At 66.4% G+C, this 57,243-nt stretch carries 49 protein-coding genes, 2 tRNA genes and 1 riboswitch (2 of these 52 running past the window's edge); of the genes, 33 read left to right on the top strand and 18 right to left on the bottom strand.

All coding sequences use genetic code 11. The annotated features are described in order from the left end of the window. From trbE to P4826_RS06625, 10 genes are all read left to right on the top strand, one after another. Window positions 1–697, top strand: partial view of a conjugal transfer protein TrbE gene (trbE, locus tag P4826_RS06670; RefSeq protein WP_013517135.1) — the final stretch only. It extends 1,739 nt beyond the left edge of the window; only the last 697 of its 2,436 coding nucleotides appear in the window; the start codon falls outside the window, past its left edge; the stop codon is at window positions 695–697. Further along, window positions 694–1,419 (top strand): P-type conjugative transfer protein TrbJ, encoded by a 726-nt coding sequence (gene trbJ / locus P4826_RS06665; protein WP_013517134.1) that lies wholly within the window; start codon window positions 694–696, stop codon window positions 1,417–1,419. Before trbE ends, trbJ begins: the two co-directional genes overlap by 4 nt. 12 nt (window positions 1,420–1,431) lie before the next feature. Next, window positions 1,432–2,766, top strand: a complete 1,335-nt coding sequence (gene trbL / locus P4826_RS06660) for a P-type conjugative transfer protein TrbL (protein ID WP_317703108.1) — start codon at window positions 1,432–1,434, stop codon at window positions 2,764–2,766. A gap of 11 nt (window positions 2,767–2,777) precedes the next feature. Next, window positions 2,778–3,482 carry a conjugal transfer protein TrbF gene (trbF, locus tag P4826_RS06655; protein WP_317703107.1) on the top strand — a complete coding sequence of 235 codons (705 nt, stop codon included), beginning with the start codon at window positions 2,778–2,780 and terminating at the stop codon, window positions 3,480–3,482. Continuing rightward, window positions 3,479–4,483: a P-type conjugative transfer protein TrbG gene (gene trbG, locus P4826_RS06650; protein ID WP_317703106.1), complete on the top strand. Its 1,005-nt coding sequence runs from the start codon at window positions 3,479–3,481 to the stop codon at window positions 4,481–4,483. The genes trbF and trbG overlap by 4 nt, the downstream gene beginning before the upstream one ends. A 2-nt stretch (window positions 4,484–4,485) precedes the next feature. Further along, on the top strand, window positions 4,486–5,751 hold the full coding sequence (locus tag P4826_RS06645; RefSeq protein WP_317703105.1) for a TraB/TrbI/VirB10 family type IV secretion system protein: 1,266 nt from the start codon (window positions 4,486–4,488) through the stop codon (window positions 5,749–5,751). Next, entirely contained in the window at window positions 5,748–5,990 is a 243-nt protein-coding gene (locus P4826_RS06640) for a DUF2274 domain-containing protein (protein ID WP_317703104.1), read from the top strand. Before P4826_RS06645 ends, P4826_RS06640 begins: the two co-directional genes overlap by 4 nt. Before the next feature lie 611 nt (window positions 5,991–6,601). Then, complete coding sequence (gene cysM, locus P4826_RS06635) at window positions 6,602–7,507, top strand: cysteine synthase CysM (RefSeq protein WP_317703103.1); 906 nt, start codon at window positions 6,602–6,604, stop codon at window positions 7,505–7,507. 14 nt (window positions 7,508–7,521) lie between these two features. After that, complete coding sequence (locus P4826_RS06630) at window positions 7,522–8,088, top strand: NUDIX domain-containing protein (protein ID WP_317703102.1); 567 nt, start codon at window positions 7,522–7,524, stop codon at window positions 8,086–8,088. Window positions 8,089–8,093: 5 nt separating this feature from the next. Beyond that, a complete protein-coding gene (locus P4826_RS06625) occupies window positions 8,094–8,321 on the top strand; it encodes a sulfurtransferase TusA family protein (protein WP_317703101.1) in 228 nt (75 codons plus the stop codon). Between the two features lie 100 nt (window positions 8,322–8,421). Here P4826_RS06625 and P4826_RS06620 read toward each other — a convergent pair whose 3' ends face one another. The 4 genes from P4826_RS06620 to P4826_RS06605 form a co-directional block, all read right to left on the bottom strand. Continuing rightward, the gene (locus P4826_RS06620) at window positions 8,422–8,880 is read right to left on the bottom strand and encodes a CopD family protein (protein WP_317703100.1); all 459 of its coding nucleotides are present in this window, start codon (window positions 8,878–8,880) and stop codon (window positions 8,422–8,424) included. Window positions 8,881–8,960: 80 nt separating this feature from the next. Continuing rightward, a complete protein-coding gene (locus P4826_RS06615; protein ID WP_317703099.1) occupies window positions 8,961–9,386 on the bottom strand; it encodes an RNA-binding S4 domain-containing protein in 426 nt (141 codons plus the stop codon). Continuing rightward, window positions 9,383–10,819 (bottom strand): sensor histidine kinase, encoded by a 1,437-nt coding sequence (locus tag P4826_RS06610; protein WP_317703098.1) that lies wholly within the window; start codon window positions 10,817–10,819, stop codon window positions 9,383–9,385. Before P4826_RS06610 ends, P4826_RS06615 begins: the two co-directional genes overlap by 4 nt. Next, the gene (locus P4826_RS06605; RefSeq protein WP_317703097.1) at window positions 10,816–11,499 is read right to left on the bottom strand and encodes a response regulator; all 684 of its coding nucleotides are present in this window, start codon (window positions 11,497–11,499) and stop codon (window positions 10,816–10,818) included. Before P4826_RS06605 ends, P4826_RS06610 begins: the two co-directional genes overlap by 4 nt. A gap of 141 nt (window positions 11,500–11,640) precedes the next feature. Here P4826_RS06605 and P4826_RS06600 point away from each other — a divergent pair, with 141 nt between their 5' ends. The 4 genes from P4826_RS06600 to P4826_RS06585 all read left to right on the top strand — a co-directional run bounded on the left by P4826_RS06600 (window position 11,641) and on the right by P4826_RS06585 (window position 17,135). After that, a complete protein-coding gene (locus P4826_RS06600) occupies window positions 11,641–12,603 on the top strand; it encodes a Bug family tripartite tricarboxylate transporter substrate binding protein (RefSeq protein ID WP_317703096.1) in 963 nt (320 codons plus the stop codon). A 139-nt stretch (window positions 12,604–12,742) separates the two neighbouring features. After that, on the top strand, window positions 12,743–13,300 hold the full coding sequence (locus P4826_RS06595; RefSeq protein ID WP_317703095.1) for a tripartite tricarboxylate transporter TctB family protein: 558 nt from the start codon (window positions 12,743–12,745) through the stop codon (window positions 13,298–13,300). Next, window positions 13,300–14,829 (top strand): tripartite tricarboxylate transporter permease, encoded by a 1,530-nt coding sequence (locus P4826_RS06590; RefSeq protein WP_317703094.1) that lies wholly within the window; start codon window positions 13,300–13,302, stop codon window positions 14,827–14,829. Before P4826_RS06595 ends, P4826_RS06590 begins: the two co-directional genes overlap by 1 nt. Window positions 14,830–14,975: 146 nt before the next feature. Beyond that, a complete protein-coding gene (locus P4826_RS06585) occupies window positions 14,976–17,135 on the top strand; it encodes a 3-hydroxybutyrate oligomer hydrolase family protein (protein WP_317703093.1) in 2,160 nt (719 codons plus the stop codon). 90 nt (window positions 17,136–17,225) lie between these two features. Here P4826_RS06585 and P4826_RS06580 read toward each other — a convergent pair whose 3' ends face one another. The 3 genes from P4826_RS06580 to P4826_RS06570 form a co-directional block, all read right to left on the bottom strand. Further along, window positions 17,226–17,393 (bottom strand): hypothetical protein, encoded by a 168-nt coding sequence (locus tag P4826_RS06580; protein ID WP_317703092.1) that lies wholly within the window; start codon window positions 17,391–17,393, stop codon window positions 17,226–17,228. Between the two features lie 17 nt (window positions 17,394–17,410). After that, window positions 17,411–18,508 carry a YeeE/YedE thiosulfate transporter family protein gene (locus P4826_RS06575; RefSeq protein ID WP_317703091.1) on the bottom strand — a complete coding sequence of 366 codons (1,098 nt, stop codon included), beginning with the start codon at window positions 18,506–18,508 and terminating at the stop codon, window positions 17,411–17,413. A gap of 198 nt (window positions 18,509–18,706) precedes the next feature. Beyond that, window positions 18,707–19,651, bottom strand: a complete 945-nt coding sequence (locus tag P4826_RS06570; RefSeq protein WP_317703090.1) for a sulfurtransferase — start codon at window positions 19,649–19,651, stop codon at window positions 18,707–18,709. 180 nt (window positions 19,652–19,831) lie between these two features. Between P4826_RS06570 and P4826_RS06565 the strand changes: the two genes are divergently transcribed. Next, complete coding sequence (locus P4826_RS06565) at window positions 19,832–20,677, top strand: DUF2189 domain-containing protein (protein ID WP_317703089.1); 846 nt, start codon at window positions 19,832–19,834, stop codon at window positions 20,675–20,677. Between the two features lie 30 nt (window positions 20,678–20,707). Next, window positions 20,708–20,920, top strand: coding sequence for a DUF2788 domain-containing protein (locus P4826_RS06560; RefSeq protein ID WP_317703088.1), 213 nt, complete (start codon window positions 20,708–20,710; stop codon window positions 20,918–20,920). Window positions 20,921–20,934: 14 nt separating this feature from the next. Here the strand turns inward: P4826_RS06560 and P4826_RS06555 are convergent, their stop codons facing one another. The 4 genes from P4826_RS06555 to P4826_RS06540 all read right to left on the bottom strand — a co-directional run bounded on the left by P4826_RS06555 (window position 20,935) and on the right by P4826_RS06540 (window position 27,250). Beyond that, window positions 20,935–23,376, bottom strand: coding sequence for a Lon protease family protein (locus P4826_RS06555; RefSeq protein WP_317703087.1), 2,442 nt, complete (start codon window positions 23,374–23,376; stop codon window positions 20,935–20,937). Beyond that, on the bottom strand, window positions 23,373–24,413 hold the full coding sequence (gene hemH, locus P4826_RS06550; protein WP_317703086.1) for a ferrochelatase: 1,041 nt from the start codon (window positions 24,411–24,413) through the stop codon (window positions 23,373–23,375). Before hemH ends, P4826_RS06555 begins: the two co-directional genes overlap by 4 nt. A gap of 87 nt (window positions 24,414–24,500) precedes the next feature. Further along, entirely contained in the window at window positions 24,501–26,765 is a 2,265-nt protein-coding gene (locus tag P4826_RS06545; RefSeq protein ID WP_317703085.1) for a TonB-dependent receptor, read from the bottom strand. 95 nt (window positions 26,766–26,860) lie between these two features. After that, window positions 26,861–27,250 carry a DUF2946 family protein gene (locus P4826_RS06540; protein ID WP_317703084.1) on the bottom strand — a complete coding sequence of 130 codons (390 nt, stop codon included), beginning with the start codon at window positions 27,248–27,250 and terminating at the stop codon, window positions 26,861–26,863. 51 nt (window positions 27,251–27,301) lie between these two features. Here P4826_RS06540 and P4826_RS06535 point away from each other — a divergent pair, with 51 nt between their 5' ends. Then, window positions 27,302–28,003 carry an HAD family hydrolase gene (locus tag P4826_RS06535; RefSeq protein WP_425605240.1) on the top strand — a complete coding sequence of 234 codons (702 nt, stop codon included), beginning with the start codon at window positions 27,302–27,304 and terminating at the stop codon, window positions 28,001–28,003. A 4-nt stretch (window positions 28,004–28,007) separates the two neighbouring features. Here the strand turns inward: P4826_RS06535 and P4826_RS06530 are convergent, their stop codons facing one another. After that, window positions 28,008–28,823: an alpha/beta fold hydrolase gene (locus P4826_RS06530; RefSeq protein ID WP_317703083.1), complete on the bottom strand. Its 816-nt coding sequence runs from the start codon at window positions 28,821–28,823 to the stop codon at window positions 28,008–28,010. Next, window positions 28,823–30,124 (bottom strand): O-acetylhomoserine aminocarboxypropyltransferase, encoded by a 1,302-nt coding sequence (locus P4826_RS06525; protein WP_317703082.1) that lies wholly within the window; start codon window positions 30,122–30,124, stop codon window positions 28,823–28,825. Before P4826_RS06525 ends, P4826_RS06530 begins: the two co-directional genes overlap by 1 nt. A 108-nt stretch (window positions 30,125–30,232) precedes the next feature. Between P4826_RS06525 and P4826_RS06520 the strand changes: the two genes are divergently transcribed. Both P4826_RS06520 and aroC read left to right on the top strand, forming a co-directional pair. Beyond that, on the top strand, window positions 30,233–30,688 hold the full coding sequence (locus P4826_RS06520; protein WP_317703081.1) for a CBS domain-containing protein: 456 nt from the start codon (window positions 30,233–30,235) through the stop codon (window positions 30,686–30,688). Between the two features lie 93 nt (window positions 30,689–30,781). Further along, the gene (gene aroC / locus P4826_RS06515; protein ID WP_317703080.1) at window positions 30,782–31,882 is read left to right on the top strand and encodes a chorismate synthase; all 1,101 of its coding nucleotides are present in this window, start codon (window positions 30,782–30,784) and stop codon (window positions 31,880–31,882) included. Window positions 31,883–31,945: 63 nt separating this feature from the next. Here aroC and nrdR read toward each other — a convergent pair whose 3' ends face one another. The 3 genes from nrdR to P4826_RS06500 all read right to left on the bottom strand — a co-directional run bounded on the left by nrdR (window position 31,946) and on the right by P4826_RS06500 (window position 34,707). Continuing rightward, a complete protein-coding gene (nrdR, locus tag P4826_RS06510) occupies window positions 31,946–32,395 on the bottom strand; it encodes a transcriptional regulator NrdR (protein WP_317703079.1) in 450 nt (149 codons plus the stop codon). Window positions 32,396–32,403: 8 nt separating this feature from the next. Then, window positions 32,404–33,648, bottom strand: a complete 1,245-nt coding sequence (gene glyA / locus P4826_RS06505; protein WP_317703078.1) for a serine hydroxymethyltransferase — start codon at window positions 33,646–33,648, stop codon at window positions 32,404–32,406. Between the two features lie 34 nt (window positions 33,649–33,682). Beyond that, a riboswitch (ZMP/ZTP riboswitch) is annotated at window positions 33,683–33,848 on the bottom strand. A gap of 37 nt (window positions 33,849–33,885) precedes the next feature. Then, a complete protein-coding gene (locus P4826_RS06500) occupies window positions 33,886–34,707 on the bottom strand; it encodes a lytic transglycosylase domain-containing protein (protein WP_317703077.1) in 822 nt (273 codons plus the stop codon). Window positions 34,708–35,497: 790 nt separating this feature from the next. Here P4826_RS06500 and P4826_RS06495 point away from each other — a divergent pair. Together P4826_RS06495 and P4826_RS06490 are read left to right on the top strand one after the other, a co-directional pair. Next, window positions 35,498–39,196: a DUF748 domain-containing protein gene (locus P4826_RS06495; RefSeq protein WP_425605239.1), complete on the top strand. Its 3,699-nt coding sequence runs from the start codon at window positions 35,498–35,500 to the stop codon at window positions 39,194–39,196. Window positions 39,197–39,426: 230 nt separating this feature from the next. Then, complete coding sequence (locus P4826_RS06490; protein ID WP_317703076.1) at window positions 39,427–42,054, top strand: DUF349 domain-containing protein; 2,628 nt, start codon at window positions 39,427–39,429, stop codon at window positions 42,052–42,054. Window positions 42,055–42,159: 105 nt separating this feature from the next. On the opposite strand, the gene P4826_RS06485 is transcribed toward P4826_RS06490, so the two are convergent. Then, window positions 42,160–42,244, bottom strand: a tRNA-Leu gene (locus P4826_RS06485). A 187-nt stretch (window positions 42,245–42,431) separates the two neighbouring features. Then, window positions 42,432–42,516, bottom strand: a tRNA-Leu gene (locus P4826_RS06480). A gap of 19 nt (window positions 42,517–42,535) precedes the next feature. On the opposite strand from P4826_RS06480, the gene rnr reads away from it, so the two are divergent. From rnr to P4826_RS06420, 12 genes are all read left to right on the top strand, one after another. Continuing rightward, window positions 42,536–44,863, top strand: a complete 2,328-nt coding sequence (rnr, locus tag P4826_RS06475) for a ribonuclease R (RefSeq protein ID WP_317703075.1) — start codon at window positions 42,536–42,538, stop codon at window positions 44,861–44,863. Between the two features lie 23 nt (window positions 44,864–44,886). Then, a complete protein-coding gene (locus P4826_RS06470; protein WP_317703074.1) occupies window positions 44,887–45,642 on the top strand; it encodes an SDR family oxidoreductase in 756 nt (251 codons plus the stop codon). A gap of 6 nt (window positions 45,643–45,648) precedes the next feature. Next, window positions 45,649–46,368 carry a c-type cytochrome gene (locus tag P4826_RS06465; RefSeq protein ID WP_425605238.1) on the top strand — a complete coding sequence of 240 codons (720 nt, stop codon included), beginning with the start codon at window positions 45,649–45,651 and terminating at the stop codon, window positions 46,366–46,368. A 2-nt stretch (window positions 46,369–46,370) separates the two neighbouring features. Then, complete coding sequence (locus tag P4826_RS06460) at window positions 46,371–47,657, top strand: c-type cytochrome (protein WP_317703726.1); 1,287 nt, start codon at window positions 46,371–46,373, stop codon at window positions 47,655–47,657. Between the two features lie 23 nt (window positions 47,658–47,680). Beyond that, window positions 47,681–48,064 (top strand): thioredoxin family protein, encoded by a 384-nt coding sequence (locus P4826_RS06455; RefSeq protein WP_425605236.1) that lies wholly within the window; start codon window positions 47,681–47,683, stop codon window positions 48,062–48,064. A gap of 193 nt (window positions 48,065–48,257) precedes the next feature. Further along, window positions 48,258–48,848, top strand: coding sequence for a ribosome maturation factor RimP (rimP, locus tag P4826_RS06450; protein ID WP_317703071.1), 591 nt, complete (start codon window positions 48,258–48,260; stop codon window positions 48,846–48,848). Between the two features lie 69 nt (window positions 48,849–48,917). Beyond that, window positions 48,918–50,402: a transcription termination factor NusA gene (gene nusA / locus P4826_RS06445; RefSeq protein ID WP_317703070.1), complete on the top strand. Its 1,485-nt coding sequence runs from the start codon at window positions 48,918–48,920 to the stop codon at window positions 50,400–50,402. Window positions 50,403–50,426: 24 nt separating this feature from the next. Then, window positions 50,427–53,246 (top strand): translation initiation factor IF-2, encoded by a 2,820-nt coding sequence (infB, locus tag P4826_RS06440; protein ID WP_317703069.1) that lies wholly within the window; start codon window positions 50,427–50,429, stop codon window positions 53,244–53,246. A gap of 71 nt (window positions 53,247–53,317) precedes the next feature. Beyond that, the gene (gene rbfA / locus P4826_RS06435) at window positions 53,318–53,695 is read left to right on the top strand and encodes a 30S ribosome-binding factor RbfA (RefSeq protein WP_317703068.1); all 378 of its coding nucleotides are present in this window, start codon (window positions 53,318–53,320) and stop codon (window positions 53,693–53,695) included. Next, a complete protein-coding gene (gene truB / locus P4826_RS06430; RefSeq protein WP_317703067.1) occupies window positions 53,688–54,659 on the top strand; it encodes a tRNA pseudouridine(55) synthase TruB in 972 nt (323 codons plus the stop codon). Before rbfA ends, truB begins: the two co-directional genes overlap by 8 nt. A 26-nt stretch (window positions 54,660–54,685) precedes the next feature. Further along, window positions 54,686–56,515, top strand: coding sequence for a translational GTPase TypA (typA, locus tag P4826_RS06425; RefSeq protein WP_317703066.1), 1,830 nt, complete (start codon window positions 54,686–54,688; stop codon window positions 56,513–56,515). Window positions 56,516–56,570: 55 nt separating this feature from the next. Further along, window positions 56,571–57,243, top strand: the 5' portion of a protein-coding gene (locus tag P4826_RS06420) for a DMT family transporter (protein WP_317703725.1). 167 nt of this gene lie beyond the right edge of the window; 673 of the gene's 840 nt are visible here — the first part of the coding sequence; it begins with the start codon at window positions 56,571–56,573; its stop codon lies beyond the right edge, outside the window.

Raw genomic sequence — 57,243 nt, 5'->3', positions numbered from 1 at the left:
GGGTGGCGCGCACGGCAAGCTGCTGGACGCCGACCATGATCGGCTGGGCATGGCCGACGTGCAGTGCTTCGAGATGGAGGAGCTGATGCACAGCAAGGCCGCCGTCATGGCCGTGCTGCATTACCTCTTTGCGCGCTTCGATGAACGCTTTGACGGTGCGCCCACGCTGCTGATCCTCGATGAAGCGTGGCTGTTCCTCGATGACCCGGTGTTTGCGGCGCGCATTCGCCAGTGGCTCAAGACGCTGCGCAAGAAGAACGTCAGCGTCATCTTCGCCACGCAGAGCCTGGCCGACATCAAGGATTCGAGCATCGCGCCCGCGATCATCGAAAGCTGCGCGAGCCGCATCTTTCTGCCGAACCCGCAGGCGACCGAGCCGCAAATCCGAGCTATCTACGAAGGCTTCGGCCTCAACAGCCGCCAGATCGAGATCGTCGCTACCGGGCAGCCCAAGCGCGACTACTACTACCAATCCCGCCTCGGAAACCGCCTGTTCGACCTCGACTTGGGGCCGGCGGCGCTCGCCTTCGCGGGTGCGTCCACACCGCAAGACCAGCGCGACATCGACGCGGTGCTCGCCGCTTCATCCGCTGTCACCCCGTTTGCAGCCGCGTGGCTGCGCCATCGCGGCCTGCATTGGGCCGCCGACCTGCTTTCCACGTTCCCGTCCACCCACCTCCAGGAGAACCCATCATGAAAAGGCGTCTACTCGCCGCCGCCGTCGCGGCCATGCTTTGCACCGCCACTGCCCATGCGCAATGGGTCGTGATCGACCCTACGAACCTGATCCAGAACACGCTGACGGCCATCCAGACGCTGGAGCAGATCTACAACCAGATCAAGCAGCTTGAGAACGAGGCGCAGATGCTGCGTAACCAGGCGCGCAACCTGGCCAGCCTGCCGTCCAGCGTGGTCGGCCAGTTACGCGCCAACCTGGCGACCACCCAGCGGCTGATCGCCCAGGCCCGAGGCCTGGCTTATGACGTGACGAATCTGGATCGGGAGTTCCAGCGCCTGTATCCAGAGCAATACGCCGCCACGGTGAGCGGCAACCAGATGTACCGCGACGCGCAGGAACGCTGGAAGAACACGCTCAATGGCTTGCAGACCACCATGCAGATGCAGGCCCAGGCATCGCAGAACCTGAGCGATGACGAAAGCGTGCTGGCCGACCTCGTGGGCAAGAGCCAATCGGCCGTGGGTGCTTTGCAGGCCATGCAAGCCACCAACCAGCTTCTGGCCTTGCAGGCCAAGCAGTCCATCCAGACACAGCGCCTGAACATCACTCAGGATCGTGCCGCTTCGCTAGAGCTGGCGCGGCAGGCCGCCGCTGTGGAGCGGGGCCGCGAGGTGAACCGGCGCTTCTTGGGTGGAGGCACGCCGTACACGCCTCAGACCGTCGATTTTTATAGCCGCTGACGGGGTCGGGCCATGAACGACGTTTCGGTCATCGACCGTTTCCTCGATGTTTTCTCGCGCTACATCGACTCGGGGTTTGGGCTGTTGCACGGCGAGGTGGCGTTCCTCACGGCCACGCTGATCGTCATCGACATGACGCTCGCCGGGCTGTTCTGGGCAATGGGCCATGCCTCCGGCCAGGGCGAGGACGTGATCTCCAAATTGCTCCGCAAGGTGCTTTATGTCGGTGCCTTCGCCTACATCATCGGCAACTTCAACATGCTCGCCAGCGCGGTGTTCCGCTCGTTCGCGGGCCTGGGCCTGACGGCCAGCGGCTCGACCCTGAGCATGGGCAACTTCTTGCAGCCGGGACGGCTCGCCAAAGTGGGCATCGACGCCGGGGCGCCCATTCTTGAGCAGATCAAGGAGATGGCGGGCTTCCCCGAGGTGTTCATCCACATCATGCCCATCGTCGTGCTGTTCTTCGCATGGATAGTGGTCATCGTCAGCTTCTTCGTGCTGGCGGTGCAGCTTTTCGTCACGCTGATCGAGTTCAAGCTGACCACGCTCGCGGGCTTCGTGCTGGTGCCGTTCGCTCTCTGGAACAAGACGGCGTTCCTCGCCGAGAAGGTCTTGGGCAACGTGGTGTCTTCGGGCATCAAGGTGCTGGTGCTGGCCGTGATCGTGGGCATCGGCTCGGGGTTGTTCTCCGAGTTCAACATTCCGGCTGGCTCGGAGCCGTCTATCGACCGGGCGCTGGTCATCATGCTGGCCTCGCTGTCCATGCTCGCCCTGGGCATCTTCGGGCCGGGCATTGCAACTGGCTTGGTGTCTGGCGGGCCGCAGCTCGGTGCGGGCGCAATGGCTGGTGCCGCCATCGGCGCAGCCGGAACCGCTGTGGCGGTCGGTGCCGCGGCTACGGGCGTCGGAAGTGCCGTGGCGGCCGGGGCGCGCATGGCACCCGCCGCCGCTCGCTCGATGGCATCGACCGCCAGCAGCGCCAGGTCGGCGTACCAGGCGGGCTCCGCTTCGGCCGGTGGCGGCCTGAAGGGTGCCGCTGCTGGCGTGGGCAATGTCGCCAAGACTGGCGCGCAGGCGGCCGGGCAGAAGGTGGCCGATGGGGCGCGCTCGATGAAGGAGCGCATGGCGGCGGCCTTTCGGCCCGATGACGCGCCAGCCTCCGGCGCCGCACCCGCCGGCCCTGACGCTGCCGGATCGGCTCCGTCTGCCGAACAACCCGCCTGGGCCAAGCGCCTGCATCGAAGGCAACAGCTCACCCATGCCGCTACGACCGCCGCCCACACGCTGCGCGGCGGCGACGGTGGCAGCTCCAGCCAGGGGCCAAGCCTGCGTGATTCCGATTCATGAGGAGAACTTCCATGCGATTCAAACGACCGCAGGTGCGCTACGCCGACACGCCGCAGCCTGCCACTCCGTACCAATCCGCAGCTCAGGTCTGGGACGAGCGCATCGGCTCGGCCCGCGTGCAGGCCAGGAATTGGCGCTTCATGGCCTTTGGCTGCCTAACCTTGGCCGTGCTGATGGCCGGCGGCCTGGTCTGGCGTTCCGCGCAGTCCATCGTGACGCCCTACGTCATCGAGGTAGACAACGCGGGCCAGGTGCGTGCCGTCGGCGAAGCCGCCACGCCGTACCGGCCCAGCGATGCGCAGATTGCCTACCACCTGGGCCGCTTCATCGGCCTGGTGCGCTCGCTGTCCATCGATCCCATCGTGGTACGGCAGAACTGGCTGGATGCCTACGACTACACGACCGACAAGGGGGCGGTCGTGCTCAACGAGTACGCGCGGGTGGCCGATCCGTTCACGCGCATCGGCAAGGAGTCGGTGACGGTGCAGATCAGCAGCGTGACGCGCGCCAGCGACACGTCTTTCAACGTGCGCTGGACGGAGACGCGCTTTGTCAACGGTGCGCTGGATCGCACCGAGCGCTGGAACGCGGTGGTTTCCATCGTGCAGCAGACGCCGCGCACCGAGCAGCGGGTGCGCAAGAACCCCTTGGGCATCTACGTCAACGGGCTGTCGTGGAGCCGCGAACTGGAAGGAAACGAAGGAGCAAAACCATGAATGATTTTTTCCGTAAGTCCGCCTTGCCGGCGATGCTGCTGGCATTCACTGTCCTGTTTGCAGGCTGCGCTTCGCAGGGCAAGCCGCCGCCGCGCATCTCGCTCGATGAGCCGGTGCAAGCCCAGCCGCTGCCCGAGGCGCCGAAGCCGGTGGAAGTGGTGGCCGTGCCGCAGGTACTGCCGATGCCGGCGCAGATGAAGCCTGTGCCGGATGCCAAGCCCGTCGCAGAACCCGCCGATGAAACCGTGCGCGTGTCCCGCGCCAATGCCGAAGCGCGCATTGCGCCGACGCGCGAGGGCTACGTCAACGCGATCCAGGTGTGGCCCTTCACGGATGGCGCGCTGTACCAAGTCTATGCGGCCATGGGCCGCGTGACCGTGATCGCGCTCCAGCCGGGCGAGGAACTGGTGACGGTGGCGGCAGGTGATACCGTGCGCTGGATCGTCGGCGATACATCGAGCGGCGGCGGCGATGCGCTGCGCGTCAACGTGATGGTCAAACCGATCCGCTCGGGCTTGAAGACCAATCTCGTCATCACCACCAGCCGGCGCACCTACCTGCTGGAGCTGACTTCGACCGAAAAGACGTGGATGGCATCGGTGTCCTGGGAATATCCGAAGGACAAGATGCTGGCCCTGCAGCGCCAGGCGCAGGCTGCGAGCGCCGCCGCGCTGATCGACAGCGGCCTGTCGCTGGAGAAGATCCGTTTCCGCTACGCGGTCAGCGGCAGCAATCCGCCGTGGAAGCCGCTGCGCGCCTTCGACGACGGCGAGAAGGTCTACATCCAGTTCCCGCCCGGCATCGCGCAAGGCGAGCTGCCGCCGCTGTTCGTGATCGGCGCGCAGGGCGATGGGCAATTGGTGAACTACCGTTTCCGCTCGCCGTACTACATCGTGGATCGCTTGTTCGGCGCGGCCGAGCTGCGCCTGGGCGGTGACAAGGGCGACGTGGTGCGGATCGAGCGCACGGATGGTGTCTCGGGTGGCACGCGGAGGAACTGACCATGAGCCAGGATGATTCCCCTGACCTTGCACCGCAGGCGGGCAAGGTCGCGCCCGAGGCGGTGGCGCTGCGCGCCCAGCCGCGTCCGGTCACGCGCCTGAACCGACGCACGCTGGCCATGCTCGCCGGCGGCCTGTCGATCGCCGTGCTGGGCGCGACTATCTGGTCGCTTCAGCCGCACAGGCGCGGCGCCAATGAGCAGACCGAGTTGTACAACGTCGATCGCGTGTCGAAGTCCGAAGGGCTGGACGGCCTGCCTTCGGACTACTCCAAGCTGCCGAAGGTGCCGGAGCTGGGGCCGCCGCTGCCGGGCGACCTTGGCCCGGCCATCGTGAAGTCGCAGCAGCCCGTGACGCCCGCCTATGCGCCGCCGGGCCACGACCCGGAGGATGCACGTCGCAAGGAGGCCGATGCGGCGGCGGCTTCGTCGGTGTTCTTCCGTTCCGGCAATCAAGGCAAAGCCGCTGCGTCAGCCACGGCGCAAGTCGCTGCGGCAGGCCCGACATCGGGCTTGGCGGGATTCGATCCGCTGGCGGCTGGCCCGGCCTCGACAGCGGCCCAGCCTTCCGATCCGACCGTTGTGCAGAACCGGCAAGACCAGAAAGAGGCTTTCCTGAAGGGCGGTTCTACGGAAACCCGCAACTCCGGCGATCTGCAGATGCCGTCCTCGCCGTATCAGGTCATGGCAGGCACCGTGGTTTCTGGCGCGCTGGTCACGGGTATCAAGTCCAATCTGCCGGGCGATGTGATCGCCACGGTAACGGAGCCGGTTTACGACACGGCCACGGGCAAGTTCCTGCTGATTCCGCAGGGCTCGCGCATCCTGGGAAAATACAACAGCCAGGTGAGCTACGGGCAAAGCCGCGTGCAGGTGGTGTGGAACCGCGTCATCCTGCCGGACACGTCCTCGCTAAAGCTCGACAACCTCGCGGGCACCGACTCAGCCGGTTATTCTGGCCTGGAGGATGGCGTCGATTGGCATTGGGGACGCATCTTCGCGGGTGCGGCGCTGACCACGCTGCTGGGCGTGGGCGCCGAGCTGGCCGCGCCGGAGAACCGCCAGGACGGCAACCGCATCGTCATCGCCGGGCGCGACAGCGCACAGGACAGCATCAATCAGGTCGGCCAGGAGATCACCCGGCGCAACATGAACATCCAGCCGACGTTGACTGAGCGGCCGGGCCTGCCGGTGCGCATCATCGTCAACCGGGATCTGGTGCTGCGGCCGTATCAGCCCCTGTTCTTCAACCGGGGAGCTTCGCAATGAGCACGATCAAGAAGCTGCGGCTCGGGCCGCTGTCCAAGACCGAGAGCGTCAAGTTGACCTTCGCGTGCCCGGCGAGCCTGAAAGCCGACCTCGACCGCTACGCCGCGCTGCACGCGCAGGCGTATGGGGAGGCGGTCGATGCCATGACGCTGATCCCGCACATGCTGGAAGCGTTTATGGCGGGGGATAGGGGGTTCAGGCGTAGGCAGGCCAAGAGCGAAAAAGCCGCCCCCGTGTGAACAGGGGCGGCTTCCGAATTGGTGCCCGAGGCCGGAATCGAACCGGCACGCCTTGCGGCGGGGGATTTTCTTCCCACTTCGGCTTTCGCCGCCGCCGTCTCCGAAGAAACGGCGTTCGTGGGCTGGAGCACGCCTTCACCGTAGCCTTTCGGCCTTAGGTGCCCGCCGTCTGCTCTCTACACCTTCCGAGGAGCCTTTCGGCTCCAGGGCTTGGCTCGGTATTAGCTCGGACTTGCGTCCAGGGCCTTCGCCGAGTTTGACGGGCTTCACCTCGGGGGTTTCCCCCTGAGGGCTCAAATTTGGTCTGAGTCCCCTGCGTCTACCAATTTCACCACTCGGGCATGACGCACGATGCTACTTCAACTACCTACTCCTCACTGGGAGCCAGCTTGCATCGTCCTGGCTCCTAGCTGACTCCTGGCTCGAAATGCTGGCATCTCGATCAAGAGGCGATTCATCACTCAATCCCTTGTCCCATGTGGCTTGGCAGACGGCGGACTCAAGCAAGACCTACGTAGAAGTCCCTATTTTTGAGTCCCCTGCGTCTACCAATTTCACCACCCGGGCAGGCGCTAAAAGCGAAGTCGTAAATTATGGCACAGTAAGGGCGTATGAAGACCTATCCCACCATTGAAGACGCCATCGGGCGCACACCGCTGGTCGCCTTGCAGCGCATAGCGGCACAGGACAATGCGGCGCGCGGCAATGTCATTCTGGGCAAGCTGGAGGGCAACAATCCCGCGGGCTCGGTCAAGGACAGGCCGGCCCTGGCCATGATCCGGCGCGCCGAGGAGCGCGGTGAGATCAAGCCCGGCGATACGCTGATCGAGGCCACGTCGGGAAACACCGGCATTGCGCTGGCCATGGCCGCTGCCATCCGGGGCTACCGCATGGTGCTGATCATGCCCGAGGATCTGTCGGTGGAGCGGGCGCAGACCATGAAGGCCTTTGGCGCCGAGCTCATCCTCACGCCCAAGAGCGGCGGCATGGAATACGCACGCGACCTGGCCGACCAGATGGTGGTGCAGGGCAAGGGGGTGGTGCTGGATCAGTTTGCCAACGCCGACAACCCACGCATCCACTACGAAACCACCGGCCCCGAGCTGTGGGAGCAGACCGAGGGGCGCATCACGCATTTCGTGAGCGCCATGGGCACCACCGGCACCATCACCGGCGTGGCGCGCTTCCTGCGCGAGAAGAATCCCGGCGTGCGCATCATTGGTGCCCAGCCGCAGGAGGGCTCGCGCATTCCCGGCATACGCAAGTGGCCGGAGGAATACCTGCCCAAGATCTACCAGCCCAACCTGGTGGATGAACTGGTGCTGGTGAGCCAGGACGATGCCGAGGACATGGCGCGGCGCCTGGCGCGCGAGGAGGGCATCTTTGGCGGTATCTCCGCCGCCGGCGCCTGCTGGGTGGCGCAGCAGATCGCGGCGCAGGAGCAGAACGCCACCATTGTCTTCGTGGTTTGCGACCGGGGCGATCGTTACCTGTCCACCGGCGTCTTTCCCGCCTGAGCGAGCGCCGCACCATGCAATACCAGACCCGCTTTTGCAGCCATTGCGCGACCGCGCTGGCGCCCATTGTCACCATGGAGGACAGCGGCGAGAAGGAGCGCCTGCGCTGCCCGGCCTGTGGCTGGACGCACTGGAACAATCCCACGCCCGTGCTGGCGGCCATCGTCGAAGTGGATGGCAGGATATTGCTGGCGCGCAATGCGCTGTGGCCGGCCAAGATGTTTGCCTTGATCACCGGCTTCATGGAGGCCGGTGAGTCGCCCGAGGAAGGCATTGCGCGCGAGGTGAAGGAGGAAACCAACCTGGACACGCGCGCTGTGCGCCTGGTGGGCGCATACGAGTTTCTGCGCATGAACCAGGTCATCATCGCCTACCATGTGCAGGCCCAGGGGCAGGTGCGGCTGTCGCCGGAGCTGGTGGACTACCGCTTCTACGAGCTGGACGAACTCAAGTGCTGGCCCGCCGGCACCGGCTACGCGCTGGCCGACTGGCTGCGCTCACGCGGGCATGAGCCGGTGTTCTTCACGGCCGAGGAAAATGCAGAGCGCCGCCGCGGACTGGACGAGGCGCCAAAGGACTGACAGGAATGGACATCCACAAAGAAATCGACACCCGGGGCCTGAATTGCCCCCTGCCCATACTCAAGGCCAAGAAGGCCCTGGCCGACATGGAGAGCGGCCAGCTGCTGCGCGTGGTGGCCACCGACAGCGGTTCGGTGCGCGACTTTCAGGCCTTTGCCCGGCAGACGGGCAACGAGCTGGTGGAGCAGCAGACCGTGGGCACAGAGTTCATCCACGTGCTGCGCCGGCGCTGAGGGCAGAAGTCGGGGCTGCTTCGGCTCACGACATCGTGGGCGCGATTGCAGCCACTTTCACGCACAGGTGGAGCCGGCGGTCAGTTGGGCGGCCTCGGCCCTACATCAGCAGCGTCTGCACCACGATCACCACGCCGATCACCAGGTTCACGCCGACCCAGCTGCGTATGCGGGCCAGGGCCAGGCCGCCGGCGCTCCAGTCGGACGCGGTGACGGCCTGCTCCAGCCTATCGAGCAGGGCGAAGTAGATATAGGCGAAGATGGCCATCATCACCAGGCCCAGCGTGGCCATGATGGTCCACTTGAGGGGCATGGAGAATGCACCGCCCGAACCCATGCTCACGGCCCCAATCATGCCCAGGCCACTGGTCAGCACCACGACGATGGCGATGGCCACGGCGCCCAGGAAGCGTTGCAGCACGCCGTGCATCAGTGTTACGCGCTGGGCCGGCTCCAGCGCCTGCGCGGCGGGGCGCAGGAAAAAATGGGCGAAGACCATGCCGCCTATCCAGACGATGATGGACAGCACATGGGCGAGCTTGAGGGCGTTGTAGATCATGGGTGAGGCCGGGCGGGAAAGCCGCCCATTGTGCAGCGCCGTGGGGGTGGGCCGCGCCATGCTCTGCGCACGGCACCGCATCAATCGTCGAGCGACGCGCTCCAGCGTTCGCCCCAGCCGTGGCGCAGATCGTCCATGTCGCGCCGATCGCGTTTGGTCGGGCGGCCTTCGCGCAGGGCGGTGGCGGGTTCGGGCGCCAGGCGCCGGGCCTCGGCGGCCTGGGCGCGCGCGGCGATGCTCTCGGGTGTTTCTTCGTACAGCTGCTGGGCTACGGGTGCGGGGCCGCGGAAGCTGCTCAGGGCGCGCACGATCACGGTGCGTGCCACGGGGCCCTGGCGCAGGGCCACGTTGTCGCCCACGCGCAGCTCGCGCGCTGCCTTGGCCGCCTGGCCGTTGACGGTGACGCGGCCCTTGCCTATCTCTTCGACGGCCAGGCTGCGGGTCTTGTAGAAGCGCGCGCACCACAGCCATTTGTCCAGGCGCATGGAATCGGGTGGAGTCGTCATGGCCGTGATTTTTTCACAGGCGCGGCCTCTCGGGGCTGGGCCAGCGGCAGGCGCACCACCGCATCCAGCCCCAGGATGGCGCCGCCCTGGCGGCGGTTGCCCAGGGCGATGTTGCCGCCCAGGGCCTGCACGATCTCCTGGCAGATGGCCAGGCCCAGGCCCGAGCTATGGCGCATGTCGCCGGCCGAAAAGGGCTCGAACAGGCGCGCGGCCAGTTCATCGTCTACGCCGGGGCCCGCGTCGGCAATGGTCAGCAGCGCCTGGGCGCCCTGCGTGTGCAGCGCGACTGTCAGCTCGGTCGTGGGCGGCGCATGGCGGATGGCGTTGTGCAGCAGGTTGCGGCACAGCTCGCGCAGCATCCAGGCGTGGGCCTGGATGGGTGCGGTGTCGGTGCTGATACCGAAGTCCAGGTTGGCCTGCGCGATCAGCGGCGACAGATCCAGAGCCACCTCGCGCAGCACCTCGTCCAGGCGCGTCACGGGCGGCTCTCCCTGCTGGCGCAGCTGCTCCACCTTGGCCAGGGCCAGCATCTGGTTGGCCAGCTGCGTGGCGCGCTCCACGGTGTCGCCGATTTCCTGCAGCGCCTGTGTCGGCGGCAGGTCGCCGCGCAGGGCCGACTGCACCTGGGTCTTGAGCACCGCCAGCGGCGTGCGCAGCTGGTGCGAGGCGTCACGCACAAAGCGCTTCTGATGCGCCAGCAGGCGCGACAGGCGCTGCATCACCGCGTTCGTGGCGTCTATCAGCGGCTGCAGCTCGCGTGGGGCCGCGGGGGCGGCAATGGGCGACAGGTCGTCCGCGCCGCGGCCCTGCAGTTCGCTGCTCAGGCGGCGCACCGGCAGCGTGGCGCGCTGCACCACCAGCACCACGATGGCAGCGATCATGGCCAGCAGCAGGGCCTGGCGCACCAGCGTGTTCCACAGGATTTGCAGCGCCGCGGCATGGCGCAGCTCCAGCGTCTCGGCCACCTGGATCACGGCCATGGTGCGCCCCTGGGGGCCGGCCACGGGCTGCAAGAGCGCCGCCACGCGCACCGGTCGGTCGCGGAAGCGGGCGTTGTAGAAGTCCACCAGCGCCGCGTAGGGAGGGCGCTGGGCAATGCTGCCCTGCCAGAAGGGCAGCTCGGCGAAGCCCGAGACCAGCCCGCCCTGCAAGGTGGACACGCGGTAGAACATGCGGCTTTGGTTGTCGGCCTCGAAGGCCTCCAGGGCCGAGTAGGGCACGGTGGCGCGCAGCTCGGCCGCGTCGTCGTAGCCGCGCACGTCCAGCTGCTCGCTGATGCTCTTGGCCGAGGCCAGCAGCGTGCGGTCGTAGGCCGTGTTCAGCGCCGCCAGCGCCTGGTGATAAAGGCTGTGGGTGTTCACGCCGATAAGCAGCAGCGTGGGCAGCAGGATGCCCAGCAGCAGCTGGCGGCGCAGCGATCTTTGCCGGGTCACGTTTCGGTTTTCAGCAGATAGCCCAGGCCGCGCAGCGTCATCAGCGTGGCCCCGGTGCCGGTGAGCTTCTTGCGCAGGCGATAGACCACGACCTCGATGGCCTCGTACTGCACCTCGCTCTGGCCGGGAAAGACCAGCTCGTACAGCCGTTCCTTCGGCAAGGCCCGCCCCGGTTGGGCCAGCAGGGCACGCAGCAGTGCCTGCTCGCGCGGCGTGAGGTCCATGGGCGCATCCTGCAGGTAAATCACGCCACTATCCTTGTCATAGCGCAGCGCGCCCACCACCGGGCCTTCGGCGGGCGTTGGGGTCTGGGAGCCGTCGGCGCTGCGGCGCAGCAGGGCGCGCAGGCGCGCCTCCAGCTCGTCCAGGTCGAAGGGCTTGGGCAGGTAGTCGTCAGCGCCGGCGTTCAGGCCCAGCACGCGGTCGCCCACGGTGCCGCGCGCGGTCAGCAGCAGCACCGGCGTGCGCAGGCCGGCGGCGCGGGCCTGGGCAAGCACCTGCAGGCCATCCAGGCCGGGCAGGGTCAAGTCCAGCACCACGGCGTCGGGCGGGTGGGCGCGCCATTCGGCCAGCGCCGCGCGGCCGTCGGCGAGGGCGGTCACGGCCATGCCACGGCGCGACAGCGAGCGCTGCAGCGTGGCTTGCATGGTGGCGTCGTCTTCGACCAAAAGCAGTTGCATGGCCCGATTAGAACCGTTTGGCGTGGCCTGCAGGGCAGCGGGTGTACGCGTAATCCCTAGTGCCGAGGACAGCCGTTTGACAGCTTGCCCACGCATCATCGGCTGCGTTCATTGTTGCAACCGATAAACAAGGAGACAGGCATGCGTCGTGACACCTTTCTGAAATCCCTCGCGGCGCTGGCGGCGGTGGGCAGCCTGCCGCTGCCCGCGCGCGCGGCCGTGGCCATGAAGATGATGTTGCCGGCCAATCCCGGCGGCGGCTGGGACACCACCGGCCGCGCCCTGGGCAAGGCGCTGCAGGACGCGGGCGTGGCCTCCAGCGTCACCTATGAGAACAAGGGCGGGGCGGCCGGCGCCATCGGCCTGGCGCAGTTCATCAACGGCAGCAAGGGCGATCCGCATGCCTTGATGGTCATGGGCGCGGTGATGGTCGGCGGCATCATCACCGGCAAGCCGCCGGTGAACCTGGGTCAGGCCACGCCGATCGCGCGCCTGACGAGCGAATACAACGTCTTCGTGCTGCCCGCCAACTCGCCGTTCAAGACCATGGCCGAGGTGGTGGCCCAGCTCAAGAAGGACCCGGGCAGCGTGAAATGGGGTGGCGGATCGCGCGGCGCCACCGAGCATATTGCCGCGGCCATGATCGCGCGCGAGGTGGGCGTGGACCCGGCCAAGATCAACTACGTGGCTTTTCGCGGGGGTGGCGAGGCCACGGCCGCCATCCTGGGCGGCAACGTCACCATAGGCGGCAGCGGCTACAGCGAGTTTGCTGAGTACATCAACGCAGGCAAGATGCGCGCCATTGGCGTCACATCCCCGAAGCGCCTGAAGGATCTGCCCAATGTTCCCACGCTGAAAGAGCAGGGCATCAACGTGGAAATTGGCAACTGGCGCGGCGTGTATGGCGCGCCGGGCATCAACGCCGAGCAGCGCAAGGCCCTGATTGCCATGGTGGACAAGGCCGTCAAGTCCAAGGCCTGGGCCGAGGCGCTGGAGAAGAACGGCTGGACGCCCGCTTGGCTGGCCGGCGAAGAATTCGGCAACTTTGTCGACAGCGAGTTCGCCAGCCTGCGCGCCACCATGGTCAAGTCCGGCATGGTTTGAGCATGGCCTGAACCTGGGTGCGCAACGCCGGCCGGCAGAACCTTGTCGTCCGGTTGTTACTATCTTATTGATAGCTCTTGGCGCCCTGCGGGAGGGCGCTAGAGGCTGTTTTTTCATTATTTTTGCGGAGGCCGCCGCCATGGTTGAGCCAGTTTCTTCTGACCTTCTCGCCCCGCCCACCGAGGCGGGCAGCATCCCGTCCCCGCGCTGGCAGGCCGCCGTCGGCGCGGCCGTGGTGCTGGTGGCCGCGGGCATGGCCCTGGGCGCGTTGCAGATCCCGGGCGATGCCGGCTATGGCGGCGTGGGGCCCAACTTTCTTCCCTGGCTGTGCGCCGCGGTGCTGGCCCTGTGCGGCGTGCTGCTGGTGCGCGAGGCGCTCACCGGCGGCTACCGCCAGGCCGCCGATGGGGGTGGCGAGCCGCGCGCGGCGCTGGCGCCCTTTGCCTGGGTTACCGCCGGGCTGCTCTTGAATGCCGCGCTCATCGAAACCCTGGGGTTCATCCTGGGCTGCACGCTGTGCTATGCGCTGGCCGTGCAGGGCCTGCGCCGCGCCAATGGGCAGCAGGGCCTGCTTGCGCCACGCGCGCTGGCGGTAGATGTGTTCACCGGCCTGGCGATCGCCGCGCCGGTGTTCTGGCTGTTCACGCAATTCCTGGCCATCAACCTGCCGGGGCTTACCAATACAGGGTGGCTGTAATGGAGATTTTTGACGCATTGATGGCGGGCTTCGCCACGGCGATCACGCCGGCCAACCTGCTGTGGGCCCTGGTGGGCTGCGCCCTGGGTACGGCCGTGGGCGTGCTGCCGGGCATAGGCCCGGCTGTGGCCGTGGCCATGCTGCTGCCCATCACCGCCAAGGTGGAGATGACGGCATCGATGATTTTCTTCGCCGGCATCTACTACGGCGCGATGTATGGCGGCTCCACCACCTCCATATTGCTGAACACTCCGGGCGAGACGGCCAGCATGGTCACGGCCATGGAGGGCAACAAGATGGCCAAGAGCGGCCGCGCCGGCGCGGCGCTGGCGACGGCGGCCATAGGCTCGTTTTTTGCCGGCACCGTGGCCACGGTGGTGGTGACGCTGTTCGCGCCCTCGGTGGCGGAATTCGCCGTCAAACTCGGCCCGCCGGAATACTTCATGCTGATGGTGCTGGCCTTCACCACGGTCAGCGCCGTGCTCGGCCAGAGCAGCCTGCGCGGCATGACGGCGCTGTTCATCGGCCTGGCGCTGGGCTGCGTGGGCATGGACCAGATCTCGGGCGCGGCGCGCTACACCGGCGGCAAGATGGAGCTGCTCGACGGCATCGACATCGTGCTCGTCGCAGTGGGCCTGTTTGCCGTGGCCGAGGTGCTGTACGCCGCGCTCTTCGAGGGCAAGGTGGAGGAGTCGCAGAACAAGCTGACGCGCGTGCACATGACCGCGCGCGACTGGAAGCGTTCCTGGCCCGCCTGGCTGCGCGGCACCGTGATTGGCACACCGTTTGGCTGCATACCGGCTGGCGGCACCGAGATCCCGACCTTTCTGAGCTACGCCACCGAGAAGAAGCTCGCCAGGGGTGCTGACAAGGCGGAGTTCGGCACCCAGGGCGCCATCGAGGGCGTGGCCGGCCCCGAGGCGGCGAACAACGCCACGGTCACGGCGGCGCTGATCCCGCTCCTGACGCTGGGCATACCGACGAGCAACACCACGGCCGTGCTGCTGGGTGCCTTCCAGAACTACGGGCTGAACCCGGGGCCGCAGCTGTTTTCCTCGTCGGCGGCGCTGGTGTGGGCGCTGATTGCGTCGCTGTACATCGGCAACCTCATGCTGCTGGTGCTGAACCTGCCCATGGTGGGCCTGTGGGTGAAGCTCTTGAAGATCCCGCGCCCGCAGCTGTATGCCGGCATCCTGATCTTCGCCACCGTGGGCGCCTACGGCATGCGCCAGAGCACCTTCGACCTGTTTCTGCTCTACGCCATCGGCCTGCTGGGCGTGCTCATGCGGCGCTTTGACTTCCCTACCGCGCCGGTGGTGGTGGGCATGATCCTGGGGCCGCTGGCCGAGGCGCAGATGCGCAACGCCGTCTCCATCGGCGAGGGCAGCTGGTGGATCTTCCTGCAGCGCCCCATGTCGCTGACCCTGGTCATCATCGTGCTGGCCGTGCTCATCCTGCCGCGCCTGCTGCGCCGCTGGGCCGAGCGCAACCTGGCGCGTGCGCGCCAAAACGTGGACGATGTGAGCTGAGCGCGCGCATCGGGCCGTGGCCCGACGGCCCGCTCCTCGGGTTTTCTCGCGCCGGATGGCTGGTTGTTTCCCGGTATCGTGCGTTTTCTCGTGCATGCATCACCACAACCACAGGAGACAACATGTGAGGAAATGAGGGAACGACGATGCGCTGGGTCATGACGGCCCTGTCCGCCGCCACGCTGGCGGCCTGCGGTGGCTCGGGGCCATCCAATGAGCTGCCCAAGGGCATCAAGGAGATCAGCGCCACGGCCTACCCGGCCACCACGGTGGGCAAGGGCGACACGGCGGCCACGCAGGATCTGCTCACGGGCGGCATGGGCAGGACGGGCCTGGGCGCCGCCGCCGCGCCGGCCTATGCCGACCCGGCGAATCCCACGGCGGCCGAGCTGCGGCGCAATGCTCTGTATTCCAACTACCGCGGCATTCTCGACCCGTCGGCCGGGGGCGGTTATGGCCTGCTGTACGGCCCCAATGTCACGGTCGACGGCCAGGTGACCAGCAATGAGGGCCTGATCCCCGGCCGCGAATATGTCGCCGTGCTCGACGATGGCACGGGGCGCAAGCAGACCGTGATCGCGGTGCAGGTGCCCGACAGCTTCAGCGCCAGCAACCCCTGCATCGTGCTGGGCGCCTCGTCGGGCTCGCGAGGGGTGTATGGCGCCATTGGCACGGCGGGCGAATGGGGCCTGAAGAAAGGCTGTGCCGTGGCGCTGACCGACGCCGGCAAGGGAGTGGGCCTGCACAACCTGAGTGACGACACCGTCAACAGGATCGACGGCACGCGCGCCACGCGCACCGTGGCCGGGGCGCTGAGCTTCTTTGCCGCGAACCTGAGCGACGCCGCGCGCGCTGCCTACAACGCCGTTCTGCCCAATCGCATTGCCATCAAGCACGCGCATTCACAGCAGAACCCTGAGAAGGACTGGGGCCTGGACACGCTGGCCGCGGGCCGCTATGCGCTGTACGTGTTGAACGCGCGCTACGGCACGCCCGACAACCGCGTGCCGTTCACTGCGGGCAACACGCTGGTGATAGCAGGCTCGGCCTCCAATGGTGGCGCGGCCTCGCTGCGCGCGGCCGAGCAGGACGGCGATGGCCTGATCGACGGCGTGGTGGCCTCCGAGCCGGTGACCGAGATGCCCACCACGGCGGGCTACGGCATCCAGTTCGGCGGCGCGGCCGTGGCGGGCTACGGCAAGACCCTGGCCGACTACACCACCTACGGCAACATCTACCAGCCCTGCGCGGCGCTGGCGGCCGATGCGGCGATGGCCGAGACCTCGATCTACAACTACATCGCCCTGACCGCCATGACGGCCCGCGCCACGGCGCGCTGCGATGGCCTGGCGGCCAAGGGCCTGGTGACTGGCGCGACGACGGCCGAGCGTGCCGCCGACGCCCTGGCCAGGCTGCGCGCCTACGGCTGGAGCAGCGACAACGACAGCATGCACAACGCCCATTACGCGTTGGGCAACGGCCCCATCCTCTCGGCCATGTACACCATGGCCTATGGCCGCTTTGGTGTCGATGCCAATCTGTGCGGCGCCAGCTTCGCCGCGGCCAATGCCACGGGCGACGTGGTGGCGGCCGCCCCCGCGGCGCTGGCCAGCAGCTTTGCCACGGCCAACGGCACGGCCAATGGCACGCCGGCCACGGTGATCTACAACGACTCCAAGGGCGGGGCCAAGTCCTGGCCCTGGGCGGTGTCACCCTCCACGGGTGTGGCCGACTTTGGCCTGGACAACGCCCTGTGCCAGCACGCGCTGGTCAGTGGCAAGGACCTGGCCACGGGCGCCGCGCTCACGGCGAGCAGCCAGCCAAGCAAGGCGCAAAGCGACGCCGTGCGTGCCGGCATTGCCGAGGTGCTGCACAGCGCCAACCTGCGCGGCAAGCCGACCATCATCGTTGCCGGCCGCAGCGATGCGCTGGTGCCGGTGAACCACAACGCGCGCGCCTACACGGCGCTGAACCGCACGATCGAAGGCGCGGCCAGCAAGCTGCGCTACATCGAGGTCGTCAATGGCCAGCATTTCGATGCCTTCCTGCCCTTTAGCGGCTTTGACACGCGCTTCGTGCCGCTGCACCCTTACTTCAACCAGGCCATGGATGTGATGTGGGCGCATCTGAAGAGCGGTAGTGCGCTGCCCGCCAGCCAGGTGGTGCGCACCACGCCACGCGGTGGTACGGCGGGGGCGGCGGCGGCGCCGGCCATCACCGCAGCCAACGTACCGCCATTTGCCATGGCGCCGGGTGCGGCGGATCAGATAGGCTTCAGCGGCATGTCCATCACCGTGCCGCGCTGATCGGGAGTCAGGGCGGGCGTCACTGAACGCCCGCCGGCAACGCAGAAGGCCTCCGTACGGAGGCCTTCGTGCTGGCGCGGCAGGGGCGCGTCAATCCGGCATGGAGCAATGCCCGCCGCTGGCAGCCTGGCCCGAGCCGGCGGCGATCAGCGGTGGCTCCAGGCGCAGATCCACGGGCTTGGAGCCGGCCCAGTCCCAGGCCAGGAAGGCGACAAGAATGGCCCAGAAGACCAGGCGCAAGGTGGTGTGCTGTGTCATGGCGTGATGCGGGTACTTCAAAAGCCGAAATGGCGGCGGATGCGCAGGCCGAAGATGGTGCCGGCAAAGGCCAGCGGCACCCAGATCCAGCCGTGGATGCTGCCCGTGGAGATGCCCGAGAGCATGGCGCCCACGTTGCAGCCAAAGGCCAGGCGCGAGCTGTAGCCCAGCGCCAGGCCGGCCACCAGAGCCACGGCCCATTGCGTGCCGTTCAAGGGCTTGGCCGTGGTGGCCTTGCCCGCCGACACCCACAGCGCGCCGCCCAGGATGCCGATGTTGGTGATGCTGGTCACGTCCATCAGCACTGTCTCCTGCAGGCGTGCGGCGTTGCCGCCCTGGCTCCAGAACCAGTTGCCCGCCAGATCCGCCGCATCCGTGGCCTGGGCCAGTTTTGCCGCCCACAGGCCAAAGCCGTAGACCACGCCCCAGGGCTGGCCGGCAATCAGCAGGTTTGCCGTGGCCAGCAGCGCCAGCAGCACCGCGCCCAGCATCCACTTGCGCACCAGCAGCGGCTTGGGCGCCTGGCCCGCGGCCTGGCTGGCGCGGCCCACGTACCAGCGCACGGCCACGGCCGCCAGGGCCAGAGCGGCCAGGGTGATGAGCAGCGCCTGCACCCAGCCGAACTGGTTGACCAGGCCCACGGGCTGCACGCGCCCCAGATCCAGCCAGAAACCCAGGTGCAGCGAGCCCAGAAAGCTGCCCAGCGCAAACAGCGGCAGGATGGCAGCGTTCATGGGAATGCCCAACCCGGCCTTGTACAGCGTGCCGCTGCCGCAGCCGTCGGCAATCTGCATGCACAGGCCGAAGACAAACGCGCCCACCAGCAGGCTGACGCTGGGCGGGCCGAGTGCGGCCGTGAGCTCGGGGTAATGGCCCAGCAGCGGCATGGCCAGGGCCGCGGCCAGCGCCAACAGCAGCAGCTGGCCCATGACGCCGCTGGCGTCACGCTGCTCGATCAGCATGCGCCAGCCGGTGGTGAAGCCAAAGCGCTGGCCCGCCAGCACCGCGCCCAGCCCCAGCCCCACGGCAAACAGGGCCGCCTGGCGCGTCGACACGCTCCACAGCAGCCAGCCAGTGAAAACGGCCAGCACGGCCGCGAGGGGGAGTCGTTTCATGGGAAGCAAGAGTTCTATAAAAAAGTGAGCTGCCAGCGCTTTTCCATCAAGCGCTGGCAGCCGTTTTTACTATAAATCGGTGATTGGCCTGCGGCCTTATTCCGTTTCCAAATCATTCGTGTCTAGGCGCGAAGCCGCAGGCAGTGCTGTAGCACGACAAGGCGAAGTAACAACGACACGGGTGATTTAGAAACGGAATTACTTGGACTTGCGTTCCCACCACTGTTTGGCGTCATAGGCCAGGGCCTCGAAGCGGCTGGGCTGGTTGGCCATCAGCGGCGTGTCCTTGGACTGGGTCCAGTCCACCATGGAGCCGGCGTAGAGCTTGACGCCGGGCAGGCCGGCGACCTCGGACAGGCCAAACCAGTCGGTCGCGGCCCAGTGACCGGTGTTGCAGAAGGCCACCATGTCCTGGCCCTGTTCGCGCTTGACCTGGGCGGCAATCTTCTGCGCCGCGCTCTTGTCCACGAAGGTCGCAGTGCCGGGCAGGAACCACTGGTTGAAGTCGAGCTGCTGGGCGCCGGGCAGGGTGCCGGCCAGCTTGGCGGCGGGCGCGCGTGTCTTGCCCAAAAAGAATGCGTCAGGGCGCGAATCGACCAGCGCGGCGTTGCTCAGCTTGATGTGCTGGCCCACATCCTCGCGTGTGGCCAGCAGGCTGGTGTCGATCTGCGGCTGGTACTGGCTGCGCGCCACCTGGGGCACGGCCTGGTCTTGCGCCAGCTTGGCATCGGCCCAGGCCTTCATGCCGCCGTTGAGGATGGACAGCTCCTTGAGGCCCAGCAGCTTCAGCGTCCAGTACACGCGCGCGGCGGCGCCAAAGTCGGTGGCGTCGGCGCCGGTGGAGACGATGACGGCATGCGTGCTGGCCGTCAGGCCCAGGGACTGCGCCAGCTCGGTGAGCTTGGGTGCGTCCAGCAGCTCGCCGGGGTTGCTGGCAGGGCCGCGCCATTTGCCATAGGGGGCGTTGATGGCGCCGGGGATGTGCTGGGCGCTGTAGCTGGCCGGGTCGCGGATGTCGATCACGCGCGGGGCGCTCGCCTGCGCCTGCTGGGCGCTGAGCTCGGCGGGGGTGAGCAGGGGTTGCGCGGCCCAGGCGGTGTGAAAGGCCGTGGCGAGGGCGGCGAGGGCAAGCAGTTTCTTCATGGCCAGTCCTGGGGCAGGGTTCAACATTGGGCGTGATTGTGTGGGTTGTCCTTCTGCTTGCAAACTACAGAATTGACTTGTTCTTATGCCAATTATTCATAAGCGCTCCCTGCGCCGCATGTGCCATGGGTGGCTGCCCGGGTGCAGTAGACTGCGCCGGTCATTGCCCAGCCGCGTCCCATGCCCCACAGCCTCCGAAACCGTCCTGCTTCGCCGCTTGTCCTGCCCCAGGTGCGCACCATAGGCCTGCTGCGGCCGCTCGCGTGGCTGACGCTGGCGCTGCGCGACATTGCGCGCGCGCCGCTGTTGAGCCTGGCCCATGGGCTGGTGCTGGCCTTGCTGGGCGCCGCCATCCTGTCGCTGGGGTACAACCGTTTCTGGTTCGTGGCGGGCACCCTGTCGGGTTTTTTGATCGTCGGGCCTATGCTGGCCACCAGCCTGTACGCCATCAGCCGTGCCCTGGAGCGCGGCGAGCGCGTGGGCCTGGGCCTGGTGTGGCAGACCTGGGCGAGCTGGCAGCGCAGCCACGCGGGGCAGGCGCAGCACCAGGGCTATTGGAGCCTGGTGCGCTTTGGCCTGCTGCTGTCGCTGGCGGCGACGGGCTGGGTGGCGATCTCGGCATCGCTGATCTACACCCTGTCGCCGGTGCCGGTGGACACCCCCATGGACTTTGTGCGCCATGTGGTGCTGGCCCGCGAAGGGGCGTTGTTTGCCATCTGGCTGGCGCTGGGCAGTTTTCTGGCCGCGCCCATTTTTGCGTCCAGCGTGGTGGCCATGCCGTTGCTGCTGGACAGGCGCATCACCGTGCGCCAGGCCGTGCTGACCAGCTGGGCCGTGGTGCTGGCCAACCCGGTGCCCATGGCGCTGTGGGCGGCCTTGATCGTGGTGCTGACCCTGCTGGGCCTGGGCACGCTGCTGATCGGGCTGGTGGTCGTGATGCCGCTGCTGGGCCACGCCAGCTGGCATGCGTATCGCGAGCTGGTCGATGCCTCGGCGTTTGCGCCGCTCGACGCGCCTGCGCCTTGAGGCTTCTGGGATTGTTGGTAGGAAGTTATTGTGATTTTTGGGTACACAGAACAGCAAATAGCCCATTTCTTCCTCACCTACGGGGTGGGGGCCTTCATCCTGTTCATGGTGTTCATCATCCTGCAGCTGGCGCGCGAGTCCAAGGCCGGCAGGTTTGGCACCTTCGTCATCTTTCTCGGCCTGGGCGTGGGCTTCATCGGCTACCTGGCGAAGATCGTCATCCAGTGGTGGATGGAGCGCTGATCCGGCACCCCTGATCAACGCCCGCGTTGGGGCAAGCGGCGCCCCAGCGCCATCGCCTGCCAGGCGCGGCGGTAGGCCAGCAGCGTGGCCTCGGCGCGCGCATGCACGCTGCCCGGCAGGCATTCGCCGGGTGCCAGGCCCGCGTCGTGGCCGGTGAGCAGCGCCACGCCTTCGCTGACATGCTGAGCGGCATGCACATGGAACTGCCCGTCGGCCACGGCCTGCACCACCTGGGGCGAGAGCATCAGGTGGCGCTGGTTGCGCGCCGGGATCAGCACGCCCTGCGTGCCCGTCAGGCCGGCCTGCGCGCAGACGCGATACCAGCCCTCTATCTTTTCATTCAGCCCGCCCACGGGTAGCACCTCGCCATGCTGGTTGAGAGCGCCGGTGACGGCGATGTCCTGGCGCAGCGCCAGGCCCGACAGCGAGGACAGCAGCGCATACAGCTCGGCGCAGGAGGCCGAGTCGCCCTCGATGCCGCTGTACTCCTGCTCGAAGACGATGGATGCGTTCAGCGCCAGCGGCGCCAGGTGGCCGAACAGCGCGCTCAAATAGCTTTGCAGGATCAGCACGCCCTTGTCATGGATGGGGCCGGACATCTCCACCTCGCGCTCGATGTTCACCACGCCCTCGCGCCCGGCGTGCGTGCGTGCGGTGATGCGCACCGGAAAGCCGAAGCGGTAGTCGCCCATGTCGATCTGCGTGAGCGCGTTGAGCTGGCCCACGCGCATGCCCTCCAGCGTGATGAGCAGCTCGCCTTCGGCAATCGCTTCGTGCAGCGCCTCCTCGGGCGCGTTGTGGCGCGTACGCCGGGCGGCCAGGGCCGCATCCACGTCGCGCGCATCGGTCAGCTGCGCCGCGCGTGCGCGTGCCTGGGCGCAGCTCTCCACCAGCAGCGTCTCCAGGCTGGCAAAGCTGGCGCTCTGGCGCGCCTGGTCGTCGGCCTCGCGGTGCGTGAATTCCAACAGGCGCGCCGCCGCCGCGGCCGTGCAGTGCGGCAGGCCGCGGCGCGCGCAGGAGCGCGCGAGGAATACGCAGCTGGCATGGTGCGTCGCGTCGCTGGCGCGAAACTGCTCGGCAAAGTCCACCTTCACGCGAAAACGCCGCGCCAGATCGGCGTCGCCGTCCTGCAGCAGGTAGTACTCGGCGGCCGAGCCGACGAGCACGATCTTGACCTCCACGTCCACCCCTTCAGGCTGCAGCGCCACGGGGGCGCCGCTGCCGTGACCGGCGGCCTGGTCTTCTACGCTCACGCGGTTGCAGCGCAGAAAGCGCCGCAGCCGCTCCCACAGCGGCGCGTCGCCCGCCAGGTCGCGCAAAAACAGCATCAGAAAGCCGCCATGGGCACGCAGCAGGCCGCCGGCGTGGATGCCGGAAAAGTCCGCATACGGTGCGTCCTCGCCGGATTCGTACTGGATATGGCCGAACAGGTTGCGCACCTGCGGGTTGTCCTCGACCAGCACCGGCGCACCAGCCAGGCCGGTGTTGTCCACCGCCAGGTTCACCTGGCATAGCGCCAGCAGATCGGCCAGTTGCTCGCGGCGCTCGTCCTCCAGCGCGTCCTCGCCCTGGCCGCCCTCGTGGGGCACGAACAGATCCAGGTTGTCCAGCACCTGCTCTTCCACCTGATCGAGCCAGCGCCCGAGCTTGACCGTGTCCTTGATCTGCTTGCGCAGGCCTTGGCGCACATCGTCCAGCCCATGCGTGACCAGCGGGCCGGCGCTTTGGCGCAGCAGCTGCGCCAGCGCCTCGTCGCGTGCGCGCTCCAGCGGCCGGGTGCGGTCGAGAAAGCGCACGATCTCGGCGCGCAGCTCCTGCTCGGACTGCTCCAGGGAGCTGCGCTGCGGTGCGCTCAACGCAGCTGCCTCGGCCTCGGTCAGGGGTTCCTCGCCGCCGGGGCCGAGCAGCGTGAACAGCATCTGGCCCTCGTCGCGCACCAGGCGAAAGCGCCGCGCGCGCGCAAACTCGGCCAGCTCACCGAAGGCCTGCGCCTCATCGCTCTGGTAGCGCTTGACAATGCGTTCGCTCTCGCTCTTCACATCGGGTGCGGCCAGGCGCTTCGGGATCTCGGCCTCCAGCAGACGGCTCCAGGCCGCAATCTGATCGCGCAGCTGGCGCCCCTGGCCGGCGGGCAGGCGCAGTGCCCGTGGCCGCTCCGTGGCATCGAAGTCGTGCAGAAAGCACAGATCCGGCGGCACGGGCCGGCTGGCAGCCGCTTCTTTCATGGCCTGGCGCATCAGCGATGCGCGGCCGCTGCCGACCTCGCCGAGCACGAACAGGTGGTAGTCGGGCTGCTGCAGGCCCAGGCCAAAGCGCGCCGCCTCGAAGGCGCGCTGCTGGCCTATCCAGGGCAGGGGCTCGCCCACCAGCGCGCGCGTGTCGGCAAAGCCCAGACTCTGGGGGGCGATGTGCAGGCGCAGTTGCTCGGGGGCGAGCCGGGGGCAGGGTGGCGTCATGGCTGTACCTTGGCGGCGGGCGCTGTCCAGCCCGCCAGATGGGTCTGGGCGATGCTGGACAGCGCGGTGATCCACTCGCGGTTGTCGTTCAGGCAGGGGATGTAGGCAAAGCGCTTGCCACCGGCGTGCAGGAAGGCCTCGCGCACCTCCATGTTGATTTCTTCCAGCGTCTCCAGGCAGTCGGCGGCAAAGCCCGGGCAGAGCACGTCCACGCTGGCCAGGCCGGCGGCCGCCAGCCGCTCCAGCGTGGGCTGGGTGTAGGGCTCCAGCCACCTGGCGCGGCCAAAGCGCGACTGGAAGGTCAGCAGCCACTCGTCGTCGGCCAGGCCCAGGGCCTGCGCCAGCAAATGCGCGGTGCTGCGGCACTGGTCGGCGTAGGGGTCGCCCAGGCGCACGTTGCGCTCGGGTATGCCGTGAAAGCTCAGCACCAGCTTGTCGCCGCGCGCCCCTTCGCGGCGCCAGTGGGCGCGCACGCTGGCGGCCAGGGCGGCGATGTATCCGGGGTGGTCGTGGTAGTCGTTCACGAAGCGCAGCTCGGGGAAATGGCGCGCGTCGCGCGTCCAGGCATTCACGGCATCCACCACGCTGGCGGTGGTGGTGGCGGAGTACTGGGGGTACAGCGGCAGCACGAGGACGCGGCGCACGCCAGCATCCTGCAGGGCTTGCAGCTGCGCGGCAATCGCCGGCTGGCCGTAGCGCATGGCAGGCAGCACCTGGGCCTGTATGCCCGCCTCGCCCAGCCAGCCGCGCAACATCACGGCCTGCTTGTGCGTCCATACCGCCAGGGGCGAGCCCTCGTCGGTCCAGATGCTGGCGTACTTGGCGGCCGATTGCGCCGGCCGCGTGCGCAGGATGATGCCGTGCAGTATCGGCAGCCAGGCGGCGCGCGGTATCTCGACCACGCGCGGGTCGGAGAGGAATTGCGCCAGGTAGCGGCGCAGCGCCGGTGCGGTGGGGGCATCGGGCGTGCCCAGGTTGCAGAGCAAGACGGCAGTGTCATGCGCGGGGCCCGGGGCCGGTTCTTTTTGTAAGTCCATGGCCGATTTTCGCCCACGCGCGGGAGGAATGCGGCGATGCGTCAAAAGCCCGCCGCGCGCTTGCGCTGCGCCGCGGGCCATATGCCGTCAGAACTTCACCGTCGCCCCCAGGTAGAAGGATCGGCCCATGCCGGGCACCGATACCCCCCAAGGCACTGCCGTGCCCGCCATGGTGGCGCCCTGACCCAGGTAAGCGCCGCCTTGGGGATGCTGGTAGAAGCGGTTGAAGACGTTGTCCACGCCCAGATCCAGGCGCCAGGCCTGCCACTCGTAGCTGGTGCGCAGGTTCAACAGGGCATAGCCGGCGGTGGGAACCTCGTTGCGCAGGTCGGAAACATGCTTCTTGGCGCCCACCATCAGCAGCTCGGCCATGCTGCTCCAGCCACCCTGGTCGTGGGCGAGGGCCAGCCGGGCGTTCAGCGGCATGATGGCGTATAGGCGGTCGCCCGTGCGCCTATCCTTGCCGCGCACATAGCCCAGCATGCCGTGCAGCGTGAAGCGGCCCCAGGCGGCGCTGTCGCCCAACCGGCTAAAGCCCGACAGGTCCAGGCCGTGCAGGCGCACGTCCTGGTTGGCAAAGCGCAGGTAGACAAAGCCCTGCGTGGCGCCGGCGTTGGCCGCGGTGCAGGAGGTCATGGCGCCCAGGCCGCCCGTGCAGCGTTCGGCGCCTATGTAGTCGTTGACGCGCGTGACATAGGGCGTGAGCTTCACGCCCCAGCGCTCGCCCGTGGTGTCATGCCAATCGGCCGTGGCGCTCAAGGTGTTGGCCACCTCGGGGCGCAGGTCTGGGTTGCCCACGTAGCCATTGCCGTCGCCCACCAGGTTGATCATGCGCATGGCCATGCCGCCGGTGGACCAGGTGTAGCGCTCGTACAGGTTGGGCGAGCGCGTCTTGTGCGCAAAGCCGAACTCGTAGCTGGCCTGGTCGTTGTGCGTGTAGCGCGCCAGCGCGGTGAAGTCCAGGTTGTGATCCGTGCGCTGGCGGTCGCGGGCGTTGAAGGCGTTGGCCTCGGCCGCGTAGCCGCTGTTGTAGCCCTGCACGGCGCCGCTGTCCATGCGCACCTGGCCGGCGCGCAGGCCGATCTGGGTGAGCCATTGCGGGCTCCAGCGCGCCTCCCATTCGGCAAAGGCCTCCAGGCGGTCGCGCTGGCCGTCGCGGATGTTCCAGAAGGTGTTCGGCGCCATGCCGCCGCCCGAGGGCAGCCACCAGTCGTCCAGCCGATAGCGCTGCGCCAGCACGCCCACGCGCAGCGTGTCGCGCTCCGACAGCTCCACGTCGCCGCGCAGCTGCACGCCGCTGGTGCGGCCCTCGGTGTCCATGGGCATGCCGGGTACGTTGCCCGCGGGGCCGTACCAGAACTGCTTGTCGGCGCCAAAGTTCATGGCGTGGCGCGTGTTCTCGTGGTAGGCGCGGGCATGCAGCCGGCCCCAGCCGAACTGGCCCTGGTAGCGCAGGTTGAACTGCCGGCTGTCGTTGCGCGTCATGTCCATGCGCTGGTTGGGGTAGTTCTGGTAGGGAATGTCCTGGAGACCCAGGCGCAGCTCCACCAGGTCGGTGTTGCCGCGCCAGGCCATGGTCAATGCGTGGTTGCGCGTCTTGTAGCTGCTCGATCCCACCTCGTCGCCGCCCAGCCATTGCGTGGGCTTGTCGCTGGCGGCCGGGCCGGCGCTCTTGAAGCTGCGCGCGGCCTTGTAGTTGTCGGCCTGGGCGGTGGAGCCGTCGTAGCGCAGGCTGAATTGCTCGGCTGCATACGACGCCGCCAGATGCGCTCCCAGCGCGTCGCCGTTGCTGCGCCAGAAAGCGCCGGCCTCGCCGGAGATGCGTGCCGGCTCACCCGGCGCGGCGAAGGTCGGCGGCGCGGATTCCACCTGGATGGTGGCGCCGATGCTGTCGCCGCCCACACTCACCGGCGTGATGCCGGCAAACAGGCGCACGCTGCCCACGCGCGTGGGGTCTATGTAGGACAGCGGCGGGTTCATGTGGTTGCCGCAGGCAGAGATCAGATCCATGCCGTCCACCTGTATGCGCAGGCGGTCGTCGGCCAGGCCATGCACGCTGGGCAGGCTGGACACGCCGCCCGCGCCCGACAGGCTGACGCCGGGCAGGTTGCGTAACAGCTGGGCGCTGTCGCTGCTGGCGGGGCGCGCTGCCCGGATTTCGCGCTGCCGCGCTTCGCTTACGGCCACGGGGGTTTCGTTGACGGGTGTGGCGGTGACGGTGATGGTTTGCAGGGCAGTGTCCTGCTGTGCTGTGGCCGCCAGGGGCAGGCTTGCCAGCAGGGCGGCAAGAGGGAGCAGGGCGCAGCCGTGCAGCGGGCCGTCGCCGCGAAGAATGCGGGTCTTGGAAATCATGGGTTTGAAACTGGTGCGGAATGCGGGCGCGGGCCCGGGCACAGCCAGGCCCCGGCGGGGCTGGCTGCATCACGAAGACAGGAAGAGAACGGGTCTCAGGTCGTGGCCTGTGGCGGCCCCTGGGCCGGCGGGCGCAGCCGCTTGGACTCGCGCTGGGGCTGGCTGTCGTGATGGCTCGGGGGCGGGCCCTGTGGCGCGCGCGGCAGCGTGGCCGTGCTGCCGCCGCTGGCGATAAAGCTGGCGCCGGCAACGCTGCAGACCGGGCAATGCTGCATCCCGCCCATGGGCTGCTCGTCGCCTTGCGGGCCGGGGCTGCCAGCCTGTCCGTGTACCGAGCAAATGTCGGCACTGAACAGCGCCTGGGTGGCCATGTCGGCCCAGTGCCGGGCGCTGGCCTGCACCATCCACAGCTGCGCCAGCAGGGCCAGCATGGCGAGTACCATGCCCGGCTGGCGGAGGGTGGAGAAAATGTTGCGCTGCGTCACGGCGCGCCATTGTGCCCTGGCCGCCTCCCTGAGTTTTGCTGTGGATCAATTGTGGTAACAAGCCTTGACACCGCGCGCATACGCGCCATCACCATCGACCTGGACGACACGCTATGGCCCGTATGGCCCACCATTGCACGGGCCGAGGCGGCCCTGGCCGGCTGGCTGGCGACCCATGCCCCGGCCACGGCGGCGCTGTTTGGTGACGCCCCGGCGCTGCGCGCCATCCGCGTGCGCATGAACGAGCTGCGCCCCGACCTGCGGCTGGACTTGAGCGCGCTGCGGCGCGAGTCGATCCGCCTGGCACTGACCCAGGCGGGGGACGATCCCGCGCTGGCCGAGCCGGCCTTCGACCTCTTCTTTGCCGAGCGCCAGCGCGTGGAGCTGTTCGACGATGCGTTGGAGACGCTGGAATTCCTGTCCGCGCGCTACCCCGTGGTGGCCTTGTCCAACGGAAATGCCGACGTGCACCACATAGGCATTGGGCGCTACTTCAAGGACAGCCTGAGCGCTGCGCGCCTGGGGGTGGCCAAGCCCGATGCGCGCATCTTCCACGCCGCGGCGCAGGCAGCGGGCGTGACCAGCGGCGCGGTGCTGCATGTGGGCGACGATGCGCTGCTCGACGCCCGAGGTGCGCTGGATGCAGGCATGCAGGCCGCCTGGCTCAACCCGGCGCAGGCCGCCTGGCCGCAGGGCACGCCGCCCCAGGCGACGGTGACCAGCCTGCGCGAGCTGTGCCGGCTGTTGGCCTGATGCCTTAGGCCGGGGCGTTCAGGAAATCGCCGATGGCGCGCAGCGTCTCCTCCGGCGTCTCGGTCATCTGGTTGTGGCCCACCGGCAGGTGCGCCACCTGCACCATCTTGCCGGCGGCGCGCGCGGTCGCTATCAGGCCCTGGGCGGCCTTCGGGGGCGTCATCTGATCCTGCGCGCCCAGCGCAAACAACACCGGGCACTGAATGGCGGCGATCGCCTGCTCGCCACCGCAATAGCTGTCGCAGGCCACGAAGCCGCGGTGGAACACATTCACCCGCGGGTTGCTGCGCAGCACGCGCCGACCCAGGGCCAGGCCCGCGCCGTAGGCCCAGAAGCCCGCGCCCGAGGGCGAGGCCAGGCTGCTGCGCGAGAACATGTTGACCATCTTCAGCGCCTTCTCGGGCTCGTTCAGTGACGATTCGATCAGCGCTGGCGAAACCTTCATGGGAAAGGCCGTGCCCACCAGCACCAGGTGGCTCGCACGCGTGCCCAGCCGGGCCGTGGCCTCCAGCGCGATCAGCGAACCCCAGCTGTGACCCACCAGCGCGGCACGCTGCACGCCCAGGGTGTCGAGCAGCGCGATGATGAAGTCCGCTGCCTGTTCCACGCTGGCGGGCGCCTCGCCGCCGCTGCGACTGTGACCGGGCAGATCCACGGCCAGCACGTTCCAGCCGTGGTGCGCCAGATGGCGGCTTTGCAGGGCCCAGACGCTGTGGTCGCACAGCACGCCGTGGATGAAGACCACGCTGGGCTGGCCGGCATCAAACGGCTTGCCGCCGGTATGGCAAAAGGTCTGCGCGCCATTGATTTGCAGGTACATCAGCCGCCTGCCTTTTCTGCGGCCTTCAGTGCGCGCTTCAGGTCGTCGATCAGGTCGTCGGCGTCCTCCAGGCCTATGGACAGGCGTATCGTGCCCTGGCCTATGCCGGCGGCGGCCAGCGCCTCGTTGCTCAGGCGGTGGTGCGTGGTGCTGGCCGGGTGGATCACCAGCGAGCGGCAGTCGCCCACGTTGGCCAGGTGGCTGAAGAGCTTCAGCGCTTCAATGAAGGCCTTGCCCTGGGCGCGGCTGCCCTTGATGTCGAAGCTGAACACCGAGCCCGCGCCGCGCGGCAGCAGCTTTTGCGCCAGGGCGTGGCTGGGGTGCGATGGCAGCAGCGGATGGCCCACGCGCGCCACGAAGGGCTGGTCGGCCAGGAATTGCACCAGCTTCTCGGTGTTGCGCATGTGCTGTTGCATGCGCAGAGGCAGGGTCTCTATGCCCTGCAGGATGAGCCAGGCGGTGTGCGGGCTCATGCAGGCGCCAAAGTCGCGCAGGCCCTCGCGCCTGGCGCGCAGCAAGAAGGCGCCCACGGTGCTTTCCTCGGCAAACACCATGCCGTGAAAGCCGTCGTAGGGCTGGGTCATCTCGGGAAAGCGCCCCGATTTTTCCCAGTCAAAGCTGCCGCCATCGACCAGCACGCCGCCTATCACCGTGCCGTGGCCCGAGAGGAACTTGGTGGCCGAGTGGTAGACCAGGTCGGCGCCATGCTCGAAGGGCTTGATGAGCCAGGGCGAGGTGAGGGTGGAATCGACCAGCAGCGGCACGCCGGCGTCGTGGGCGATCTGCGCCACGGCGGGGATGTCCAGCACCTCCAGGCCGGGGTTGCCCACCGTCTCGCCAAACAGCAGCCGGGTGTTGGGGCGGATGGCGGCGCGCCAGCCGTCCAGGTCGCCGGGCTGCACAAACGTTGTCTCTATGCCGAAGCGGCGCAGTGTGTAGTTCAACAGGTTCTGCGAGCCGCCATACAGCGCCGTGCTGGCCACGATATGCCCGCCCGCGCCCATCAGCGTGGCGATGGCCAGGTGCAGCGCCGCCTGGCCGCTGGCCGTGGCGATGGCGCCGACGCCACCCTCCAGGGCCGCCACGCGCTGCTCGAGCACGGCGTTGGTGGGGTTGCTGATGCGGCTGTAGACATGGCCGGGGCGCTCCATGTTGAACAGTGCCGCGGCCTGGTCGCTGGATTCGAAGACGAAGGAGGCCGTCAGGTGTATGGGCACGGCACGCGCGCCGGTGGCGGGGTCGGGCTGGGCGCCGGCATGCAGCGCCAGGGTGTCGAAGCCAGGGTCGGAGTAACCGGGCATCCATGTCTCCCAAGTAGTGGATAGCGGTGAATCAGCTGGTGATTGTGGGCTATATTTCCTCGCAAGCAGTCGGCAAGCAGCGCCTGCCGCACCATTCGGAGATACCCCATGAAAGTCAGCGACATCCTGCGCCTCAAAGGCAACACCCTCTACACCGTCCATCCCGACGAACCGCTGGCGCGCGCTGTGGAGACCATGGCCGAGAAGGACATAGGCTCGCTGGTGGTCATGGAGCATGGCGACCTGGTGGGCATGCTGACCTTCCGCGAGGTGATACAGCGCCTGGTGAAGAACGGCGGCGGCGTGGGCACCACCCTGGTGCGTAGCAGCATGGACGACGCGCCGGTGACCTGCACGCTGGAGACCGACATGGACGAGGTGCGCCGCATGATGCTGGGCTGCCACGCGCGCTACATGCCGGTGATGGACAAGCGCATGCTGATGGGCGTGGTCAGCTTCTACGACGTGGCCAAGGCCGTGGTGGACAGCCAGAACTTCGAGAACAAGCTGCTCAAGGCCTATATCCGTGACTGGCCGCAGGAAGAATCCCCGCCGGCAGCTTGAGGTTTGAACAAAATCAGCCGTTTGCGCTTCTGTATAAAGCGCAAACAGCTATTGTTTTTATGGTTTCAACGGTTTCAAGAGCATCGCGTTCCCATGAGCGGCAACACCTTAGGCACCCTGTTTTGCGTCACCAACTTCGGTGAATCCCATGGCCCGGCCATTGGCTGCGTGATCGACGGCTGCCCGCCGGGCATGGAGCTGTCAGAGGCCGACATCCAGCAGGATCTGGATCGCCGCCGCCCCGGCACCAGCCGCCATGTCACGCAGCGCAATGAACCGGACGCGGTGGAGATCCTCTCTGGCGTGTACCAGGGCAAGACCACCGGCACGCCCATCGCGCTGCTGATCCGCAACCAGGATCAGCGCAGCAAGGACTATGGCGACATCGCGCAGAGCTTTCGCCCCGGTCATGCCGACTACGCCTATTGGCACAAGTACGGCCTGCGCGACCCGCGCGGCGGCGGCCGCTCGTCGGCGCGCCTGACGGCGCCCACCGTGGCCGCCGGCGCCGTGGCCAAAAAATGGCTGGCCGAGAAATACGGCACGGCGTTTCGCGCCTGCATGACGCAGCTGGGCGAGCTGGCCATCCCTTTCGAGAGCTGGGAGCATGTGCCGCGCAACCCCTTCTTTGCTCCGGTGGCCGATGTGCAGGCTTACGAGGACTACATGGATGGGCTACGCAAGTCTGGCGACTCTTGCGGCGCGCGCATTCGCGTGCAGGCCACCGGCGTGCCGGTCGGCCTGGGCGAGCCTTTGTATGACAAGCTCGACGCCGACATCGCCTACGTGATGATGGGCCTGAACGCCGTCAAGGGCGTGGAGATAGGCGCCGGTTTTGCCAGCGTGGCCCAGCGCGGTACCGTCCATGGCGACTCGCTCACGCCGCAGGGCTTTGCCAGCAACAACGCCGGCGGGGTGCTGGGCGGCATCAGCACCGGGCAGGACATCGAGGTGCAGCTGGCCATCAAGCCGACCAGCTCCATCATCAGTCCGCGCGAGTCCATAGACATCCACGGCCAGAGCACCGAGGTGATTACCAAGGGGCGCCACGACCCCTGTGTGGGCATACGTGCCGCGCCGATTGCCGAGGCGCTGCTGGCCCTGGTGCTGATGGACCACGCGCTGCGCCACCGTGCCCAGTGCGGCGACGTGCGGCAGGCCGTGCCGCCGATTGCGTCCGCGCGAGAGGTTTAAGTGAAAAATGGCTGTAGCGCCCAGGCTATGGGCGCTGACAGCTATCAATAGAGAAGCGATGAACTACTTGCGGACTTCATCGACGAGAGCGCGGAACTCATCAATGTCCTCGAAGCTGCGGTACACGCTGGCATAGCGGATGTAGGCCACCTTGTCGAGCTTCTTGAGCTCGCGCATCACCAGCTCGCCGATGCGGCTGGAGATCACCTCGCGCTGGCCCAGTTGCAGCAGTTTCTCTTCGATGCGCTCGATGGCCGAATCGATCTGCACCGTGCTCACCGGCCGCTTGCGCAGCGCCAGCTTGAAGGAGGCGAGCAGCTTGTCGCGCGAATACTCTACACGCCGGCCATCTTTCTTGACCACGGTGGGGAAGTGAACGTCCGGCCGCTCATAGGTGGTGAAGCGTTTTTCGCAGGCACCGCATTGGCGCCTGCGGCGGATGAAGTTCCCGTCCTCGGACACCCGTGTCTCGACGACCTGGGTGTCCTGATTGCTGCAGAACGGGCACTTCATGGCGCAGCTCAGCGATAGACCGGGAAGCGACTGGTCAACGCGTTGACCTTCTCGCGCACGGCGGCCAGGTGGGCCTCGTCATTGGGGTTCTCGAGCACGTCCGCCAGCAGGTTGGCGGTGATGCGCGTTTCCTCTTCCTTGAAACCGCGCGTGGTGATGGCCGGCGTGCCCACGCGAATGCCGCTGGTCACCATGGGCTTCTCGGGGTCGTTGGGGATGGCGTTCTTGTTGATGGTGATATGCGCCTTGCCCAGGGCCGCCTCGGCGGCCTTGCCGGTGATGCCCTTGGCGCGCAGGTCGACCAGCATGACGTGGCTCTCGGTGCGGCCGCTGACGATGCGCAGGCCGCGCTGTGTCAATGTTTCGGCAAACACCTTGGCGTTCTTGGCCACTTGCTGTTGGTAAGTTTTGAACTCGGGCGACAGCGCCTCCTTGAAGGCCACGGCCTTGGCTGCGATCACGTGCTCCAGCGGGCCGCCCTGCAGGCCGGGGAAGATGGCGCTGTTGATGGCCTTCTCGTGCTCGGCCTTCATCAAGATGATGCCGCCGCGCGGGCCGCGCAGGCTCTTGTGCGTGGTGCTGGTCACCACGTCGGCAAACGGCACCGGGTTGGGGTACTCGCCCGCCACCACCAGGCCGGCATAGTGGGCAATGTCCACCCAGAAGATGGCGCCGATTTCCTTGGCCACGCGGGCCATGCGCTCGAAATCAATGCGCAGGGCGTAGGCCGATGCGCCGCCGATGATCAGCTTGGGCTTGTTTTCGCGCGCCTTGGCTTCGAAGGCGTCGTAGTCGATCTCTTCCTTGTCGTTCAGGCCGTAGGAGACCACGTTGAACCACTTGCCCGACATGTTCAGCGCCATGCCGTGCGTCAGGTGCCCGCCTTCGGCCAGGCTCATGCCCAAAATGGTGTCGCCGGGTTTGAGGAAGGCCATCAGCACGGCCTGGTTGGCCTGCGAGCCCGAGTTGGGCTGCACGTTTGCGGCCTCGGCACCGAACAGCTGCTTGATGCGGTCAATCGCCAGCTGCTCGATCACGTCGACGTTTTCGCAGCCGCCGTAGTAGCGCTTGCCGGGGTAGCCCTCGGCATATTTGTTGGTCAGCTGCGAGCCTTGTGCCGCCATGACGGCGGGCGAGGCGTAGTTCTCGCTGGCGATCAGCTCGATGTGCTCTTCCTGGCGCAGGTTCTCGGCCTGGATGGCGGCCCACACCTCGGGATCGGTTTGTTCGACAAGAATATTGCGTTGGTACATGGCAGTCCGATGAACTAAGAGTCCCTTGGAAATCAAGGGCTGCCCAGGCGAACGACGGATCGCGGCGGGGCAAACGCTGCCTTGTTCCGCGCGGCACGCTCCCCAGTGGTTTGCAAAAAACGGCTTGTTTTTGCGGGTCTCCACGTCAGCAGCGCAGCCCGGTGGGCCTTGCGCGCCTATCGCCAGTTGCGTGCCCCGCTAGTGTAGCGGACGGTGCTTCGCGCCAGCGCCGGGAATTCAGGCGTCGCTGTCGAGCAGGGCCACTTTTTCTTCGGCAGACTTGGCTGTTGGGGCGACCTCGGTGGCCGCCGGGGCCTTGGTGGACAGCACTGGGGTGGCAGCCGCGGGCCGTCCGGCTACCTGGCGCAGGCGGAAATGCTCGGCCAACACCTTGGCAGCGTAGCCACCATCGTGGGGCAGGTTGGCGGCGCCCACGTAGTAGCGTAGACCGCCTTCCAGCGAGCCGGCGCGCGCAATGCACTCCTGCAGCACCTTCACGCCCACACGCAGGTTGGCCACGGGGTCGAAAGCGGCCAGCTGACCACCAAAACCTTCGTACTTGTCGGTGTGCACGCTGGTCATCACCTGCATCAGGCCTTGTGCGCCGACGGAGCTTTGCGCAAACGGATTGAAGCTGGACTCGATGGCGATGATGGCCAGGATCAGGGTGGGGTCGAGCTTGGTGCGCTTGCCGATCTCATAGGCCTCGGTCACCAGGGCAGCCAGCGGCTCCGGGGCCACGCGGTACTTCTTGCTCAGCCAAAAGGCCACGGCCGCCTGTTCGCGCGGCAACTTCTTGGGGTTGATGGCCACGGCGCGTTCGCTGGCGGTCGGCTCCAGTGGGAAGCCGACTTCTGCGACGCGGCGTTCATGCAGCCAGCCGCGCAACTCGTCCTCGCCAGCCTGACGCAGGTCCGGGCGTGCGCTCAGGGCGATGGCCACAAAGGCCACGGCCAGCCCGAGCAGGGCGAAGCCGTTGTGTGTGACTTCAAGAAAGCCGTTGATCACATCGGCGGCAAAGGTGCGCGCACTTGCAATCGCATTTCCTGACGCTGTCATCGTTTTTCCTTTCTCAGTCGAGCCCAGTGGAGCGCTGCGCCGGCAGGGGGTGCAGCAGGACTCGGTCTTGCCAGCTTGCTGGCTTGGATTGGTCTGCCATTCGGTCCGTGCCATGGCGCGCTGCGTCATGGAAGCTTGCGGACTCTCCTAGATGGTGTCGGGTGACGGCTAGGGTTTATACGGTCTGTTTTTCAAGAATGGCGGATTCTAGAGGGGGTCTAAATGCCAAGTCAATACTAAATATTGCATGTTTTATACAAAAAAATAATTAACACACTGTTAATAGATTCGGAAATGTGACTTTTCTAGCACCTTGGGGGCCATGTAGCGGGGTGCGGCTTAAGCGGCCAAATGAAAGTGGCAATCGCATTGGCGGGCTCATTGAAAGAAGCTGCTGGAAAGCGCCGGTGGTATTTGCTACCTTAGGGCTGCCTGAACGATTCAGGCGTACGCCGGAAGGGGCGAAACCGCTGGTTGGAAGGCAGTCAGTGCCACACCGAGCAACAGGTACCTCGCTTCCAAGGCAACCCCTGGAGGCAATACCTTGCCTCCTGCGTCGGGGACGCTCCTCTCCTCGACGCAAAAGATGGCAAAAGACCGTTGCGTCTGCCGTCAAGCCCGGTGTACGGAAGGACTCCGTTCACCGGGCTTTCTTTTTGCACTCTTTTACATTGGCGTCCAGGTGTTCGCTGATTCAATTGCGCCTGTTGTTCCAGGGATTGGGTGCCGCGTGTCACAAGCCATACAAACCATCAAAAGCAATCGCTGGGCCCGGCGTGCCAGCTGGCTTGTGACCGGACTGCTGGGGCTGTGGCTGCTGGCCTGGCTGGTGGTCCCGCCGATTGCGCGTGCGCAGATCGAAAAGCACGCGTCCGAGGCGCTGGGCCGCAGGGTCACGGTGGCGAAGGTGGAGTTTGCGCCCTGGTCGCTGGAGGCGACCGTGCGCGGGCTGTCCATCGCGTCGCAGGATGGCCAGTCGCCCCAGGTGCAGATCGCACGTATCTATATAGATGCAGAGTTGCAATCCCTATGGCGCCTGGCTCCGGTGTTGGACGCTCTGCAGGTCGATGACCCCGTGATCCATATCACCCAGACCGCCCCTGGCGAGTTTGACTTTGATGACGTACTGGCACACCTGGCGCAGCAGCGCAAGCCGGATGAAGAGCCTGCGTCACCACTGCGCTTTGCGCTGTACAACATTGCGTTGCAGGGGGGGGCCATCGATTTCAATGACCGCACGGTGGACAAAGTCCACCAACTGCGCCAGTTGAAGCTGGAACTGCCGTTCTTGAGCAACTTTGCTGCAGACCGCGAAATCCGGGTCATTCCGCGCCTGGCATTCGATCTCAATGGCAGCGCCTTCGATTCGGCCGCGCAGGCCACTCCGTTTGCGCAGAATCGCCAGACCGATCTGCACCTGCAGATCCACGGTTTTGATCTTGCCCCCTTCAGCGGCTACATCCCCGGCTCGGTGCCGGTGCGGCTCAGGGCCGGCACGCTGAATGCCGATTTGAAGCTGGACTTTGAACAGGTCGATGCCACGCCCCAGGTCAAGATCAGTGGCAGTGCACAGTTGCAGGGGATACAGACCCTGGATGTTGCGGGGCAACCATTGCTGAGCTTTGATTCCTTGCAGGTGGCTCTCAACGAGGTGCAACCTCTGCGGCGCATCGTGGACATTGCTGCCATCGATTGGAGTGGTGTCCATGTCCACATCGGCCGGGATGCCAAGGGTGCGTTGACCCTGCCCGGAGTGAATCAACCGGTGGATGACGCCAGCGTCAAAACCCTACCAACCGCAGGGGTACAGGAATCGCCCTGGCAGGTGCGGCTGGCGCGCCTGGGCGTACATGACGCTACCGTGGATTGGGTAGATGCCAGCCTGCCGGGCGGCACGGCCGTATGGAAGGCAGAAAATTTGCAACTACAAGCTTCGGCCATCGAACTGCCCTTCAAGCAGCCGCTGCAGTTTCGCGCCAGCGCGCGGTTGTCCGGCGGGGGGGCCAAGGGAGATCCGGCCTGGGTGGCGCTGCGCGGGCAGGCTACCGATGCAGAGGCGCAGGCGGCAGCCTCCATTCGCGGCTTGCCGCTGGCCATGGCCGCGCCATATCTTGCGGCCGTGCTCAAGCCTGCATTGGGTGGCATGCTCGATGCCGACATTGGCCTGGCCAGGAATGGTGCTGTCATGGTGGCCCAGGTGGCAACGCTGTCACTCGACAATCTGGTACTGACCTGCGCCGCCGAGGACAAATGCCCAAGCCTGCGCAGGGCAGGTATTGCGGATGCGGGCAAGACGTCCGTGGCCGAACTGGGGCGCCTTGAGGTGACGGATGCCCTGGTCATGCTGCCCGAACAGCGTGCCACGGTGGGGCGCCTGTTGTTGCACCAACCCAGGATGCTGCTGTCCCGTGGCCCCAAGGGCGATTGGATGTTTGAGCAGTGGCTGGCTCAGGCACCAGAGCAACAGCCCAACCATGCCGTACCGAAGAAGGTTGAGGCGCCCTGGGCACTGAAGCTTGCGGCGCTGGATGTGGACGGTGCCAGTATTGCCTTTCGTGATGAGGTGCCGGAGCGCCCGGTGGCACTCAATGCGTCCGGTTTGCAGTTGCATCTGCGGGATGTCGCCTTCGCCGATGGCCGCCTCGCGCCCGCCGCCGTGCGCCTGGATACCCGTGTGGCCGCAGGCCGGATCGAGCCGGGCCGCTTGAATTGGGAGGGCTCGGTCGCCATGAATCCGGCCCTGAGCGTGCAGGGAAAACTGCGCGCGCAGCACCTGCCCTTGCAGGCGTTCGAGCCCTATGTCACCGCGGACTTGAATGTGGACATCCTGCGCGCCGACGGCAGTTTTACCGGCAGTCTGCGCTACGTGCAGGACAAGGCCGGCCCGTTGGTGGCCGTGGCGGGCGACGCCTCGCTGGACGAGGTGCGCGTGCGCGCCAAGGACGAAGATGCCGGCGATGGACAGGACGAGGGTGGCATGCGGATCGCTCAGCGTGGCGAGGAGTTGCTGCGCTGGAAATCCCTGGCGCTGCGTGGCCTGGCCGTGAACCTGAAACCAGGCCAGCCCCTGGCGCTGGACGTGAAGGAAACGGCGCTGAGTGATTTCTTTGCCCGTGTCATCGTGCATGAGAACGGCCGTATCAACCTGCAGGACATCCAGAAGGGCGCGGCTGCCGAGTCGAGGGTGGCCGCGCCATCGGTGCAGGCAGCATCTACGCCAACAGCAGCACCAGGCGAGGCCGCGCAAACCCCAGCGGCGCAGCCGGCCGACCCCATGGCGCCGGTGATCCGGTTCGGGCCGGTGGCGCTGACCAATGGGTCGGTGCGTTTCTCCGACTTTTTCATCAAGCCCAACTATTCGGCCGACCTGAGCGAGCTGAGCGGCAGGTTGAGTGCGTTTTCGTCGGTGCCTGCACAAGCCGGCGGTGCATTGCAAATGGCCGATCTGGAGCTGCGCGGCCGCGCGCAGGGCACGGCCTCGCTGGAGGTCTCCGGCAAGCTGAACCCCTTGGCCAAGCCGCTGGCCCTCGATATTCAGGGCCGCATGCGTGACCTAGAGCTGCCGCCCCTGACGCCCTACAGCATCAAGTACTCAGGCCATGGCATTGAGCGCGGCAAGCTGAGCATGGACGTGTCGTATAAGGTGCAGCCCAATGGCCAGCTCACGGCGAATAACAAGCTGGTGCTCAACCAACTGGCTTTTGGCGACGCCGTGGAAGGCGCGCCGGCCAGCCTGCCGGTGCGTCTGGCCGTCGCCTTGCTGGCCGACCGCAATGGGGTCATTGACTTGGATCTGCCCATCAGCGGCTCGCTCAACGACCCGCAATTCAGCCTCGGCGGCGTTATCCTGAAGGTGATCGGCAACCTCGTGATGAAGGCGGTTACCGCGCCGTTTTCCTTGCTTGCCGGCATGTTCGGCGGTGCCGACGAGCAGGGCGTGGTGCATTTCGCCTCGGGCAGCAGTGTGCTCGACGACAAGGCGCGTGAACTGCTCGACAAGATGGCCGAGCAGTTGGTCAACCGGCCGGCCCTCAAGCTCACCGTGGTCGGCTGGGCCCAGCCGCAGGCGGAGCAGGAGGCCTGGAAGCGCCTTCGCCTGCGGGATTTGGCCCAGGCACAGAAGCGCCGTGCGGCCGTGCGCGCGGGCGAGTCGGCCGCCGACGTGGCGCCAGTGACCGATGCGGAATATCCGGCCCTGCTCAAGGAGGCCTATCAGCGCTCCGACATCAAGAAGCCGCGCAACCTGGTCGGCATGGCCAAGGATTTGCCGCTACCGGAGATGGAGGCGCTGCTGCTCAAGAGCATCACCGTGCCGGACAACGCCTTGCAGGATCTGGCCCTGGCGCGCGGCGTCGCCGTGCGCGACTACCTCGCCAGCCGGCAGGTGCCGCTGGATCGGTTGTTCGTGGGGGCCGCGAAGCTGCAGCCGGCGGGCGAGGGTGGGGCCAGCTGGGCGCCCAAGGCGGAGCTGGCGTTGGCGGCGCGTTGAGCGCAGGCAGTGCCGGCTTGTGTCGCCATGCCGAGTACGGCGGCGGCCAATTTTGGTGCTGCCATTGGCCTGACTTGCTCCAGATAAAGGCTGCGCTCTGAATTGAGGCGAAAATAGCAGCTTTGCCAAGCATGGGCCGTGGGCTCTTCGCCTGGCATGGTGCGGGCTGCAGCAGGCAGCCCGCCATTTTTCTCGATGAATCCATGTTCCCTTTTTCTTCTCGCAGCAAAATGTCCGACGCACCCGAAGCGACCCCGGTTCAAACCAAGACCACCGAGCCGCATCCCCTGGATGCTCTGACGGGCGGCGCTTTCTCGGCCGCCACGTCCGGCGAGCGCTCGGCGCGTATCCGTGAGTGGCTTGTCACGCAACCCGCCACCGATCAGTTGCAGGAGGTCTTCAAGGAGCTCAGCGCCCGCGACAAGGGCGCGGCCCGGGCGGTGCGCGAGCGGCTCGACGAAATCCGGCGTGCGCAGGGGCAGGCGGTCATTGCCGCCGAATGGCAGGCCAAGGCCGAGGCGTTGCTGGCCGCGGCCCAGCTGAACATTGCCGATGCCCTGGCCTGGCAGCGTGACGCGGCCAAGGCCGGCGCCGCACTGTCGCGCGAGCCGCTGTCTCTGCTCAAGGCGCAGCTGAGTGAGCGCGTGAAGACCATTGAAGACCTGCAGCACCGTGTGCAGGTGCAGCGTGAGGCGGCGGTGCTGTTGGCACAGCGCATCGAGGTGCTGTCCACCAAGCCCTGGCAGGACGCCCAGGCGGCACTGGAGGCCTTGAGCGCTGATGTGGGCCGTTGGCAAGAGCAGGCACAGGTGCTGACGGGCGATGCTGCCTGGCCCAGCGTGGAGGCGCGCTTTCCAACGCAACTGGAGTCTTCGCGCAGCCAGTTGCTGGTGGTCTGGGAGGCGTTTCAGTCGGCCCTGGCATTGACCGTGGCCGCTGCCCAGGACGCGGCGGCGCCCCTGCCGCCCGTGCCAGTGTGGGCCGATGAGCTGCGTCAGGCGCGCGGCTTGCCGGCCGAGGCCGCCGCCAGCGCGCCGGCCCGTACCGCAGCCAAACCCAAGGTCGATCCCGAGGTGCGCGACAAGGCCGTGCAGGCCGTGAGCGAAGCCTTGGCCAAGCTGGAGCAGGAGACTGCCCAAGGGCATGGCAAGGCCAGTGCCGGCGCGGCTGCGGCGCTGCGCGCGATACTCAAGCCGCATGGCCGTTTCATCGACGCAGAGCTGGAGCGCAAGGTGCATGCGGCCCTGGTAGCTGCCGGCGAACTCGAGGGCTGGCAGCGCTGGAGCGCCGACCAGGTGCGCGAAGACCTGGTGGCCCGAGCCGAGGCGTTGCTGCGTCGCCCCGATGGCCAGGCCCTGGGTGGCCGCAAGATGCAGGAAACCCTGCGCCAGCTGCGCGAGCAGTGGAAGCAGGCCGACCAGGGCGCACCGGCCAACCATGGACTGTGGAAAAAGTTTGACGATGCCTGCAACGCCGCCCACAAGGTGGTCGAATCCTGGCTGGAAAAGGTGCGCGCCGAAGGGGTTGAGCACCGCGCGCAGCGCATGGCCCTGATTGAAGAAGTGACCACCTGGGCGCAGGAGCAGGGGGCCGCGGCGGCGGCCGACTGGAAGGCCGTGAACCGTGCCCTGCACCAGTTTGGCGAGCGCTGGCGCGCAGGCGGCCATGTGAGTGAAAAGGTGTTTGCCGAGCTGCAGCCGCTTTGGAAGCAGGCGCTGGGCGCGGCTGCTGCGCCGCTGGAGACTGCGCAAAAGGCCAGCCTGCAGCTGCGCCAGGCCATGATTGCCGAGGCCGAGGCCCTGGGCGCGGCGGCTTCACTGCGCATTGACGCCATCAAGGCGCTGCAGCAGCGCTGGCAGGCAGAGGCCCAGTCCGTGCCACTGGATCGCAAGCATGAGCAAAGGCTGTGGGACGCTTTTCGCAAGCCCATTGATGATGCATTCAACCGCAAGACAGTCGAGCGTGAGCGCAGTGCCGAGCAGTTGAGTGCGCGCGACCGCGCCGTGCTGGACGCCTCCAAGGCGCTGGAGGCTGCCAGCGCTTCGGGCGATGCGCAACAGATTCGCGCTGCAATGGCGGCGCTGGAATTGGCCATCAAGGAACAGGCCAAGGCAGTCGAATCTGATGCAAATCAACCCCAAACGCAGGCGGATCAAGCGCAAACAGCTATAAATTCAGAAGTAAATCAGGAGAGTGCCAAGCCTGTTGCTGCCGCTCCCGTGCGACCGGTGGTGGCGGTGCGTGGCGACGACAGGCCGGGCATGCGCAAGGCCGAGTCGGCGCAACCGGCACGTGCCGGCCGCCCAGGCAGTGAGCGCCGTGATGCGCGCGACGGCCGTGGCCCGCGCGATGGCGCGGGGCGTGGCCGCGAGCGCGAAGCTTTTGAAGCACGCGGACCGCGCCTGGGCGATACCGCCTTCCGGGCCCAGCGCGATGCCATGGAGCATGCACAAACCGCGTTGCGCAAACTGGCCGCCCAGGCGCATGGCGAGGCGCTCACCCAACTGATGGCGGCCTGGAAGAGCCGCGATGCCGAGCAGCTGCCTACGTTGCAGGAGCTCGGTGGCAAGGTGTCCGCCGGCGTGCGCGCCGCTTGGGGGCAGGCCATTGCCGCAGCCCCGGCAGGTACGGGTACTGAACAGGCTCTATTGCGCCTGGAAATGGCCGCCGATGTACCCACGCCAGCCGATCAACTGGCTGCTCGCCGCGCCCTGCAGCTGCAAATGCTCACGCGCCGCAATGATCCGGCTCCGGCACAGACCTGGGCGCAGGATGCTGCCCAGGTGCTTGCCGGCGCCAGTGATGAGGCCAGCGCCCGTCGGCTGCAAAGCGTGCTCAAGGTTTTGCTGCGCAAGTAGCGGGCTTTGTGTGCGGCGGCACTGTGTTGCCGCCGCGATGCTTGTGCGCCAAGGGAGTGCAAACAAAAAGGCCGCTGATGTTCATCAGCGGCCTTTGTTCTATTTTGGTGCCCAGAAGAGGACTCGAACCTCCACGCCTCTCAGCGCTAGTACCTGAAACTAGTGCGTCTACCAATTCCGCCATCTGGGCATTTCAGGGAAGCTCGCATTGTAATGCGATTTTTAGGAGTCAAAGAAAATTTGTTGATATTTTTGCGAGCGACCCGCCTGAGTTGGTTTGCGTTGCGCCAGCTTTCCGGGTGTTGGCAAAAACAAAAAGGCCGCTTTCGAGGAAAGCGGCCTTTGAGCTCAAAACCCCTGCGGGTTCTCGTTAAACTTGGTGCCCAGGAGAGGACTCGAACCTCCACGCCTCTCAGCGCTAGTACCTGAAACTAGTGCGTCTACCAATTCCGCCACCTGGGCATTTCAGGAAAGAAATAGATTGTATAGCAAAAAAAAATACTCCGGCCCGTCCGCGGCGCAAATTTCTTCGGATGAGATCGAGGGCTCCGTGCAAGGTCACCGTGACGGGCATGGGTTCGTCATTCGCGATGATGGTGAGCCGGACATCTACATTCCCCCCAACGAAATGCGCGCCGTGTTGCACAAGGATAGGGTGCGTGTGCGCATCGTGCGCCAGGACAAGCGTGGTCGGCCCGAGGGGCGTGTGCTGGAGATCATTGAACGGCCACCGCAACCCATCATCGGCCGGCTGTTGCAGGAAAGTGGCGTTTGGCTGGTGGCCCCCGAGGACAAGCGCTACGGCCAGGACGTACTGATCCCCAAGGGCGCCACGGGATCCGCTGCCACCGGCCAGGTGGTGGTGGTGCAGTTGACCGAGCCGCCGGCCCTGTTTGGTCAGCCCGTGGGGCGCGTGGTCGAAGTGTTGGGCGAGGTGGACGATCCCGGCATGGAGGTGGAGATCGCGGTGCGCAAATATGGCGTGCCGCATGAGTTTTCTGAGGCCTGTCTGGCGCAGGCCAAGGCACTGCCCGACACGGTGCGCGCGCTCGATAAGCGCCGGCGCGTCGATCTCACGGATATTCCACTCGTCACCATCGACGGCGAGGATGCCCGCGACTTTGACGATGCCGTGTATTGCGAGCCCGTCAAGGTCGGGCGCGGCAAGGGCTGGCGCCTGTTGGTAGCCATTGCTGACGTGAGCCACTATGTGGAAACCGGCAGTGACATCGATATCGACGCCTACGACCGCGCCACCAGCGTGTATTTTCCGCGGCGCGTGATTCCGATGCTGCCGGAGAAACTCTCCAACGGCCTGTGCTCGCTGAACCCGCATGTCGAGCGCCTGTGCATGGTTTGCGACATGATGGTCAGTGCCAAGGGCAAGGTACAGGCCTATCAGTTCTATCCGGCCGTGATGCTCAGCCATGCCCGGCTGACCTACAACGAGGTTTCGGCCGTGCTGGGGAATACGCGTGGGCCGGAGGCAGCGAAATACCAGGATCGCGTGGGCAATCTGCTGAACCTGCACGACTGCTATCGCGCCTTGCTGACTGCACGCCAGGCGCGTGGCGCAGTGGACTTCGAGACCACAGAGACGCAGATCATTTGCGACGACAACGGCCGCATCGACAAGATCGTGCCGCGCGTGCGCACCGAGGCCCACAGGCTGATCGAGGAGGCCATGCTGGCGGCCAATGTCTGCAGTGCAGACTTTGTCGAGCAGGCGCATCGTCCGGCGCTGTACCGTGTGCACGAGGGGCCGACGCCGGAAAAGCAGGACATCCTGCGCGGCTATCTGAAGGCCATGGGCGTGGGCATGTCGATCAGTGACGACCCGCGTCCCGAGGAGTTCCAGGCCATTGCCGAGGCCACCAAGGACAGGCCCGATGCGCAGCAGATCCACACCATGCTGCTGCGCTCCATGCAGCAGGCGATCTACACGCCCATCAACAGTGGCCACTTTGGCCTGGCGTTCGAGGCCTACACGCATTTCACCAGCCCCATTCGCCGCTACCCTGACTTGCTGGTGCACCGTGTCATCAAGTCCATACTGGCCGGCACCAAGTACGCGCTTCCGGCCTTGCCCACGCCTGGCGAGGCGCAGTTCAAGCTGGCCAAGCGCCTGGCCTCCAAGGTGGCCGAACCGGCGATCAGGCCAGGCAAGGGCGCCATCAGCGTGCGCGACACCCAGGCCTGGGAGGCCGCGGGCCTGCATTGCAGCGCCAACGAGCGTCGGGCCGACGAGGCCAGCCGCGACGTGGAGGCATGGCTCAAGTGCCAGTACATGCGCGAGCACCTGGGCGAGGAGTACAGCGGCGTGGTCAGCGCCGTGACCAGTTTCGGCATCTTCGTGACGCTGGATGCCCTGTATGTCGAGGGCCTGGTGCACATCACCGAGCTGGGTGGCGAGTACTTCAAGTTCGACGAAGCGCGCCAGGAGCTGCGTGGCGAGCGCACGGGTATTCGCTACTCGATTGGTGCGCGCGTGCGCGTCCAGGTGAGCCGCGTGGATCTGGATGGCCGCAAGATCGACTTTCGCCTGGTGGATGAAACGGGCGAGACGGTGCAGGGCAAGCCAGCCAAGGCGCGCGATGGCGGCAAGCGCCCCCCCGAGCAGGATGCGCGCTTGAGGGATGCCTCGCAGCCCCAAGGCTTTGCCAGGAGCCATGACATGCTTGGCCACAAAGACAAGGATCACGGCCACGGCGGCTCCGGCAAGAAGCATGGCGCCGGCAAGGGTGAGTCCAGAAACGGCGGCAAGGCCGGTGGAAAACCAGGCGCAAAAGGGCGCAAGCCGCGCCCTTGAGTCGCAGCAATCGGAGATCAGACATGACGCAGACTGCAAGAATCGCCATCGTCACGGGTGCCGGCACGGGCATAGGCAAGGCCGCGGCATTGGCCTTGCTCAGGGATGGCTGGAGCGTGGCCCTGGCGGGTCGGCGCGAAGAGCCGCTGTTGCAGGTGGCGCTGGAGTCCGGCGCAGGTACGCGCGCCCTGGCCGTTCCCACGGATGTCGCTGACCCCGAGGCAGTGCGCCAGCTGTTCGACCGCACGGTGCAGCAGTTCGGCCGCGTGGACTTGCTATTCAACAACGCCGGCGTGGGCGCGCCCGCGATACCGCTGGAAGATCTGTCGGTGCAGCAGTGGAAAGATGTGGTGGACATCAACCTCAGCGGCATGTTTTATTGCATGCAGAACGCCTTTCGCGTGATGAAGTCGCAGTCGCCGCGCGGCGGGCGCATCATCAACAACGGCTCCATCTCGGCGCATACTCCGCGGCCCAACTCCGTCGCCTACACCGCGACCAAGCATGCCGTGATGGGCATGACCAAGACCGCATCCCTGGACGGGCGTAAGTACGATATTGCCGTGGGTCAGATCGATGTAGGCAACGCGGAGACCGAACTGGCCCAGCGCATGACGCAGGGGGTGCAGCAGGCCAACGGCCAGATTGCGGCCGAGCCCTTGATGGATGTGGCCATCGTCGGCCAAAGCGTGCTGTACATGGCCAACCTGCCGCTGGAGGCCAACGTCATGTTCCACACCGTGATGGCCACGAAGATGCCCTTTGCCGGACGTGGGTGAGCACACATGGTCAGCTTGGCACGCCTTGGTCTGGCTCTTTGCCTGGGACTCTTGGCGACAACGGTGCAGGCGGCATTTGATGATGACGGTATGGCGGCTCGGGTGCTGGCCTGCACGGCTTGCCATGGCAAGGAGGGCCGGGCCACGCCCAGCGGCTACTTTCCGCGCATCGCCGGCAAGCCGGCAGGCTACCTGTACCACCAGCTGATCAATTTTCGTGACGGGCGGCGGAGCTATCCGCAGATGTCCTATCTGCTAGAGCATCTGACGGATGACTACCTGCGCGAGATGGCTGCGTATTTCGCAGCATTGGACTTGCCATATGCACCACCTGCGGCCACATCGGCAGCGCGGGCCTTGCTTGAGCGTGGGCAGCAACTGGTGCGCCACGGTGATGCCAGCCAAAAAATCCCCGCCTGCGCGCAATGCCATGGCGACGCCCTGACCGGTGTGGCGCCCTTTGTTCCCGGTCTGCTGGGGCTGTCGCGTGACTATGTGAGCAGCCAGTTGGGGGCCTGGCAGGCGGGGCAGCGGCGCGCTCAATCGCCTGACTGCATGGCCCGCATTGCGCGCCAGATGGCCCCAGGGGATGTGCATGCCGTGGCTACCTGGCTTGCGGCCCAGGTTGTGCCGGAGCAGGGCAAGCCTGCAGCTGAATTCAAGGGAAAACTGCCCATCCCTTGTGGAGGGGTTGCCGCCCCAGCCGAGGCAGGGAGCGCGCGGTGAGCATGGGCCGCGCCTGGCTTGTATGGGGGGCTGGCGCCACCTTGCTGATTCTGTTGGCTGCGACTGCCCTGGTGGCGCTGAATCGGTTGGATGAACTGCCATTACCCGAGCGCGAGGCCGCCGCCGCACCGGCTAGCCCCGGGTTGATTGCCCAGGGTGAGTATCTGGTGCGCGTGGGCAACTGCATGTCATGCCATACCCAGCCGGGCGGTCCGGCATTTGCTGGCGGACGGGCCATCGCTACACCCTTTGGATCGGTCTATGCACCCAACCTCACGCCCGACGATGCGACGGGCCTGGGCCGTTGGTCGGCCGCCGAATTCTGGCGCGCCATGCACAACGGACGTTCGCGTGACGGGCGGCTGCTCTATCCTGCGTTTCCTTACCCCAGCTATACCTACATCACGCGCGCGGATTCGGATGCCATCTACGCCTTCTTGCGCAGCCTGTCGCCAGTGCCATTGCAAAGTCCACCGCATGTACTGCGCTTTCCGTTCAACACCCAATGGGCGTTGGCCGGATGGCGCGCCTTGTTCTTTCGCCCTGGTACGTTTGTGCAGCAGAGCACGCAGTCAGCAGAGTGGAACCGTGGTGCCTACCTGGTGCAGGGCCTGGGGCATTGCGCTGCCTGCCATACGCCACGCAATGCCCTGGGCGCATTGCGCACCGACGCGCAGTTCCATGGCGGCTTGATTCCCGCGCAGAACTGGTATGCGCCGGCACTCAACTCCGGGCGCGAGGCAGCTGTCACCGCCTGGCCCGTGGAGGATGTGGTGGCTTTGTTGAAGACGGGCGTTTCGCTCCAGGCCGGTGTGTCGGGCCCGATGGCGGAGGTGGTGTTTCGCAGCCTGCAATACCTGAGCGATGCCGATCTGCGCGCGATGGCGGTATATCTGCGCAGCCTGCCGCCGCAGGACAGGCCCGAGCCGCCTGTCGCCAAGCCTGCGGCCGACCTGATGGAGCGCGGGCAAGATATCTATCGGCAGCAGTGCGCCGAATGCCATGGCGAACAGGGGGAGGGGCGCCGCGGCGCTTTTCCGGCACTGGCTGGCAACCGTGCCGTGACGCTTGCCGATACCACCAACCTGGTGCGCGTATTGCTGCAGGGCGGGTACCAACCGGCGACCGCCGGCAATCCACGCCCTCATGGCATGCCACCCTTTGCGCAGAGTCTGCGTGACGAGGAAATGGCGGCCGTGCTGTCCTATATCCGCAATGCCTGGGGCAATGTGGCGCCCAGGGTCGATACGATAGATGTTTACCGCGCCCGTGAACGGCGTGGCTCTTGAATACGAGCGCTTGATTGCATGGTATGGAGGCCATTTTGCAAGACACTGAATCCGCTGCCGGCGTGTGCCAACCCTGGTGGGTGGTCTGTCTGTGCGCCCAATGGTGCGGCGTGTGCCGTGAGTATCGCAGCGCGTTCGACGCATTGGCGCGCGACTGGCCGCAGGTGCGCTTTGAGTGGGTGGACGTGGAGGACGAGGAAGACCTGATGGGCGATGTGGATGTGGAAACATTCCCCACGGTTTTGATCGCCGATGGTGGCGCTGCCCGTTTTCTGGGCACGGTGCTTCCTCAAACTCAGGTGCTGGGCCGCATGCTGCAAAGCCTGCAGGCAGATCCAGATGCGCCCGAAGCAAATGCGCAGGCGCAGGCGCTGTTCGAGCGCATCGCCGCGAGCAGGGTGCGCTGACGCAGCATTGCAAGATGCGTGCCGCTGGATTTTGCATAGTGCTGCATTAGCGGATACAATGCGAGCTTCACGACCAAAACGGGCGGGTACTTACCGCCCGTTTTTTTTGGGCGTTTGCTTTTTGGCTGGTGGCTGCTCCAGGGGTTTTGGATCGGCCAGGCTTTTCATTTGGAATTGGACAGAGCGCACACCTGTGGCATTGCAGCAAATCGTTGAACAAACCGTGGCCGGGTTAGGCTATGACCTGGTGGAGATCGAGCGCTCCGCAGGGGGATTGCTGCGCATCACCATCGATCTGGTGTGGGCTGCGCCTGCGGCCGAGGTCCAGGAGCCGGTGGTGGAGCAGTTCATCACCGTAGAGGACTGCGAGAAGGTGACGCGCCAGTTGCAGTACGCCCTGGAGGTCGAAGGGGTGGACTACAAGCGCCTGGAAGTGTCCTCGCCCGGAATAGACCGGCTGCTGCGCAACGAACAGGATTTCATGCGCTTCGAGGGCGAGATGGTCGACATCACCTTGAAGGAGCCCCTGGGCGCGGCGGCTGGTGGGCAGGTGGCGGCCAACCGCAAGAAATTTCGCGGCACGCTCGAGCGTGTGGACGGTGGCGGCTGGCAGATCGTCTGGAGCGACGCACCGCCGGTCAAGCCGGGCCAGCGCGTGAGCAAGAAGCGCGTGCCGGCCCCGCTGCAGGCGTTGGGCTTCACGCTGGATGAGTTGCGTGAGGCGCGGCTTGCGCCCATCGTGGACTTCAAGGGGCGTGGCGCCAAGCCAGATTCCGCGGACTAAAAATTTGAGTATTCGGGAATGCCGCCACGGCAGCCCCCGGCAGGGATTGAGAAACAGGAGAGTCGTCGCATGAATCGCGAACTGTTGATGTTGGTTGAGGCTATTTCACGCGAAAAGAACGTGGAGCACGATGTGGTCATGGGCGCCGTGGAGTCGGCCCTGGCGCAGGCCACGAAGAAGCTCTACCAGGGCGAGGTGGACATTCGTGTATCCATCGATCGCGATAGCGGCGAATACGAAACCTTCCGCCGCTGGCTGGTCGTGCCCGACGAGGCCGGCCTGCAGAATCCCGACGCTGAGGAACTGCTCATGGATGCGCGCGAGCGCATCGCCGATATCGAGGTTGGCGAGTACATCGAGGAGCAGGTCGAGTCCGTGCCCATAGGGCGCATCGGCGCCATGGCAGCCAAGCAGGTCATCCTGCAGAAGATCCGCGACGCCGAGCGTGAGATGCTGCTGAGCGACTTCATGAGCCGTGGCGAGAAGATCTTTACCGGTACGGTCAAGCGCATGGACAAGGGCGACCTCATCGTCGAGTCCGGCCGTGTCGAGGGCCGCCTGCGCCGTGGCGAGATGATCCCCAAGGAAAACCTGCGCAATGGCGACCGCGTGCGCGCCATGATCATGGATGTGGATCTGACGCTGCGCGGCGCGCCCATCATCCTCTCGCGCTCGGCGCCGGAGTTCATGATGGAGCTGTTTCGCAACGAGGTGCCGGAGATCGAACAGGGCCTGCTGGAGATCAAGAGCTGCGCACGTGATGCCGGCAGTCGGGCCAAAATAGCCGTGCTCTCGCACGACAAGCGTGTAGATCCCATCGGCACCTGCGTCGGCGTGCGTGGCACGCGCGTCAACGCCGTCACCAACGAGCTTGCCGGCGAGCGCGTGGACATCGTGCTGTGGTCGGACGACCCGGCGCAGTTCGTGATTGGCGCGCTGGCCCCGGCCAATGTCTCCTCCATCGTCGTCGATGAAGAAAAGCACGCCATGGATGTGGTTGTGGACGAGGAAAACCTGGCCATCGCCATCGGCCGTGGTGGCCAGAACGTGCGCCTGGCGGCCGACTTGACGGGCTGGAAGATCAACATCATGGACGCGGCCGAGAGCGCGCAGAAGCAGGCCGATGAAAGCGATGCCGCACGCCGCCTGTTCATGGAAAAGCTCGATGTGGACGAGGAAATCGCCGACATCCTGATCGCCGAGGGCTTCGAGAGCCTGGAAGAAGTGGCCTATGTGCCGCTGCAGGAAATGCTGGAGATCGAGAGCTTCGACGAGGACACGGTCAACGAGCTGCGCTCGCGCGCCAAGGATGCGCTCTTGACCATGGAAATCGCACGCGAAGAAAGCATGGGCGCCGTGTCTCAGGATTTGCGCGATCTCGAAGGCCTGACGCCCGAGCTGATCGCCAAGTTGGCAGCCGGCGGGGTGAATACACGTGATGACCTGGCCGATCTCGGCCTGGATGAACTGACCGAGCTGACCGGCCAGTCTGCCGAGGATGCCACGGCCTTGATCATGAAGGCGCGTGAGCACTGGTTCACGGGGCAAGAGTAAAGGTCAGGGAGGTACGAACAGAATATGTCGAGTAACACTGTTGCCGAGTTCGCTGCAGAACTCAAAAAGTCGCCTGAAACCCTGCTGGATCAACTCCAATCCGCTGGCGTGGCCAAGTCATCCTCTGCCGATGTGCTGAACGAGGCTGACAAGCAGAAACTGCTGGCTTACCTGCAGGCCAGCCACGGCACGGCAGGCGACCGCAAGAAGATCACCCTGGTGAAAAAGTCCACCAGCGAGATCAAGCAGGCCGATGCCACGGGCAAGGCACGCACGATCCAGGTGGAAGTGCGCAAGAAGCGCACCTTCGTCAAGCGCGAGGACGGTGTTGATGCCGCGCCCGATCCGGCCGCAGTGGCCCGGATTGCGCAGGAGCAGGAGCTGGCCCGACGCGAGGAGGAAGCCCGCCGTCAGGCCGAGCTGATCCGCCGCCAGGAGGAAGAGCTGGCACAGTCGCGCGCCGAACGCGAGGCGCGTGAACAACGCGAGCGCGAGGCCGAAGAGCGCGCTGCAGCCTATGTGGCCGAGCAGGAGCAGAAGAAGGCCGAGGAAAAGGCCGGGCGCCTGGAGGCCAAGGAGCAGGCCGTTGCCGAGGCACAAGCCCGAGCCGAGGCACAGGCCGAGGCCCGTGCCAAGGCCGAGGAAGAATCCAAGGCGCGTGCGGCCGAAGAGGCAGCGCGTGCCGTCGATCTGGACGAGCGCCGCCGCAAGGCCCTGGCCGAGGCCGAGGCCATTCGCGCCATGATGGCCGCGCCGAAGAAGGTGCTCGTGGCCAAGAAGCCCGAGGAGCCCAAGCCGGCGGCCAAGGCCGCCGATGCCAAGGACGCCAAGAAGGGCACGCTGCACAAGCCGGCCGCCGGGGCGGGTGCCCGTGCCGCTGCGCCGGCCGCGCCGGGCGCCGGCAAGGAAGTGAAGTCCGCCAAGCTGTCTTCCAGCTGGGCCAATGACGCGACCAAGAAGAAGGAAATCAAGACCCGCGGCGACAGCAGCGGCGGCGTGGGGCGCGGCAACTGGCGCTCCGGCCCCAAGGGCCGCCGCGGCAACGACCGCGACGAGCGCCTGCAGCAGCAGGCGCCGGCCGAGTTCCGCGCCATCGAGGTGCATGTGCCCGAGACCATCACCGTCGCCGAGTTGGCGCACAAGATGGCCATCAAGGCCTCCGAGGTGATCAAGGCGCTGATGAAGATGGGCCAGATGGTCACCATCAACCAGCCGCTGGACCAGGACACGGCCATGATCGTGGTCGAGGAAATGGGCCACAAGGCCGTGGTGGCGGCGCTGGACGACCCCGAAGCCTTCACCGCCGAGGAAGTCTCCGGCCAGCAGGCCGAGGCCCTGCCGCGCGCGCCGGTGGTCACCGTCATGGGCCACGTGGACCATGGCAAGACCTCGCTGCTGGACTACATCCGCCGCTCGCGTGTGGCGGTGGGCGAGGCCGGTGGCATCACGCAGCATATCGGCGCCTACCATGTCGAGACGCCGCGCGGCATCGTCACCTTCCTGGATACCCCCGGTCACGAGGCCTTCACGGCCATGCGTGCACGCGGTGCCCAGGCCACCGACATCGTCATCCTGGTCTGCGCGGCCGACGACGGCGTGATGCCGCAGACGCGCGAGGCCATCAAGCACGCCAAGGCGGCAGGGGTGCCCATCGTCGTCGCCATCACCAAGGCCGACAAGCACGAAGCCAACCCGGAGAAGGTCAAGCAGGAGCTGGTGGCCGAGGAAGTCGTGCCCGAAGAGTACGGCGGCGACTCTCCCTTCGTGGCCGTGTCCTCCAAGACCGGCATGGGCATCGACGACCTGTTGGAGCAGGTGCTGCTGCAGGCCGAGGTGCTGGAACTGAAGGCGCCGGTGGACGCCATGGCCAAGGGCCTGGTGATCGAAGGTCAGCTGGACAAGGGCCGCGGCCCCGTGGCCACGGTGCTGGTGCAGTCCGGCACGCTGAAGGTGGGCGATGTGGTGCTGGCGGGCCAGACCTTTGGCCGCGTGCGCGCCATGGTCGATGAAAACGGTCAGACCGCCAAGGAAGCCGGCCCCTCGATTCCGGTGGAAATCCAGGGCTTGTCCGAGGTGCCGCAGGCAGGCGACGAGTTCATGGTGATGGCCGACGAGCGCCGTGCGCGCGAGATCGCCACCTACCGCGCCGGCAAGTTCCGCCACACCAAGCTGGCCAAGCAACAGGCGGCGAAGATGGAAAACGTGTTCGCCGAGATGCAGGCGGGCGAGGTGCAGCACCTGCCCATCATCATCAAGGCCGATGCCCAGGGCTCGCAGGAGGCGCTGGCCGCCTCGCTGCTCAAGCTCTCCACCGACGAGGTGCGCGTGCAGCTGGTGTATGCCGGCGTGGGCGGCATCAGCGAGTCGGACGTGAACCTGGCGATCGCCTCCAAGGCGCTGATCATCGGCTTCAACGTGCGTGCCGACGCGAATGCGCGCAAGCACGCCGAGGCGAGCGATGTGACCTTGCATTACTACAACATCATCTACGACGCCGTGGATGAGTTGAAGGCGGCGATGTCCGGCATGCTGGCGCCCGAGCAGCGCGAGGAAGCGCTGGGTACGGCCGAGATCCGCACCGTGTTCGTGGCGACCAAGATCGGCACCATTGCCGGCTCCTACATCACCTCGGGCCAGGTCACGCGCGGCTGCAGGTTCCGCCTGCTGCGCGAGAACGTGGTCATCTATACCGGCGAGGTCGAGGCCGTGCGCCGCTTCAAGGACGATGTCAAGGAAGTCAAGGAAGGCTTCGAGTGCGGTATCAAACTGCGCAACTACACCGATATCAAAGAGGGCGACCAGCTCGAACTCTTTGAGATCAAGGAAATTGCGCGCACGCTTTGAAGCGGTTGAGCGTTGGGCGTTTGGCGTGGTTTTCACGCCCAACGCACAACGTTTAACGCACCACATGCCCTATGCCTAAACGAAGCACCAAACCCAACCGTGGCCACCAGGTCTCGGATCAGATCCAGCGCGACCTCGCGGAGCTGATCCGCGAGCTGAAGGACCCGCGCATCGGCATGGTCACGCTGCAGGCCGTCGAGGTCACGCCCGACTACGCTCATGCCAAGGTGTTCTTCAGCGTGCTGGTGGGCGATGCCGAGGCCACGCAGGAGGCGCTGAACCAGGCCGCGGGCTTTTTGCGCAACGGACTGTTCAAGCGCCTGCACATCCACACCGTGCCCACGCTGCACTTCCTGTTCGACCGCACGCCCGAGCGCGCGGCCGACATGAATGCGCTGATCGCGCGCGCCGTGGCCTCGCGTTCCAAGGACGACGACGGCAATGATTGAGCGCGCTCCCCGCATCCGGGTGCAGCGGCGCCCGGTGCACGGAGTGCTGCTGCTCGACAAACCCCTGGGCCTGTCCAGCAACAACGCCTTGCAAAAGGTGAAGTGGTTGCTGCGCGCCGAGAAGGCCGGCCACACCGGCACGCTCGACCCGCTGGCGACCGGCGTGCTGCCGCTGTGCTTTGGTGCGGCCACCAAGTTCAGCGCGCTGCAGCTGGATGCACCCAAGACCTACGAGGCAGTCGCCCTGTTGGGCATCACGACCAGCACCGGCGATGCCGAAGGCGAGGTGCTGCAGCGGCGCGATGTAGACCCTGGCCAGCTCACGCCCGAGCGCCTGGCGCAGGTGCAGGCGCAGTTCACCGGCGCCATACGCCAGGTGCCTCCCATGCACAGTGCGCTGAAGAAGGACGGCAAGGCGTTGTACGAATACGCACGTGCCGGCGTGGAGGTCGAGCGGGCGCCGCGCGATGTCACCATTCATGCATTAGAACTGGCTGTATCGCAGGTGGGTAAAGCGCAAACAGCTATAAAAATAATAGTAACCTGCAGCAAAGGCACCTACATCCGCACCCTGGGCGAGGACATAGGTCAGGCCCTGGGCTGCGGTGCGCACCTGACGTTTCTGCGCCGCATTGACACTGGCGGCCTGGGCGTGCAGCGCTGCGTGACGCTGGCCGCACTCGAGGCCATGACCGAGGACGAGCGCCTGGCCTGTGTGCAGAGCGTGGACACGCTGCTCGCGCAGCACGAAAGGGTCACGCTGGATGAGAGCGAGGCCGGGCGCTTTCTGTCCGGCCTGCGCCGGCGTGGCCCCTGGGCCGATGCGCCGGCCGTGGCCGTGTATGGCACGCGCCCCAGGGCGCTGCTGGGCGTGGCTCATGTCGCGCAGGGTGAGCTGATCCCGGACAGGCTGCTGAGCCCCCTGGAAATTCAACAGATATTGGAAAGCGCGCCGCGCGCATAGGACGCGGCATTTTGGAAAACAACGCTATGAGCAAACAAATCCGCAACATCGCCATCATCGCCCACGTCGACCATGGCAAGACCACCATGGTGGACCAGCTGCTGCGCCAGTCCGGCACCTTCGCCCAACACGAGAAAGTGGTGGACACGGTGATGGACAGCAACGCCATCGAGCGCGAGCGTGGCATCACCATCCTGGCCAAGAACTGCGCCGTGAGCTGGGAGGGCACGCACATCAACATCCTCGACACGCCCGGCCACGCCGACTTTGGCGGCGAGGTGGAGCGCGCGCTCTCAATGGTGGACGGCGTGGTACTGCTCATCGACGCGCAGGAAGGCCCCATGCCGCAGACGCGCTTCGTGACCAAGAAGGCGCTGGCGCTGGGCTTGAAGCCCATCGTCGTCGTGAACAAGGTGGACAAGCCCGGCGCGCGCCCCGACTACGTGGTGAACGCCGCCTTCGATCTGTTCGACAAGCTGGGCGCCACCGACGAGCAGCTCGACTTTCCCGTGGTCTATGCCTCGGGCATCAACGGCTGGAGCGCGCTGGAGCAGGGTAACCCCGGTGAACAGTGGGGCCCCGACATGTCGGCCCTGTTCAACACCGTGCTCAAGCATGTGCCCTCGATCAAGGGCGACCCGGCCGCACCGGTGCAGATGCAGGTCTCGGCGCTGGACTACTCCACCTTTGTCGGCCGTATCGGCGTGGGCCGCATCACCCAGGGCACGCTCAAGGCGGGCCAGGACGTGCTGGTCATGGCTGGCCCGGAGGGCAACAGCTACAAGGGCCGTATCAACCAGATCCATCAGTTCCAGGGCCTGGACCGCGTGCAGGTGACCGAGGCCGGTCCGTCCGAGATCGTGTTGATCAACGGCATCGAGAACGTCGGCATCGGCGAGACCATCACCGACGTGGCCGACCCGCAACCCCTGCCCATGCTCAAGATCGACGAGCCGACGCTGACCATGAACTTCTGCGTCAACACCAGCCCGCTTGCCGGCCGCGAAGGCAAGTTCGTCACCAGCCGCCAGATCTGGGACCGTCTGCAGAAAGAGTTGCGCTCCAACGTGGCGCTGCGCGTCAAGGAAACCGACGAGGACGGCATTTTTGAAGTCTCCGGCCGCGGCGAGCTGCACCTGACCATTCTCTTGGAAGAAATGCGCCGCGAGGGCTACGAGCTGGCTGTCTCCAAGCCGCGCGTGGTGTTCAAGGACATCGACGGCGAGCGCTGCGAGCCCATCGAGCTGGTGACCGCCGACATCGAAGAAGGCCACCAGGGCGGCGTGATGCAGGCGCTGGGCGAGCGCAAGGGCGAGCTGGTCAACATGGAGCCGGACGGCCGTGGCCGCGTGCGCCTGGAGTACCGCATCCCGGCGCGTGGCCTGATCGGCTTTACCAACGAATTCTTGAACCTGACGCGTGGCTCGGGCCTGATCAGCAATATTTTTGATAGCTACGAGCCGCACAAGGGCGAGATCGGCGGTCGCAAGAACGGCGTGCTGATCTCCATGGACGACGGTGAAATCTTCACCTACGCCCTGGGCAAGCTCGACGACCGCGGCCGCATGTTCGTCAAGGCCGGCGACCCGGTGTACGAGGGCATGCTGGTGGGCGTGCACAACCGCGACAACGACCTGGTGGTCAACGCCACCCGCACCAAGCAGCTGACCAACTTCCGCGTCAGCGGCAAGGAAGATGCGATCAAGATCACGCCGCCCATTGACCTGACGCTGGAGTACGGCGTGGAGTTCATTGAGGACGACGAGCTGGTGGAGATCACGCCCAAGAGCATCCGCCTGCGCAAGCGCCACCTCAAGGAACACGAGCGCAAGCGCGCCAGCCGTGAAGGCGCTTGAGGCACATCCCGCCAACGCGCGCCCTGGCCTGACGCATGGCCGGGCCGTATGGCTGATGGCGCTGGCGGCGCTGATGTGGTCTATCGCCGGCGTGGTCACGCGCCACCTGGAGCAGGCGCGCAGCTTCGAGGTGACCTTCTGGCGCAGCTTCTTCATGCTGCTCTCGTTGCTCGTCATCCTGCCCTGGCTGAGCGGGCGCGACGTGTTTGCCAAGGTATGGCGCGGGCCGCGCGCGCTGTGGTTGTCGGGCCTGTGCTGGAGCGTGATGTTTGCCGCCTTCATGGTGGCCATCACGCTGATGCCGGTGGCCAATGTGCTGGTCACCATGGCGGTCGGGCCCATGCTCACGGCCCTGGTGGCGCGCGTTTTCATAGGCCATCGCATAGCACCGCGCACGGCGGCGGCCATCGTGGTGGCGGGCCTGGGCATCGTCTGGATGTATGGCGCCGAGGTGCGCTCCCTGTCGCCCGTGGGGCTGGCCGTGGCGTTGTGCATTCCCGTGGCGGCGGCCATCAACTGGACCGTGGTGCAGCATTCGCAGCGCCATGGCCAGGCGGTCGATCTGGTGCCGGCGGTGCTGATCGGCGCGGCGCTGTCGGCCGCGGCCACGCTACCCTGGGCCCTGCCGTTTCAGGCATCGGCGCGTGATCTGTCCCTGCTTGGGCTGCTGGGCCTGGTGCAGCTGGCCATCCCCTGCGTGCTGGTGGTGTACTGCGGGCGTGTGCTCA

Source organism: Diaphorobacter limosus (assembly GCF_033100095.1).
Lineage (GTDB): Bacteria > Pseudomonadota > Gammaproteobacteria > Burkholderiales > Burkholderiaceae_C > Alicycliphilus > Alicycliphilus limosus.
This window is presented reverse-complemented; position numbering and strand designations above follow the sequence as displayed.

Excerpts from the sequence above, each read along its gene's own strand:
- trbJ (WP_013517134.1), top strand. The coding sequence starts at position 694 with ATGAAAAGGCGTCTACTCGCCGCCGCCGTCGCGGCCATGCTTTGCACC.
- trbL (WP_317703108.1), top strand. The coding sequence starts at position 1,432 with ATGAACGACGTTTCGGTCATCGACCGTTTCCTCGATGTTTTCTCGCGC.
- trbF (WP_317703107.1), top strand. The coding sequence starts at position 2,778 with ATGCGATTCAAACGACCGCAGGTGCGCTACGCCGACACGCCGCAGCCT.
- trbG (WP_317703106.1), top strand. The coding sequence starts at position 3,479 with ATGAATGATTTTTTCCGTAAGTCCGCCTTGCCGGCGATGCTGCTGGCA.
- P4826_RS06645 (WP_317703105.1), top strand. The coding sequence starts at position 4,486 with ATGAGCCAGGATGATTCCCCTGACCTTGCACCGCAGGCGGGCAAGGTC.
- P4826_RS06640 (WP_317703104.1), top strand. The coding sequence starts at position 5,748 with ATGAGCACGATCAAGAAGCTGCGGCTCGGGCCGCTGTCCAAGACCGAG.
- cysM (WP_317703103.1), top strand. The coding sequence starts at position 6,602 with ATGAAGACCTATCCCACCATTGAAGACGCCATCGGGCGCACACCGCTG.
- P4826_RS06630 (WP_317703102.1), top strand. The coding sequence starts at position 7,522 with ATGCAATACCAGACCCGCTTTTGCAGCCATTGCGCGACCGCGCTGGCG.
- P4826_RS06625 (WP_317703101.1), top strand. The coding sequence starts at position 8,094 with ATGGACATCCACAAAGAAATCGACACCCGGGGCCTGAATTGCCCCCTG.
- P4826_RS06620 (WP_317703100.1), bottom strand. The coding sequence starts at position 8,880 with ATGATCTACAACGCCCTCAAGCTCGCCCATGTGCTGTCCATCATCGTC.
- P4826_RS06615 (WP_317703099.1), bottom strand. The coding sequence starts at position 9,386 with ATGACGACTCCACCCGATTCCATGCGCCTGGACAAATGGCTGTGGTGC.
- P4826_RS06605 (WP_317703097.1), bottom strand. The coding sequence starts at position 11,499 with ATGCAACTGCTTTTGGTCGAAGACGACGCCACCATGCAAGCCACGCTG.
- P4826_RS06600 (WP_317703096.1), top strand. The coding sequence starts at position 11,641 with ATGCGTCGTGACACCTTTCTGAAATCCCTCGCGGCGCTGGCGGCGGTG.
- P4826_RS06595 (WP_317703095.1), top strand. The coding sequence starts at position 12,743 with ATGGTTGAGCCAGTTTCTTCTGACCTTCTCGCCCCGCCCACCGAGGCG.
- P4826_RS06590 (WP_317703094.1), top strand. The coding sequence starts at position 13,300 with ATGGAGATTTTTGACGCATTGATGGCGGGCTTCGCCACGGCGATCACG.
- P4826_RS06585 (WP_317703093.1), top strand. The coding sequence starts at position 14,976 with ATGCGCTGGGTCATGACGGCCCTGTCCGCCGCCACGCTGGCGGCCTGC.
- P4826_RS06580 (WP_317703092.1), bottom strand. The coding sequence starts at position 17,393 with ATGACACAGCACACCACCTTGCGCCTGGTCTTCTGGGCCATTCTTGTC.
- P4826_RS06575 (WP_317703091.1), bottom strand. The coding sequence starts at position 18,508 with ATGAAACGACTCCCCCTCGCGGCCGTGCTGGCCGTTTTCACTGGCTGG.
- P4826_RS06570 (WP_317703090.1), bottom strand. The coding sequence starts at position 19,651 with ATGAAGAAACTGCTTGCCCTCGCCGCCCTCGCCACGGCCTTTCACACC.
- P4826_RS06565 (WP_317703089.1), top strand. The coding sequence starts at position 19,832 with ATGCCCCACAGCCTCCGAAACCGTCCTGCTTCGCCGCTTGTCCTGCCC.
- P4826_RS06555 (WP_317703087.1), bottom strand. The coding sequence starts at position 23,376 with ATGACGCCACCCTGCCCCCGGCTCGCCCCCGAGCAACTGCGCCTGCAC.
- hemH (WP_317703086.1), bottom strand. The coding sequence starts at position 24,413 with ATGGACTTACAAAAAGAACCGGCCCCGGGCCCCGCGCATGACACTGCC.
- P4826_RS06545 (WP_317703085.1), bottom strand. The coding sequence starts at position 26,765 with ATGATTTCCAAGACCCGCATTCTTCGCGGCGACGGCCCGCTGCACGGC.
- P4826_RS06530 (WP_317703083.1), bottom strand. The coding sequence starts at position 28,823 with ATGTACCTGCAAATCAATGGCGCGCAGACCTTTTGCCATACCGGCGGC.
- P4826_RS06525 (WP_317703082.1), bottom strand. The coding sequence starts at position 30,124 with ATGCCCGGTTACTCCGACCCTGGCTTCGACACCCTGGCGCTGCATGCC.
- P4826_RS06520 (WP_317703081.1), top strand. The coding sequence starts at position 30,233 with ATGAAAGTCAGCGACATCCTGCGCCTCAAAGGCAACACCCTCTACACC.
- aroC (WP_317703080.1), top strand. The coding sequence starts at position 30,782 with ATGAGCGGCAACACCTTAGGCACCCTGTTTTGCGTCACCAACTTCGGT.
- nrdR (WP_317703079.1), bottom strand. The coding sequence starts at position 32,395 with ATGAAGTGCCCGTTCTGCAGCAATCAGGACACCCAGGTCGTCGAGACA.
- glyA (WP_317703078.1), bottom strand. The coding sequence starts at position 33,648 with ATGTACCAACGCAATATTCTTGTCGAACAAACCGATCCCGAGGTGTGG.
- P4826_RS06500 (WP_317703077.1), bottom strand. The coding sequence starts at position 34,707 with ATGACAGCGTCAGGAAATGCGATTGCAAGTGCGCGCACCTTTGCCGCC.
- P4826_RS06490 (WP_317703076.1), top strand. The coding sequence starts at position 39,427 with ATGTCCGACGCACCCGAAGCGACCCCGGTTCAAACCAAGACCACCGAG.
- P4826_RS06470 (WP_317703074.1), top strand. The coding sequence starts at position 44,887 with ATGACGCAGACTGCAAGAATCGCCATCGTCACGGGTGCCGGCACGGGC.
- P4826_RS06465 (WP_425605238.1), top strand. The coding sequence starts at position 45,649 with ATGGTCAGCTTGGCACGCCTTGGTCTGGCTCTTTGCCTGGGACTCTTG.
- P4826_RS06460 (WP_317703726.1), top strand. The coding sequence starts at position 46,371 with ATGGGCCGCGCCTGGCTTGTATGGGGGGCTGGCGCCACCTTGCTGATT.
- P4826_RS06455 (WP_425605236.1), top strand. The coding sequence starts at position 47,681 with ATGGAGGCCATTTTGCAAGACACTGAATCCGCTGCCGGCGTGTGCCAA.
- nusA (WP_317703070.1), top strand. The coding sequence starts at position 48,918 with ATGAATCGCGAACTGTTGATGTTGGTTGAGGCTATTTCACGCGAAAAG.
- infB (WP_317703069.1), top strand. The coding sequence starts at position 50,427 with ATGTCGAGTAACACTGTTGCCGAGTTCGCTGCAGAACTCAAAAAGTCG.
- rbfA (WP_317703068.1), top strand. The coding sequence starts at position 53,318 with ATGCCTAAACGAAGCACCAAACCCAACCGTGGCCACCAGGTCTCGGAT.
- truB (WP_317703067.1), top strand. The coding sequence starts at position 53,688 with ATGATTGAGCGCGCTCCCCGCATCCGGGTGCAGCGGCGCCCGGTGCAC.
- typA (WP_317703066.1), top strand. The coding sequence starts at position 54,686 with ATGAGCAAACAAATCCGCAACATCGCCATCATCGCCCACGTCGACCAT.